Raw genomic sequence first — 42,038 nt, 5'->3', positions numbered from 1 at the left:
AAACTCTTCAATTTAAGATTTTGTTCGGCTCAATGAATACTGAACATTACATAAGTAATGTTTGAATTGACTGTGCTGAATCCGAAGATTCAATGGTCACTTCGTATCATTGAAACCTAATTTGATACCGAGGTATCTAATTGGATTATCATCAACGAGTGCCCACACAGATTGATAGGTCTATATTGTTAAAGAGCTTGCTTTGCGAGAACTTTTTCTCTCAAAGCGGAGGTGCATTCTAGCGATTTGGTTGTTAGTGTCAAACACTTTTTTCAACTAATTTTTCGTAGAACCTTTTTACCTCTTCGACCCTGCTGAAGCCTTGTGGCGTCTGCCGTGTCGATGGATGCGCATTATAGGGAGAAGATTTTCTTTGGCAATACTAAAAATACATTTTTTCTAAAAAAACATGCCAAGTGGATACTTTCCATCCAACCTCAAAATTACCCCGAAATAACACTCAAGATTTCTACAGCTTACCCACAAAAATATGTGGATAACTACTCATCACTATCGAAGAAGTAAGAAATGCGTGAACGCGGATTAAGATACTCTTTGATTTTCTCCGGCAATTTAGACGGATGAACCGCGTTAACTATCTTTATATCCTTTGATGCAAGATCAATGATTGGCGCCTGCGTCCTTGGCACTGATGGGTCGTAAACCAATACATTTGGGAATAATAGATGCGATGCATTCACTGAGATAACCAAGCCCACCATATTATTGGAAAGCTGAACCACAGTGCCTGGAGGAAACACGCCCATAAACTTAATCAGGATATTCAGGTTTTCTTCTTTATATAGGTGTTTACAGTTCTTATATAAATGAGAGAGTGCGGTATAAGGAATTTTTTGCTCTGAGACTATAGGTGTATGACACAAGTTATCAAATGCGTTAGCTACAGCAATAATTTGAGCAAACTCGTTGATCTCATCTCCTTTCAGACCTTTGGGATAGCCAGACCCATCTCTTAGTTCATGGTGCTGTGCAATCACAACTCTCGCAACCTCGGGAAAACCTTCTATTTGACTCGCAAGGTCTACTCCATATTTGGTGTGCAACTTTAAGTAGTTAATTTCTGGTTCCGTCAGCGGTGCTTGCTTTCTTAATATTGCGGTAGGAATTTTTATTTTACCGATATCGTGGAATAGCGCTGAAAATGAAAGCTCTTTCAACTGCGCAGCTGAGTACCCGTTAGCACGGCCAATCATCATGGCGATAACAGCAACGTTCAACGAATGGAAATAAATATCTTCAAACTCATTTTTACCGTTCATCAGATGTAGAGTGACATTATCATCACACATTAACTTCTCGACGATATCTTCAATAAGAAGCTTTGCTTCATCAACGGCAGCTGTTGGACGATTGCGAATTTTCGTCATGACTGAGCGCATACGCGCAAGAGAGCGCTCAAACTCTTTTTCGCACTGAATAACGCGTCGACGATACGCACTTAACTTTTCTATGCGGTTTTGTTTTTCTTGCCAAAGTTTTTGAGCTTCATGATCTAGCGACGCTTCATTCGTTACTCTATCAGCTTGTATCTGGTCGACTGGAAGTGGTGCGGCATCACTTTGCTCTGGATTAAAGTAAACGAACTTTACACCGAGGTGACGGATCATCTCGACTTGCTCTTGGTCTTTAATCTTAAAGCTATTGAGTAGAAAAGGGTGATCGTTCCACTTTAGCGGAAGACGGATATGTAATCCGGGTTGAATACGATCGACCGTAAGTTTAATGGCTGCCACTTATTCACTACTGATTTACGTTGCCTAAGAGAGTTAGAATACTAGTAAATTTTGTGAATAAATTCATCAGTAAGTATCAAAACATCAGATGGTCATTTCTAATGACTCATTTAATGAGCAAAAGCAAGCTACTTTAAGGTGCGATCTGCTTTGCGTATTTTAAGCTGAGCCTCGAACGTTGGCTTATCTATTATTTCTTGAACTTTGACTAATCCCATTAATGTTTGTACCGCTACACGGGCCATATCACTGATAGGAAAGTGCACTGCCGACACTGTAGGATAAAGGCTTTCACAAAGGTCGACACTGTCAAAGCTAGTTAAAGAGATTTGCTCCGGTACTGAAATATTGTGCTCGTGTAAGTACTGCATTGCACCGACCGTCATTTCCTCACTGCAAGAAAAGACTGCAGTAACTTCAGGGTGTCGTTGTAAAATTGCAGCCATTGCATCATAACCACTTTGCCGACCATAATTCCCTTCTTCACACCAGCTTTCGTCAATATCGATACCTGCGTCCTTCATCGCATCAACGTACCCAAGCTTTCTTAATAAACTATTATGACGTTGGGATGGACCGGTAATACAAGCGATTTTTCTATGACCACCAGCTAAAAGATGCTCGACGGCAATACGGCTTGCATGATGATGATTAAAAGTAACGCAACGCTCTTCTATTCCTTCAACATAGCGATCCAGAAGAACGAAAGGCGTAGGCTGTTTTGCTAATTCACGTAAATCATCATCTGACAAATAACGACTATGGAGGACATAGCCATCACAACGCAGATCATTAAAACGCTGAATGGCTTCCTTTTCACCTTCTGCAGAATGATGTCCTTGAGCGGTAATCAGAAACTTTTTATGAATATCCAGCTCAGTCTGAACCTGCTCCATCATCTCGCCAAAGAAGCCCCCCGTATAGTAAGTCACCAATAAGCCAACCATATTACTGGATGAGGTTGCGAGTGAACGAGCAATCGCACTCGGGCGATAATTCAGTTGCGCCATAGCTTGCTCTACTTTTTTTCGAGTTTCTTCGCGAAACTTCCCCTCCCCATTAATGATTCGAGAAACGGTAGAGCGATTTACACCGGCGAGTTCGGCGACATCTTTAATCCTTGCCATAATGCTATTGGGTCCAACTGCAATTGTTATTAAATATCCGTTTGTGTAGAACGGCTGCCAGCAATTCGTAAGGTGCTTATAGGGGGCGAAGCTGGCAGCCTTTAATCATACACCGACCATTTGATTGGTAGAAACGAGCTCAGAGTAATCCGTGACAGCTATACCATGTTGAGCTAACTGTTCTTTTAAAATGGGAGAGGTTAGAACTTGTAACTCTAGCTCTCGCTGAAGCGCATAACCACTCTTTAAAATCAGCGCTTGATCGGCCTCTGCCGGGTGGCACATCACCTCAACCAAATCATAGTTTGTCTTTAGACTCAATAAATGCGCCATCAAACCATCTAAACTTACTTTTTGATCGTAAAACTCATCAGTAAAGACATACCTTGTTGTCATCGATTCTTGACACAAGCCAGTGCCCCGCAGTGGCACTCGGTATTCACTCGCTACCTCTTTAATAACGGGCAAAATTTGAGGGTGAGTATGCGCGTGATGATGGCTATCTAAGTGGCTTAGCTCTAACCCAAGCGATAAAAAATGTTCCACCTGAGCTTTTGCTTCGTCATAAATGACCTGAGTTTCGAAGTCCTGCTTACCCCACAGTTCGTCGTATTTGATAAAATGCGCTCGGCCGTTGGTCAAATTAGGGTGCCCAGTTAGAGGCACTCCCGCTGTAAACCTAAGATGAACGCCAATTCTCAAGTCTGGATTATGGCGAGCCAACTCTAAAGCATGTTTCTCAGCATCCATACCGACCATCATGGTGGTTGAATGAACAACACCTTGCTGATGAGCTTTTACGATGCCGTTATTTACACCTCTCGTTAAACCAAAATCATCAGCATTAAAAATGACTTTCATTGGCGCCCTTCCTTAGTACTACAACGTCGTTAGTTTAAATTGAGGTAAATACGGAGCGTTCACCGCTAGGATATCATCCAGAATTGACTTGGCACGACCAATGTCTGGCACCAATGGGTTGTTGGTTAATGCCATGAGCGCTTTGTCATAATTACCTTCAACAGCAGCGTCTATTGTCAACTGTTCATATGCTTTGACTTGATAGAGTAATCCTTTGATATTGTTTGACAGCTCACCAACCGCAAGAGGTTTCGCGCCCCAACTACCAATCACCGCGCTACACTCAATCACAGCATCGTCGGGGAGGCCGTTAATCGCTCCGTTATTTAAGACGTTAACAACATGAATACTATTACGATTGTTATAAATTGAATCAACCAAGTTTAGTGATGCATCTGAATAATAAGCCCCACCCCGCTCTTCTAACTCTTTCGGCTTATGATCGAGATTAGGATCTTGATAGAGCTTGAATAGCGCATTTTCTGTTTCCATTACCTGCTCAGCACGAGTGCCCTTTTCACCCGCGCTTTGTTTCTCTTCAGCGAGCATAGCATCGGTTTGATAGAAATAACGATGGTAAGGACATGGTATCGCCCCCAGCGCTTTTAGAAATGCGGGATCCCACGGTTCTTCCCAGATGTTCTTCATGCTGAAGTTAGCACCATCACCGACTTTCTCTAATACTGTTTGAGTAATATCTTCTCCATTGAGCCATGCTTTGTGCACCCAAACGAGATGGTTTAATCCGGCAAACTCCAGTTGTAGCTCTTTTGGCTCGCACTCCATCATTTCTGCGATCATCATTTCCATCGAAACCGGCACATTACATAAACCAATACTCTTTACTTTGGTGTACTTACTGACGGCTTCAGAGACCAAACCCGCAGGGTTGGTGAAGTTGAGCATCCATGCATTGGGTGCCAACTCTTCAATATCTTTACATATATCAAGAATAACCGGGATGGTTCGCAGTGCTTTAGCAAACCCACCTGGGCCTGTTGTTTCTTGACCGATGACGTCGTATTTAATTGGAATTCGCTCGTCATTAGCACGAGCAGCAAGGCCACCCACACGGAACTGCGTCATCACAAAGTCCGCATCTTTTATCGCAGCACGACGATCAAAGTCTGCTTTTATCTCAATCTTTGCACCTGCTTTATCAACCATTCGCTGCGCTAGACCTTTGATAATCTCAAGCTTCTCAGCTCCTGACTCAATGTCCACAAAATGAATCTTCTTAACGGGTAAATATTCTAAGCGCTTAATAACCCCTTCAACCAGTTCAGGGGTATAGCTACTACCACCGCCAATAATGGCAAGTTTGATCGCCTCTCTAGACATTTTTCTCCCCTTATTTGTTCGAGATTTTTTTGTTCAGTGCAACGATTTCTACAGCCATTTCTTGAGCCAAAATCGTGGTCATTAAGTGATCTTGAGCATGTACCATCACTAACGTCATCGGGACTTTCCCTTCCCCCTGATCTTCCTCAATCAACTGAGTCTGAATTAAGTGGGCTTTGTTAATGCACTCTCTTGCTTGAGAGAGCTTCTCCTCAGCCGCATCAAAATCTTGTTCTCTAGATAAACGCAACGCCTCGTAGCTCAAACTTCTGGCTTCGCCAGCATTACAGATGATCTCCATCACAACTAATTCTTGTTCCATCATTTTCTCTCCGAAAATCGGGCCGCGGCAATTACGGCCCATTAAGCACCGTTAAGCAGTAACACCTTCGCCTGAAGGTTGCGCCTCATCTTTAGTTTCTTTCGTCGTCGGTAGTTCTTGCTCCAACATTTGCTTCTCAAACATTTTGAAGAATGGGAAGTAGATAATTAGATCAAGAATCAATAAACCAATGACGAGCAATACTGGAGCAAAGGTCCAACCGCTACCCCACGAAGCACCTATCAGTGCTGGTGTTGTCCAAGGCGTTGTAGCGACACCCATGCCCACAAAGCCGACATGCACAGCAAAGTACGCAATCGTAGCGTTGATGACTGGAGCGAAGACAAACGGAATAAACAAGGTCGGGTTCATTACAACTGGGCTACCGAAGATCACAGGCTCATTGATTTGGAAGAAGCCAGGCACCGCACTCATTCGACCAATACTCTTAAGGTGAACAGAACGGCTAAATGACATCAGCATAACAAGAGCAAGTGTTGCACCAGAGCCACCGATAAAGATGTAAAAATCCCAGAAAGGCTGAGTAAATACGTTTGGAATCGGTTCACCTGCAACAAAGGCTTCGATGTTGGCACCAATGTTGGTCAAGAAAATTGGAGAAAGCAGCCCCACAACAATTGCAGCACCATGGATACCCGCAAACCAAAGTAATTGGCAAAGCAATAGAGCGCCAATAATGGCAGGCAATGAGTTAGACGCACTAATTAAAGGCTTAAAGACTGCCATGACCGCATCTGGAATCAGCATGTCGTACTGGGTTTGCACGAAAAGGCTAAGTGGATATAAGGTAATAAATATCGCTAAGACTGGTAACAGTACTTCAAATGATCGTGCAATCGCCGGTGGCACCTGCTCTGGCATACGAATCGTAATATTGTGCTTTTTCATAAAACGGTAGAGCTCTACCGAGAAGAATGCACACATCACTGCGGTGAAGATCCCGGTTCCTCCCATGTGTGACATAGACAACGCGCCATCTTTAGCAGGGGCCGCGATGAGTAAAAAAGACATCAGCGACAATACAGCACTCGTGATCCCATCCATCTTGTAAGCCTTAGCTAAGCTATAAGCAACGCCGAGCGAAACAAAAATGGTCATGATCCCCATCGACATGTTGTAGGGCATCATTATGGTATCAAAATGTGTGGTGGCGAAATCGAGCCAAATTCGACCAAAAGTAAAGGTCGTGTCTTCGGCAAATGGTGGGAATGCAAAAATCAAAATGAAACTACCGACAATAATAAACGGCATTGCAACTATAAAACCGTCTCTCATTGCTCGAACATGGGGCTGATTCCCCACTTTTGCTGCTATAGGGGCTATATGCTTTTCGACTGCGCCTATAATTGCGTCATAAAGCTTCATAGAATCCATCCTTATTTTAGGCAAAAGAATCCCGCATCAAATATTTATATTTGATGTACAGTTATCTTTTTTAATTTAAAACTATGGTTTAGTTAATTAATTCTAATGCTTGCTCTAGTACTTCTTCTCCCTTCATCATTCCATAATGCTGAGGAGAAATCGCATCAATGTTTTTACCATGCTCTTGCGCCGTTTTTCTTAGCTCTTCTAGCTGAAAACGTACTTGAGGCCCGAGAAGACAAACATCGTACTCTTTAATTGCATCTTCAAATGCATTCACTGACATCGCGTCAATTTTGCACTCAATTCCTTTATTTTCAGCTGCTTGCTCCATTTTTTTAACAAGCATACTGGTTGACATCCCTGCGCTACAGCATAAAAGGATCTTTTTCATAGCCTTACTCCCGTTGTGTAAATTTCAACCTGCAAAAACTGTAGCAAAAATAACCAAGACAAAAAAGCGCAACCGGTTGCATTATTCGTGAACACAATCCCAATTTAGAAAATACGACCTGTTTTTTAGTAATTATTTAGGTCTAGGATAAAAGTCAGGAAATAAATTAAGACACCACATTAGGTTTCAAATTATCAATATATTACTACTGACAACGTCGTTATTAATTTCTAAAAAGGAATAGAGAATGAAATTTAATAAATTGGCTATTGCAACGCTTGTAAGTGCCGCACTATCACAATACTCATTTGCTCAAACCGACTCTAAAGGCACCATTTATCTAACGTTTGATGATGGACCAATCAATGCTTCTATTGACGTTATTCAAGTACTTAACCAAGAAGATATCAAAGCGACGTTTTACTTTAATGCTTGGCACTTAGACGGAATTGGTGATGAGAATGAAGACCGTTCGCTAGAAGCCTTAAAGCTCGCATTAGACACTGGTCATATTGTCGCGAACCATAGTTACGATCATATGGTTCATAACTGCGTTGATGAGTTTGGACCTAATAGCGCAGCAGAATGTAATGCTACCGGCGACCACCAGCTTAACTCGTACCAAGATCCTGTTTACGATGCCTCAATGTTTACGGAAAACTTATCTGTGTTAGAGAAGTATTTGCCTAACATTACAAGCTACCCGAATTATAAGGCAACAGAGTTTGCTAGACTGCCCTACACCAACGGCTGGCGCGTGACTAAAGACTTCAAAGCAGATGGATTATGCGCAACGTCTGATGACTTTAAACCTTGGGAACCAGGCTACGTTTGTAATATCAACGCCCCATCAAACAGTGTGAAAGCCTCAATTGCGGTACAAAACATTCTGGCTAATAAAGGCTATCAAACACATGGTTGGGATGTGGATTGGGCACCTGAAAACTGGGGGATAGCAATGCCAGCCAACAGTCTAACAGAGGCAGAACCTTTCCTAGGTTACGTAGATGCAGCATTGAACAACTGTGCTCCTACCACCATCAACCCTATCAATTCAAAAGCACAAGAGTTTCCATGTGGTACACCTCTCCACGCAGACAAGGTCATTATTCTAACGCATGAGTTTTTGTTTGAAGACGGTAAGCGAGGAATGGGCGCAACCAAGAATTTACCTAAATTAGCGGAATTTATCCGACTAGCAAAACAAGCTGGCTATGTATTCGATACGATGGATAACTACACACCAAACTGGCAAGTTGGTCATAGCTACAACGCTGGCGACTACGTCCTACATTTAGGCACCGTTTACCAAGCAGTGACCAGCCATAACGCACAGCAGGACTGGGCACCTTCCCCAACCTCTAGCCTTTGGACCAATGCTGATCCGGCAACAAATTGGGAAGTGAATGTTTCATATAAAGAGGGAGATGTTGTGACGTACTCTGGCAAACGTTATCTCGTCAACGTCCCACACGTATCTCAAGCCGATTGGACACCTGACTCACAGAACACCTTGTTCACAGCTCTATAAGCTGTTCCCTACTATTATCATGTAGTAGCTTGCGCGAGGTAATCCCTCGCGCTTTTTTATTTTTAGAAAAGTAAAAATAAAAAAGCAGTAAAGAGTGGACTGACTGGGCCTGGCATTCCTGACGCCACGCTGGATTTGAATTCACAAACCCTAGATACAACAAAGCCCCGACTTACGTCGAGGCTTTATCATATGAATTATGGTACCGGTGGGCGGACTTGAACCGCCACGCCCGAAGGCAACGGATTTTGAATCCGTCGTGTATACCAATTTCACCACACCGGCATCTTTGGGCTATTGCCCTTTGATGGTTGGCATTATACGGAAGCTTTTGACCTGCGCAAGCAGAAATACCTTAAATAACTATCGTTTGCTGATAATTTCGCCACAAAGTGTGACAAAGCTGTACTGATAAGAAACGTACACTCCATTTGCTACTACTGATCCAGGTGAAAATGAGTATACGTAACTCTTTTTAAACTCTATTCACTGTAATATCAGAAACATAACCATTCCCAATGCTCGACAAAGCCGTATGGACCATCTCGGCAGCATCTTCCGCTTGCATGAAGTGACTCGTGTCCATCGTGTTGCCGCTTGTCTTCCAGAATTCCGTATCCATACCACCAGGATAAACCGCGATAATTTTCATCGGCTTTCCTTTTAACTCCAAACGAACCGACTCGATTAATCCTTTGACAGCCCACTTCACAGCACAATACGTAGACTCTTGCGCTTTTGGTTGTTGAGCGGCTGTGGACATGATCATGACCACTTTTATCGGTTGATCTTTGTAACGCTTTACTAACTCTCTTAACACATGAATCGCAGAATTCAGGTTATTATCAATCAGTTTTTGAATCTCTTCCGGCTCCTGCTCTTCCAGTTCGCCAAAATAACCACTTCCTGCACTATGAATGACCATTTCAGGCGGCTGTTTCATCCCATCAAATAGGTGTTTCACATCTTGATGCAGTGAGAGGTTGCAAGCTTGATATCCGACGTTATGAGAGAGTTGTTTAGCTAATGCGGATAGTTTTTCTGTGTTTCTTCCTATGATATACGTCTCTTTGTCTTCCGCATCATAACGCTTTGCCAGCTCTGCCCCTAAACCGCTACTTGCACCTGTAATTACAATCATGGCTACCTCTTTTCTATTACATACTTTTAATGTATCTATCAATTAAGGTAACAGAATCTTGGTAATTCACACCTCAAGAACACCGTTCTTTGAAGCAAGCGGCTTTCTTACTCTCATGATGCATGAAATTCCAAGTAGAACGAGGAAGATTTAACCTATGCTTAAGCAAGAATAACTTTCTGAATTTTCTATCGACTTTCGAGTAAGAACTGAATAGGAGCATGCGAATGACTGGGTCAAAATGGCAATGGTTACTGAAGCAAATGACGCGCAAATTGTGGGTTCGCACATCACTTTATGCCTTACTTGCTGTCGCCACCGCCCTAATATCCATTGTTTTAAACCAGTTCATTACTCTGCCTCCTGCAATCAACGTCAGTAAGGATTTGCTTAACAACATATTAAATATCCTCGCGACTTCCATGCTTGCGGTGACCACATTCTCGCTCAATATAATGGTCTCAGCGTACAGTGCCGCTAGTGCAGGGGTAACGCCGCGAGCGACAAAACTGTTGATGGAAGACAGCACAACACAAAATGCTTTGGCGACCTTTCTTGGCTCTTTTCTATTTAGTTTGGTAGGCATTATCGCGCTAGGCATTGGCGCCTATCATCAACAAGCACAAATTTACCTATTCATCGTTACCATCGCCGTGATCGTGATGATCATACTCACCTTGCTACGTTGGATTCAGCACCTTTCTGTACTAGGGAGAGTCAGTGAAACTACCTCCTACGTGGAACAAGCTTTGTTAGATGCGATAAGAAAACGTGGTCGGGAACGCTGGTTAGGCGCTCACCCATGGAGCCATCCAGAACATAAACCCAGAGGAAGCAAGCCTATTTTCAGCCAAGAAATTGGCTACTTACAGCATGTTGATATGCATCATCTCGATAGTATTGCTGAAGCAAACCAATGCACCATCTATCTTGAACGACAACCAGGAAGTTTTGTGTATGTGAGTCAACCATTGGCTTGGGTTTGTGGAGCGTTGCCAGACGAAAACGAAATAACTGCGGCCTTCACGATTCGAACGGAGCGTTCCTATGATCAAGATCCTCGTTTTGGATTAGTCGTAATGGCGGAGATCGCCTCACGAGCTCTCTCCCCCGCCGTGAATGATAACGGTACCGCGATTGATGTTCTTGGGCGTTCTGTACGAGCGCTTTCATTATGGGGAGAGTTACTCAGCGAGCCGCCTACCAAGACTCGATACCCTAGGTTATTTGTGCCCGCATTAAGCTGCCAAGATTTATTTGATGATGTCTTTTTGCCAATCGCGCACGATGGTGCAGCGCAACTCCAAATACAGATTCGCCTACAAAAAGCCTTGCTGGCTCTTTCTAGTATGCACCCCAAGTTGTTTTTATCACCTGCAACCAAGCTATCAGAAAAAGCTTTAGAGCTCGCCTTGAGCCAGCATTATACCGAAGATGAGAAACACCAACTCTCTCATCTGTCTAATCTAGTTACAGACCAAAAAGCTAATGGTTAGGCAAGTAAAATTCAGTTGAAATAGGTTACCGAAAGGCCTTGTACATCATGATATGTGTTCATAACACACAGCAGAAAAGTCACTTCGTTTATGCATAATTAAAGACTCTGTGCGTTAGGTCTCTTTTCTCTTGGTGAGGGAATCTATATTCTGACGCACAATTTTTAAGGTAAGTGATGGAATAATGACAACGTCTACAACTCTTCCACCTGCTGGTCTCTTTCGTCGACTTGCAGCGTTGATTTACGACACATTGATTATTATCGCAATTGAAATGATGGCCGCAGGTATTGTTATGGCCATTGTGTTTGCACTAAATGCTGCAGGGCTGTTGAGCTATGGCGAGTACGCAGATGCCGCTGATATGCTCGGGAAGCACCCTGTATTAAGCCCTCTGTTTACACTGTATCTTGCGGTTGTGTGGATATACTTCTTTGTCTTCTTCTGGACGCGAGCAGGACAAACACTTGGGATGCGCGCTTGGAAACTTCGAGTTCGCAATGCCAAAGACGGCGCGCCGATTACAGTCACTCAAGCCCTGATTCGCATTGCAACATCTGGCTTTGGTTTGGCAAACCTGACTGTACCGATTGATCCCAAGAAACGTGGGTTCCACGACATTTGGGCAAAAACAGAGGTTGTTGTGTTGCCTAAGGCAAACTAACTTATCCGGGAATACAAAAAAGGAAGGCATAATGCCTTCCTTTTACATTTAGTCCGATGAAACATGGTTTATTCGGTGATACTTCAGCTACAGCTTTCTTCTCAGCAGCGCAATCGCAATGGCTAAGAACACTAGGCTCGGGGCCAATGCACCAAACACAGGGGATATGCCATACACCAAGCTTAATGGGCCAAAGAACTCACTGGATATATAAAAAGTAAACCCGGCAACCACGCCCGACAATACCCTTGCCCCCATGGTCACACTTCTGAGTGGACCGAAAACAAACGATAGCGCCATCAACATCATCACGGCAATTGAAAGCGGCTGTGTCAACTTACGCCAAAACGCCAATTCATAGCGAGACGCATCTTGCTCTGATGCTTTCAGATAGGTCACGTAATCATACAAACCGCTCAGTGATAACTCTTCAGGCTTTACCGTCACCACAGCTAGCTTATCTGGAGCCAATGACGTATGCCATTCCATATGTTCAATGTCTTGCTTCGAAATCACGTTTTCATTTTTCATATCCGTGATTTGTACGTCTCGCATCAACCAATTGTTATCTTGTTGATAGTCGACCTCTTCAGCAAAGATAACCTTTTGTAGATTCTTATCATCATCAAAACGCCACATATTTAAAGCATAAAGCTTGTCGTCTTCGACTTTACCTATAAAGATAAAGTCGTTTGCGTCACGAGCCCAAACTCCAGAACGAACTGAGACAATACTACCTCCCGATATCGCAAACGCACGTAAGTCACGCGCCATCTTTTGTGCTTCTGGAGCGCCCCATTGCCCTAACGTCATAACGATAAGCATAAGTGGCACCGCCGTTTTGAGCACGGATAACCCGATATCCAACTTTGAGAAACCAGCAGCTTGCATCACCACCAGCTCAGAGCTTGACGCCAACATACCCAAACCAATAAGGGCACCGAGTAATGCCGCCATTGGGAAGAACATTTCGATATCACGCGGCACACTCAGCAACACAAAGTACAACGCATGAGTGAGGTCATACACGCCTCGCCCTACTTTACGTAACTGTTCTACGTATTTGATGATGCCCGATAAGCCAACAAACGTCGCTAAAACCAAGGCAGTGGTAGAGATGATGGTTCTACCGATGTAAAGGTCTAAGATTTTGAACACAGCTTACGCGAGCCTCTTCTTACGGAATTTGTCTTTTATTCGTCGAGCAGCAACGCTGTCCATCATATTGGCCATGATTGCGACAATCAGTAACATCGCATTAATTGGCCACATGCCGATTGCCGCCGGAATGTCACCATCTTCTAATGCAGATTTTGTTGCACTAATCGCCAGGAAATACGCTAGATAAATAAGAATCGCGGGCCCCATTTTGGCAAATCGTCCCTGACGCGGATTCACCGCCGACAAAGGAATAACCAGCATCGTTAAGAGTGGAATACACACAAATAACGAAATTCGCCATTGCAGCTCTGCTTGTGCTTCTGGGTCTGGGTGTCCAATCAAATCAACCGTTGGGTACGCTTCCCAATCTCGCCCTTTCTTTTTGACCTCACGCTGGCCGATAACGCCTTCGTATTCATCGAATTTTGTGATCATATATTCAACGCGAGTCGGCACACCTTCATAACGCGTGCCTTCTTTCATGGTGATGACCTGACGGCCGTCCGACAGTTCTTTTACTTCACCAGAGGACGAGAACATCACACTCGGCAATACTGAATCTCTCGGGCGCATCTGCGCGACAAAAACGTTGCTCAATGTATTGTCTTTAATGTCATCAATGAACACAACCGATGAACCATCTGGCGTGCCTTGGAATTGCCCTTTCTTTAGCAAGTCAACGCTGTTTTCTGCCGCCACTTGTTCATAAAGTTGCTCTACACGGTCTTGAGACCACGGCGATAACCACAATGCATTAAAAGCCGCCACAGCAGAAGTAATCAGCGCTAAGTACAAGGCCGCTTGTACCAAGAATTTGTTACCAATACCTGTCGCGTTCATCACGACAATTTCGCTCTCTGCATACAGACGACCAAATGTGATCAATATGCCGATATACAGACTTAAAGGCAGCATTAATAGACCCATTGCTGGCATATTCAAACCAACAATCGAGAAAATCAATCCAGCAGGAATATCCCCATCAGAAGCATCAGCAAGAACACTTATGAATTTCTGGCTTACAAACACCAAAAAAAGTACGAAAAAAATCGCAAATTGGCTCTTGAGTGTTTCGCGGATCAAATATCTAACAATAATCACGCTGAAATTACCTATACAAAACTTGTTTTTTTGGTCGAATCACTATAGTTTCCCGTTGAACCATTTATTTTTTTAAAAATTATAAACTAGATGTTAGTCGCTTAATCAGCTCTGCATGTAAGCCTGGAGCTAAAATTCAACAAGTAAGCGATCATTATCTAACATTTAGAGCAATTTGTCTTCAGGATGTAGGAGTACGCATGGAGTTCAGTGTAAAAAGTGGCAGTCCAGAGAAACAACGTAGCGCATGTATCGTTGTTGGTGTGTTTGAACCACGTCGCCTTTCTCCAGTAGCCGAACAACTTGATAAAATCAGTGACGGTTACATCAGTTCACTACTTCGCCGTGGTGATCTAGAGGGTAAACCTGGTCAGATGCTGCTACTGCATCAAGTACCAGGTGTTTTGTCAGAGCGCGTTTTACTTGTCGGTTGCGGCAAAGAGCGTGAACTTGGCGAGCGCCAGTACAAGGAAATCATTCAAAAGACGATCAGCACACTTAACGAGACAGGCTCAATGGAAGCGGTATGTTTCCTAACTGAACTGCATGTTAAGGGTCGTGATACATACTGGAAAGTGCGCCAGGCTGTAGAAGCGACTAAAGATGGTCTATACACATTTAATCAATTCAAGAGCGTTAAACCTGAGACTCGCCGCCCACTGCGCAAGCTTGTTTTCAATGTACCAACGCGTCGTGAATTAAACTTGGGTGAAAAAGCAATCACTCATGGTCTCGCTATCGCATCAGGTGTCAAAGCTTCAAAAGACCTTGGCAACATGCCGCCAAACGTAGCTAATCCAGCTTACCTTGCTTCTCAAGCTCGTCGTCTAGCGGACGATTACGAAACCGTAACCACCAAAATCATTGGTGAGCAAGAGATGGAAAAACTGGGTATGACCTCTTACCTAGCAGTAGGCCGTGGTTCTAAAAACGAATCTATGATGTCTATCATCGAGTACAAAGGTAACCCTGACTCAGATGCAAAACCTATCGTGCTTGTAGGTAAAGGTCTAACCTTCGATTCAGGCGGTATCTCTCTAAAGCCGGGTGAAGGTATGGATGAGATGAAGTACGACATGTGTGGTGCGGCATCGGTATTCGGTACAATGAAAGCGCTAGCGAAGCTAAACCTACCAATTAACGTTATTGGTGTTCTAGCAGGCTGTGAAAACATGCCTGGCAGCAATGCTTACCGTCCAGGTGATATCCTAACGACAATGTCTGGTCAAACTGTAGAAGTTCTGAACACGGATGCAGAAGGTCGTCTTGTTCTTTGTGACGCACTGACTTACGTAGAGCGTTTCGAACCAGACTGCGTGGTTGACGTTGCAACCCTAACTGGTGCTTGTGTTATCGCACTAGGTCACCACATCAGTGGCGTTATCTCTAACCACAACCCTCTTTCTCATGAGCTAGTTAACGCTTCAGAGCAAGCGAGTGACCGTGCATGGCGTCTACCAATGGCAGATGAGTACCACGAGCAGCTGAAGAGCCCGTTTGCGGATATGGCAAACATTGGTGGCCGCCCTGCTGGTACTATCACTGCGGGTTGCTTCTTATCTAAGTTCGCGAAGAAGTACAACTGGGCTCACGTCGATATCGCAGGTACTGCGTGGAAATCAGGCGCAGCGAAAGGCTCAACGGGCCGTCCTGTCTCAATGCTTGTCCAATTCCTTTTGAACCGCAGCGGCCAAGAGACAGAAGAGTAATTTCTGAACAAAATCTAAAAGGGCCGCAAGGCCCTTTTTTATTATCCTAATTTTCTAAAATGAAAATGGGATTTAAGATGGTCTTAGGAAGAGACCCAAGGCAAGTGAGAGAATGACGCAAACTGCAACCTTCTACATCATTAACGAAGAGAGCCCGCAAGCAACGGTGGCTGGCTTTGAAGAGTACATTGTGTTTTTGGCGCAGCACTTTGCCCGCCAAGGCGCTAAAGTGTATTTAAACTGCCAAGACAAACCACACGCCGAGCAGCTCGCTGAAGCCTTTTGGCAAGTTGATGTAGACAAGTTCATGGCACATAACCTAGTAGGCGAGGGACCGAAATACGCCACCAATATTGAGATCGGCCATAACGGTGTAAAGCCGTCTTGGAATCGTCAATTGGTAATTAATTTGGCGGAAAATGAGACAACCTTTGCGAACAAGTTTGCTCAAGTGGTAGACTTCGTGCCCTGCGAAGAAAAAGCTAAACAACTCGCAAGAGAAAGATATAAAATTTACCGTCAAGCAGGTTACCAGCTGCAAACGATCGAAATTCAATATCCTTAACGGTCAATCCTTATAGTTAAGGCGATCTTGTTAAGATCCCTCACTTATAAAGATTGACTAAGATTCAACCATCAACGTATCCATTAAAAGAGCGCTATGGAAAAGACATACAACCCAACTTCAATCGAACAAGCTCTGTATCAGACTTGGGAAGAGAAAGGCTACTTTAAGCCACACGGTGACACTACTAAAGAATCATACAGCATCATGATCCCGCCACCGAACGTCACTGGTAGCCTACACATGGGCCACGCGTTCCAAGATACGATCATGGATACGCTTATCCGTTGTGAACGTATGAAGGGTAAAAACACCCTTTGGCAAGTAGGTACTGACCACGCTGGTATCGCAACTCAGATGGTTGTTGAGCGTAAGATCGCTGCAGAAGAAGGCAAAACAAAACACGATTACGGTCGTGAAGCTTTCATCGACAAAATCTGGGAATGGAAAGGCGAATCTGGTGGCACTATCACTAAACAGCTTCGTCGTCTTGGCGCATCAGTAGACTGGGACCGTGAGCGCTTTACGATGGACGATGGTCTATCTAACGCCGTTCAAGAAGTGTTCGTACGTCTATACGAAGACGATCTAATCTACCGCGGTAAGCGTCTAGTTAACTGGGATCCAAAGCTACACACAGCGATTTCAGATCTAGAAGTAGAGAACAAAGACACTAAAGGTCACATGTGGCACTTCCGCTACCCACTAGCAGATGGTGCTAAAACAGCGGATGGCAAAGACTACATCGTTGTTGCAACGACTCGTCCAGAGACCATGCTAGGCGATACGGGTGTTGCAGTTAACCCAGAAGATCCACGTTACAAAGATCTTATCGGTAAAGAAATCATCCTTCCTATCGTTGATCGTCGCATCCCAATCGTGGGCGATGAGCACGCAGATATGGAAAAAGGTACTGGCTGTGTGAAAATCACACCTGCGCACGACTTCAACGACTACGAAGTTGGTAAGCGCCACCAGCTACCAATGATCAACATTCTGACTTTCGACGCGAACATCCGCGACGCAGCAGAAGTATTCAACACTAACGGCGAAGCAAGCGACGCTTACAGCACTGAGCTACCAGCTAAATATCACGGTATGGAGCGTTTTGCCGCTCGTAAAGCTATCGTTGCTGAATTCGACGAGCTAGGCCTACTTGAAGAAGTGAAAGATCACGATCTACAAGTTCCTTACGGCGACCGTGGTGGCGTGGTTATCGAACCAATGCTAACTGACCAATGGTACGTACGTACTGCGCCTCTAGCGAAAACAGCAGTTGAAGCAGTAGAAAACGGCGACATCCAATTCGTTCCTAAGCAATACGAAAACATGTACTTCTCTTGGATGCGTGACGTTCAAGACTGGTGTATCTCTCGTCAGCTATGGTGGGGTCACCGCATCCCAGCTTGGTACGACAACCAAGGTAATGTTTACGTAGGTCGCACTGAAGAAGAAGTTCGCAAGAACAACAACCTAGAGTCAGTAATTGAGCTGCATCAAGACGAAGACGTACTGGATACATGGTTCTCTTCTGCGCTATGGACGTTCGGTACTCAAGGTTGGCCAGAGCAAACTGACGATCTGAAAGTATTCCACCCTTCAGACGTTCTAGTAACTGGTTTCGACATCATCTTCTTCTGGGTTGCGCGCATGATCATGATGACCATGCACTTCGTGAAAGACGAAAATGGCAAACCACAAGTACCATTTAAGACAGTTTACGTTACCGGCCTAATCCGTGACGAAAACGGCGACAAGATGTCGAAGTCGAAAGGTAACGTACTTGACCCAATCGACATGATCGATGGTATCGACCTAGAGTCTCTAGTAGAGAAGCGTTGTGGCAACATGATGCAGCCTCAGCTAGCGAAGAAGATCGAGAAGAACACTCGTAAGACGTTTGAAAACGGTATCGAAGCATACGGTACAGACGCACTGCGTTTCACTCTTGCAGCAATGGCATCAACAGGTCGCGATATCAACTGGGATATGAAGCGTCTTGAGGGTTACCGTAACTTCTGTAACAAACTATGGAACGCAAGCCGTTACGTAATGATGAACACAGAAGAGCAAGATTGTGGTTTTGGTGAAGGTGAGATCGAGTACTCATTAGCAGACAAGTGGATCGAGTCTCAGTTTGAGCTCGCAGCGAAAGCGTTCAACAACCATATCGACAACTTCCGTCTAGATATGGCTGCGAACACGCTATACGAATTCATCTGGAACCAATTCTGTGACTGGTACCTAGAGCTAACTAAACCCGTTCTATGGAAAGGTACTGAAGCGCAACAGCGTGGTACTCGCCGTACACTAATCACGGTACTTGAGAAAACGCTACGTCTAGCTCACCCTGTGATTCCTTACATCACAGAAACTATCTGGCAAAGCATCAAGCCACTAGTTGACGGTGTTGAGGGCGAGACAATCATGCTACAAACTCTGCCTCAGTTTGACGAAGCGAACTTCCACCAAGAAGCGCTAGACGACATCGAATGGGTGAAAGCGTTCATCACTAGCATCCGCAACCTACGTGCTGAGTACGACATCAACCCTGGCAAGCCTCTAGACGTTATGCTGAAAGCAGCGAATGAGAAAGACGCCTCTCGTCTAGAAGCAAGCAAACAAGTATTGATGTCTCTAGCGAAGCTAGAAGCAGTACGCGTGCTTGAAGCTGGCGAAGAAACCCCAGCGTGTGCAACGGCACTGGTTGGCAAGTCTGAGCTGATGATCCCAATGGCGGGTTTGATCGACAAAGATGCAGAGCTTGCTCGTCTAGATGGCGAAATCAAGAAGACGCACGGCGAAATCAAGCGTATCGAAGGCAAACTGGGCAACGAAGGCTTTGTAGCGAAAGCACCTGAAGCTGTTGTTGCTAAAGAGCGTGAGAAGCTTGAAGGCTACAAAGAGACACTAGCTAAGCTAGAAGAGCAGAAGACAACGATCGCTGCACTTTAAGCCTCAGTGAAAGAGAAGAACTAACACTTCTCACTTTGAATCCAAAGGTTGGCCATCATGGTCAACCTTTTTTGTATATCTTTCACCAAAAACTATCATCAATAGCTTTCCCCTATCGCAACAATACTCATCATCCATTAGCATTAATGAGAATTATTATCGATAATGAACTCATCGAAACAAACACGATTGAGTAATTATCATGAAAAAGACACTAACTTTCGCAGCACTGCATTTTACTATCGCATTTAGTGTCGCTTACGTACTCACAGGCGACATTTTAATTGGTAGTTTAATTGCCATGATTGAGCCTTCAGTGAACACCGTAGCCTTCTACTTTCATGAAAAGGCATGGGCAAAAGTCCCAGCACTTAAAGCTCGTCAGTGGATGACCAAATTAAAAACCGCAAGCTTTGCGACCGTGCACTTCAGCGTCGCTTTTACCGTGGTTTACTTACTAACAGGTGATGCATTTGTCGGCGGCGTAATGGCGATGCTAGAGCCGAGTTTGAATACGGTGGCTTACTACTTCCACGAGAAAGTATGGATGCGTAAATCATCAGCAAAAACTCCAGCACCGCAGTTTTGTTTACATCACCACGCTTAAACATGGAGGCTCACTACGTCTCCTAACGAGCCAAATGACATTTATCATTGACAAAGTTGCGCACCGCAATTAATTTAATTGCGGTGCGCAACTTTATTTTTAGAGGTAAGTGATAATGAACGCTCGTCAACTCCGACACTACTCCCGTCAAGCCGTCCGATTGCTTGGTATGCTCGATAAACAATGCGGCGATGTCGCTCTTACCCCGGTACAAGCGCACGCATTAGGTGAAATCCAATTGCAGCCATTGACCATCAACCAACTGGCGCAGCAGCTTAGTGTCGACAAGTCCAATGCAAGCCGCACCATTACTGGTTTGATTAAATTAGGTTTGGTTGAGAGCATCGAAAACCCGAAAGATAAACGAAGCCAACTCGTAGTGCTCACAATTCAAGGACAGCAGGCGTTATCGCAACTAGACCAACAGCAAAACAGCTTTTTTGAGCAGTTGCTTACACAACTTGATGACTGTGAGCAAGAACAACTCAAACTTGGTCTAGAGACTTACCTAAAAGGGCTGATAAAAGTATGTCAGGCAGAGGAATACGTTCTTCGACCTCTTACAAAAGCAGACAACCCGCAAGTCGCAGATGTGATTCGTAAAGTCTCTGCTGAATACGGCTTAACCGCAGACAAAGGTTATGGTGTGGCCGATCCAACGCTTGATGATATGTATTCGGTTTACAATCAATGCGGCGCCGCCTATTGGGTCATTGAACATCGCGGAGAGATCGTTGGTGGCGGTGGCTTTGCCCCTTTAGCTGGTGAGCCAAATGTGTGTGAGCTGCAAAAGATGTACTTCTTACCTCAAACACGAGGACACGGTTTAGCCAAACGCATCGTCGCATTGAGCTTACAACTGGCGAAACAGTTTGGGTATCAGCAGTGCTATTTAGAAACAACCGAATGTCTAAGAGAGGCGGTAGGCTTGTATGAAAAGCTAGGCTTTGAGCACCTCAATGCCCCGCTTGGACAAACAGGGCATGATGCATGTGAAGTCGTAATGCTTAAGGTACTGTAATAAAAAATATTATCAGACGTTAAAGCACAACGTGGGTAACGCAAAGCTCCTGGCTCAATGCAACAGTGAAGTTTTGGCGTTGCCCATCCAATTCAACAGACAACTGATAGAGATCATTTGGATCAGGGTCATTAAGATCAGCATACTTTGGCGCTTCAATCTGGAATAAAGCGCTCGCATGCTCCGCTCGGACATCAATAGGAATATGGTAAGTCATGCCATTAAACTTTACCGCTGCTGACACTAGTCCTGGCGCAAATGTCTGGTAATACAAATCGACCTTAAATTCACACCCGCCACCATGGTGCCAAATCTGCTCGGTTGCCACGCGATCTAAACGCACGTTGCGAATAAACTGCAAGTACGGTTCTTGCCACACGCCCAGTCGCTCATCACTTTTCTTATATTGATGTTCAGAAAGCGGGCACAGCTCTGGCTTATCCTCATCGAATAAAAGATCTTCTTCTTCCTCTAGGAACAATATCTCAAAACGATTACGCCCCATTTGCATGTATGGGCGAATGTCTTTCTTATACACACTTTGCGAGCCATCACAATCAAACACAGCCACGCCGTTCAAACGTACCTCCGCATGGTAATCAACACCACCCATTACCATTTCCACTGCAGGAAATGCCATCATCGCCTCATCCACTTCAATGTCATGCATCAGGTGCCACTCTTGCTGACGAATTGCTTCTTCCGTCAATTCATCAGGCAGGACCAGACTTAAAGGGGCGGGAAAAGTGATGTCATCCTGTGGAATCGAGAGGTCCGTCAGTGGAGAGACTTGCCATAAACCGGCGAGTGAGAGTTGCATATACACCTTGCGCTAGATCAATTTTCACGCATTATAGGGAGAAATCCCCTATAAACTCAATGTGAATTATTTATCACCTCCACATACATCTGTTGTTGGATGCCATTTTCAAGGTATAAAAAACCAGCGTTAAACGCTGGTTTTTCTAAAAGAGGTGAGCTTTGATTACTCGTCGTCTTCATCTTCTTCAGGGTAAAGCGCATCTTCCCCTTCGTAGTACGTACCCCAACCGTCATAGATGATGTCGTATTTTTCTGCCAAGTGAATCAGTTTTTCAACTTGCGCATCAATGGCTTCTGCGTCTAATGCTGATTCCATGGTTGCGTCACAGCAAAGCAACTTGTTGCCATCTTCATCTTCAGTTTCTTCCGCTTCAAGCACTTCAAAGCCCATCTTGAATGCTTCAACTACCGCTTTTTCTAGCGTGTCAAAATCTTCTGCAAACAGGTGGTGCTCGATTTCGTATAGCGAATCTGGATCGCTGCCATCTTCTAGCAATGCTGCAATGATATCGCGAGTCTCTTCCTTTTGAATCTCAATTAATTCTTCTACTGATAGATATTCATCTTCGTGAGACATGTTTTGGCTCCAGATTAGTTACTTGATAGAAACACTATACCCGATACTGAGTATGCTGATCCGGTGAAATATGGCATGGATTGCGATGAAAAGCCACAAACAAACATCATACTACCGCGATTCTTATCGGTTATTTGAATATAAATATTAAACCGACCATGCAAAGAAACAAAAAATTAACAAAAAATGGCATTTTTTAATATTCAGAACATCCTAACTGACACTTAATGCGGTTATTTTCTCTTTCTGTGCGTGTTTATGGCGCTTTCTTGAATACACTCACGTGTAAAACGAAGAAGCATAACGAATAAATTTACTTCAATAATGCATAATTGAGAATAAAAATGCACGTTTTATGCACTATGCATGTATTCTTTCTCAATGGGAAAATTAGAATAAAAACGCACGCTCTCCACATTTCACAAAATAGAATTTAAACCCAAACCAAAACTTCATTAGCAAAACAAACAAAACTAAAATCTAAAAAACAATAAAAAATCAGAATATAGGCAAAGCGTAGTAATTTGCATCTTTCTAGGAAGCTTGTCATAACTAACGGCTGGAAAATTTGTAAGGATACAAAATGAGCAAGCTGTACGTTGGATCAGAAGTTGGTCAACTTCGACGAGTTCTATTAAATCGCCCAGAGCGCGCCCTAACCCACTTAACTCCATCAAACTGTCATGAATTACTGTTTGATGATGTTCTTGCTGTAGAAGCGGCAGGTGAAGAGCACGATGCGTTCGCACGCACGCTACGCGATCAAGATGTAGAAGTGCTTCTCCTCCACGATTTACTGGTCGAAACCCTCGCCGTTCCAGAAGCAAAACAGTGGCTGCTAGATACTCAGATTTCTGACTTTCGTTACGGGCCAACCTTTGCGCGAGACCTACGCCAATATTTTTCAGAAATGGATGATGAACACCTTGCCAGCATATTTTTAGGTGGCTTAGCTTACTCAGAGCTGCCGATCACCTCATCTTCTATGCTGCCAAAAATGAAGCGTCCGCTGGATTTTGTTATTGAGCCACTACCTAACCACCTATTTACGCGTGATACCTCATGCTGGGTTTATGGTGGTGTATCGCTCAACCCAATGATGATGCCTGCACGCCAACGTGAGACAAACCACTTACGTGCGATTTATCGTTGGCACCCAATTTTTGCTGGCCAAGACTTTATCAAATACTTCGGTGATGATGATCTGCATTATGATAATGCGAATGTCGAAGGCGGTGATGTGTTGGTTATTGGTAAAGGTGCAGTTCTGATCGGTATGTCTGAGCGCACGACCGCGCAAGGTGTAGAAAACCTTGCAGCGAGCCTGTTTAAGGCAGGACAAGCAACCGAAGTGATTGCGATTGATCTGCCTAAACACCGTTCATGCATGCATTTAGACACCGTTATGACCCATATGGATGTGGACACGTTCTCTGTTTACCCAGAGATCATGCGCAAAGATCTCGACACATGGCGCTTAACACCAAAAGGCAATGGTGAAATGCATGTTGAAGCATCTCATAACTACCTGCATGCGATTGAATCTGCTCTTGGCTTAGATCAGCTGAAAATCATCACCACTGGTGGTGACAGTTATGAAGCTGAGCGCGAACAATGGAATGACGCCAATAACGTTCTTACCGTAAAACCGGGCGTTGTGATTGGTTACGAACGCAATGTATACACCAACGAAAAATACGACAAAGCTGGTATCAAAGTACTGACAGTCCCAGGTAACGAGCTTGGCCGTGGCCGTGGTGGCGCCCGCTGCATGAGCTGTCCGATAGAGCGAGACGATATATAACCAATTCGTCCTTTTACATTAAATGAATAAAAACTAAGGTTGATGTGAGTGCATCAACCTTTTTTAGTTTCACGCAAAAATAATTATTCACAAATAAAGCATTTATATGTTTTAATGCATTCTATTAATTCAATCACACGTACTAAGGGACGAGCTATGGCTTTCAATTTACGTAACCGCAACTTTTTGAAGCTATTGGATTTCTCAACCAAAGAAATCCTGTTCTTGCTCGAACTGTCTGCAGAGCTAAAAAAAGCAAAATATGCAGGAACAGAGCAGAAGACACTTCAAGGTAAAAACATTGCACTCATCTTTGAGAAATCTTCGACTCGTACCCGATGTGCGTTTGAAGTCGCAGCTTTTGATCAAGGCGCTCAAGTCTCTTACATCGGCCCTTCTGGTTCTCAGATTGGCCATAAAGAATCAATGAAAGACACCGCACGCGTCTTAGGTCGCATGTATGACGGCATCGAATATCGCGGCTTTGGCCAATCCATTGTTGAAGAGCTTGGCACTTATGCTGGTGTTCCAGTGTGGAATGGTTTGACTGATGAGTTCCACCCAACCCAAATCCTTGCCGATTTCCTTACCATGCAAGAGCACGGACGCGGTAAGCAGCTGCATGAAATGACCTTCGCTTACCTAGGCGATGCACGCAACAATATGGGCAACTCGCTCATGGTGGGTGCCGCTAAAATGGGCATGGATATTCGCCTTGTCGCGCCAAAAGCGTTCTGGCCTGAAGAAGATTTGGTGGCAACTTGCCAAACTATCGCGCAGCAAACTGGTGCAAAAATCACATTAACTGAAAGCGTGGAGGAAGGCGTGAAGGGTTGTGACTTCCTTTACACCGATGTTTGGGTATCTATGGGTGAATCCGCTGAGGCATGGGATGAACGTGTGGCTTTAATGACACCATATCAAATCAATATGGACGTGATTAAACAAACGGGTAATCCACATGTGAAGTTCATGCACTGTCTTCCGGCTTTCCACAATGATGAGACCACCGTCGGCAAAGAAGTCGCTGAAAAATACGGCATGAAAGGCCTTGAAGTAACAGAAGAGGTATTTGAGTCAGAATACTCCATCGTATTCGACGAAGCTGAAAACCGTATGCACACTATCAAAGCCGTGATGGTAGCAACATTAGGAAGCTAAACTAGCAAGCCAAAACAGCCGCTAAAAACCATGATGTAATCGCTTGCGCTCACGAAAGTTAAGCGTATAATGCTCGGCAATTTGTCTGAGGATTAAGAAATGACCAAGCTAATTGCCGACATGAAAACGCGATTTGCTCTAGCTAAGCGACTACGCTTACGTGGTGTTATTTTCGTTAATTCTATTGAATTTTAAAACCTCCCCATTTGGGGAGGTTTTTTTATGTCCAAAATTCCTTTCGGCAATTTGGATGTAGTCATCAATGTTATAGGGAAGAAGATCATGGCGAACTCGCTTTACCAGAAGCACATCATCTCTATTCCAGAGCTTTCACGTGAAGAACTGGAACTTATCGTAGAAACAGCAGGCAGCCTTAAAAAAGCACCTCGACCAGAACTGATTAAAAACAAAGTCGTTGCCAGTTGTTTCTTTGAACCATCAACACGTACACGTTTATCGTTTGAAACAGCGATTCAACGCATTGGTGGTGACGTGATTGGCTTTGATAATGATGGTAATACCTCTCTGGCGAAAAAAGGCGAAACACTCGCAGATTCAGTACAGGTCATCTCTTCTTACGTCGATGCCTTTGTGATGCGCCATCCACAAGAAGGCGCCGCTCGCTTGGCCTCTGAATTCTCAAATGGCGTGCCAGTGATCAACGCTGGTGACGGTGCAAACCAACACCCAACTCAAACGCTACTCGACCTATACACCATCGCGGAAACACAAGGTCGTCTAGACAACTTGAACGTCGCGTTCGTCGGTGACCTAAAATATGGCCGCACGGTGCACTCTCTGACTCAAGCCTTAGCGAAGTTTAATAACATCCGCTTCTTCTTTGTTGCACCAGAAGCATTGGCAATGCCAGATTACATCTGCGAAGAGCTAGATGAAGCTGGCATTCAATATAGTCTGCACACGGACATGGAGAGCGTGATTCCTGAACTAGATATTCTGTACATGACACGAGTACAGAAAGAACGTTTTGACGAATCGGAGTACGCGCACATTAAATCGGCGTATATTTTGACAGCTGCCTTACTCGAAGGGGCGCGCGAGAATCTAAAAGTACTCCACCCACTACCACGTGTGGATGAAATCACAACCGATGTTGATAAAACGCCTCATGCTTACTTCTTCCAGCAAGCTCAAAATGGCGTATACGCTCGCCAAGCACTGTTGGCGCTTGTTCTAAACGAAACACTGTAATCGAGGAGAAAACCCATGGCTAAAGAAACTCAATTGCAGGTAGAAGCAATCAAAAATGGCACGGTCATCGACCACATCCCTGCGCAAATCGGCATCAAAGTACTAAGACTGTTCGATATGCACAATTCATCACAGCGCGTTACGATTGGTCTGAACTTGCCATCATCAGCACTCGGTCATAAAGATCTACTCAAAATCGAAAATGTGTTTATTAATGAAGAGCAAGCGAGCAAGTTGGCGCTGTATGCTCCTCACGCGACCGTGAACCAAATCGAAAATTATGAAGTGGTGAAAAAGCTCGCATTAGAGCTTCCAGAGCGCATTAACGATGTCTTCGAATGCCCAAATTCAAACTGTATTTCTCACAATGAACCAGTAGAAAGCAGCTTTAGCGTATTCGAAAAGAAACAAGAAATCCGCCTAAAGTGTAAGTACTGCGAGAAAGTGTTCTCACGTGAGATCGTAACCGAACGATAAACACACCGTACGACTAGTTTAAAATACCCCGCAATGCCGGGGTATTTTACTCTTTACCTACCACGGGTTTAGAGGCAAACTGAGAATCTTTATTCCCTACAACTGATGGAAAAATCAAATGACGAAAGTACTTCACACTGAATCTGCACCAGCAGCAATCGGTCCTTACGTTCAAGGCGTAGATCTAGGTAACATGGTTCTTACTTCAGGCCAAATCCCAGTAAACCCAGCGACAGGTGAAGTGTCTGCTGATATCGCAGAACAAGCTCGTCAGTCTCTAGAAAACGTAAAGGCTGTAGTTGAATCTTCAGGTCTTAAAGTATCTGATATTGTAAAGCTAACGGTTTTTGTTAAAGACCTAAATGACTTTGGCACAGTGAACGAAGTTTACGGCAAGTTCTTTGATGAGCACGGCGTAGCAAACTACCCTGCACGCTCTTGTGTAGAAGTGGCTCGCCTACCAAAAGATGTTGGCATCGAGATTGAAGCAATCGCTGTTCGCAAATAATTGCACTTGCTGACAAACATAAAAAAACGGGTAGCTCAGGCTACCCGTTTTTTATTGTCTTTTCGTGATGATATCGCAGTAAAACTTAAGCAGCGTTGCGCTGTTTGACTTCTTCATCTAACGATTCAAGCTTCTCTTTCATCTGTTCACGACAGATATTCGCTAACTCGCGAATGCTCTCTTTACCATAGCCTTCAGTGCTGATTGGAGGTAGCATTTCAACAATCACATGACCATTGTTCCAACGGTTCAGCTTAATTTTATTCGTCGAGCTACATACGATAGGAATGATTGGCACACCTGCACCAATTGCCGCATGAAAAGCACCTGTTTTGAATGGCAGCAAACCACGCCCACGAGAACGCGTGCCTTCTGGGAACATCCACACCGAAACATCACTTTCTTTCATGCTGCTCACGACCTGATCGATAGTACCTTTTGCTTTAGAGCGATTCGCTCGGTCAATCAGGATGTTACCCGTAAGCCAGTAAAGCTGACCAAACAGTGGCATCCAAGCCAAGCTCTTTTTACCTACTGTCACAACTTTCGGGGTCACAGCAGCAGAAACAGTAAACATGTCCCAGTTGTTCTGGTGGTTAGCAATGTAAACATGTTGTCCGCGTGAATACGCATCTTCAGGGATACGCAGCTCTAACTTAATCCCAAATACACGAGACATCTTGGCAAACAAGCGGCCAAAAGTGAAAACGTGCTTAGGGTTTCGGGGGCTTAACAGGCAGTAACCACAACCACCAATAAACATAACAATCGCAAAGATAGCGACAGCAAATACACGTAACAGTGCAATCATTCTTGTTCTCCAGGAACCGGCTTTTGCCAGATACAGCTATTAATTTCTCTCTTTCCATAAAGGATAACTATGGTCATGAGAGTGATATAAAAAAGCCGAAACTCAGGTTTCGGCTCTCTTGATATCCAAGTTACCTGCGGTGCAGTTTAACTTGCCTCGCTCACTCGCTCAATATTTGCGCCAAGTGCAGCCAGTTTATTTTCGATTTTGTCGTAACCGCGGTCGATATGGTAAATACGATCAACGATGGTTTCGCCTTTAGCAATACAGCCCGCAATTACCAAACTAGCCGAAGCTCGTAGGTCGGTTGCCATCACTTGCGCACCACTTAATGACTCAACATCACCACAGATAACGGTGTTGCCTTCAATCTCGGCTTTCGCGCCCATACGCATCAATTCTGGTACGTGCATAAAGCGGTTTTCAAAGATAGTCTCAGTGATCACGCCGCCGCCTTTAGCCATCATGTTTAGTAGCGTAAATTGCGCTTGCATATCGGTCGGGAAGCCTGGATGCGGCGCTGTACGTACACTCACTGCTTTCAGCTCGCGATCAGTCATATCAACTGAAATCCAATCTTCACCCGTTTCGACAAGCGCGCCAGCTTCTTCTAGCTTGGCTAAAACCGCTTCAAGCAAATGAGCGTTAGTGTTACGACATACTACTTTACCGCCAGATACCGCGGCAGCGACAAGGAATGTTCCCGTCTCAATACGGTCGGCAACCACGTTGTGTTTACAACCACCTAGGCGCTCAACACCCTCAATCGTGATCGTATCTGTGCCTGCACCAGAAATTTTTGCACCAAGCTTATTTAGGAAATCCGCGGTGTCTACAATTTCAGGTTCACGCGCCGCGTTGTCTAGCGTTGTAGTGCCTTCAGCAAGTGCTGCAGCACACATGATGGTGATCGTCGCGCCTACGCTGACTTTATCCATCACGATGTGCGCACCTTTTAGACGACCATCAACCTCAGCTTTAACGTAACCATCTTCAAGCGTAATCGTTGCGCCAAGCTGCTCTAGGCCAGAAATATGCAGATCAACAGGACGAGCACCGATAGCACAACCGCCAGGTAGAGAAACCTGACCTTGACCAAATCGCGCTACGAGCGGACCCAAAGCCCAAATAGAAGCACGCATGGTTTTCACCAAATCATACGGTGCGCAGTATTCAGTAATGCTACTAGGATCGACGTGAACAGAACCATTACGGCTTACTTTCGCGCCTAAACGCTTAAGCAGTTCCATGGTTGTATCGATATCACGAAGGTGTGGCACGTTTGCCACTTCTACAGGCTCTTCCGCCAAGATAGACGCAAATAAAATCGGCAGTGCTGCGTTTTTTGCACCGGAAATGGTCACTTCACCAACGAGTGGTTTATCTGACCCAATAACTCGAAACTTTTCCATCAATAAACCTTAAAGCGACATCAGTTTCTTATCACGAGCCCACTCTTCTGGTGTGAACGCTTTAATTGATAATGCGTGAATGTCGTTACGCTGGATGTATTCCATCAGAGGACCATAAATTAACTGCTGCTTCTTAACGCGGCTCATTCCATCGAAACAAGCATCAACAGCAACCACCTCATAGTGGCTACCTTCACCTTTTACATGCACTTCTTGAAGGTTTAGTGCTTCTTCTAATAACTGTTGTACTTTTGCGCTATCCACAATTTACCCCTGATAATTCTGTATGTGTTTGGCCACTAAAGATTCAACATTGCTAAGTTGAAACAAAGTGCGCAGTTGCGCCGGCACGAAACTGAGCATTATATGACAGTTTTGCTTTTTTGCATGCTCTAATAAGTGGATTAACATCACCATTCCTGCAGAGTCGACGCGCTCTATCTCTTTTAACGAGCATTCCAGCTCAGCTTGAGCTGGTTGCCATTGCTGAGCATACGCCCACAATGAGGGTACTGTATCTCTATCAAGTGCCCCTGTTAGCTTAAGAATGTTTTGATCTAATTGCCACTGAGCGGGAGTCTGGGCCATTATTTCTTCGCCTCAAAGCGAATCGGTTCCGCAGCTAATTTCTCTAGATCTTTCGCGACAGATAGAATGCCTTCTTGACGAATTTTGCTATTCCATTCTGACTGTTTGCTAGAGAGTAAACTAATGCCTTCCGCAATCATATCGAACGCTTCCCACTCACCAGATTTGTTGTCTTTACGCAATTTGAACTCTAACTTGATGTTTGGACGCGGCGTATCGATGATATCAACTTTAATGCTGGTGATACGCTTAGAGTCATCAATGCTAGGCTCAGGACCAAATTCAATTTGTTGATCACTGTATTGCGTTAGCACTTGGGCATATGAAGCAATTAAATACGCGCGAAATGCATCGATAAACTCAAGTACATCCTCACGTTTCGCTCCTTTTAGGTTTGGACCTAGGAGCTTTAACCCAGCATAGCGGTAGTTGACGTAAGGCATTAGCTCTTCTTCGACAATCACCTTGAGTAAATCTGGGTCTTGTTTGATTTTCGGCTGCTCGGCTTTTAATCTTTCGAAAGTGACTTCAGCCACTTGCTTCATCATCTTATAAGGTTCAGTTTTATCCACTTCTGCTGCACTTGTACCAAACGCGCTAAACACAGCACAAACTGAAAGTAATAATCTCGCTAACATAGTTATTCCTTACTTGAATCGTCTGAACCACCTACGCTGTAAAGCACTTGACCAATTAAGTCTTCAAGCACGAGCGCTGATTTGGTGTCTTCGATGGTATCGCCATCGACCAGCATGACTTCATCGTCAAAAACAAAGCCTGGTACTAAACCAATGTATTGCTCACCAATCAAGCCAGACGTCAAAATTTGTACGCTTGACGTTTCTGGGAATTGATTGTATTTGCTATTGATCGATAGACTCACAACAGGTAATAAGTTATCTGGGTTAAGCGAAATATTGCTTACCCGGCCAATTACAACCCCACCCACTTTTACTGGCGAGCGAACTTTTAAACTACCAATATTATCGAACTCAGCTTTGAGGGTGTAAGTATCACCAGAGCCAATGCTTTTTACGTCAGCAACTTGAAAAATCATCACAAGAATCGCGCAAATTCCCGCTAATACAAAGCTGCCAACCCATAATTCAGTTTTACGTGTTTGTTGCATGATTAATTCCCAAACATCAATGCGGTCAGTACAAAGTCTAGTCCTAGTACTGCTAAAGAAGAATGCACAACAGTGCGCGTAGTTGCTCGGCTGATCCCTTCCGAAGTTGGAATAGCATCATAACCATTAAATAGAGCGACCCAAGTAACCGTAATTGCAAACGCAAAGCACTTGATCATACTGTTACCAATATCCTGTCCTAGTTCAACTGAGGACTGCATCGCTGACCAAAAACTGCCATGGTCAACACCTTTCCAGTCAACACCAACAAGCTGGGCGCCCCAAATACCCACCGCCATGAAAATCATAGCCAGTAATGGCATTGAAATAGCACCAGCCCAAAAACGTGGCGCGATCACTCTTTTCAAAGGATCTACCGCCATCATTTCAAGGCTAGAAAGTTGCTCCGTCGCTTTCATCAAGCCTATTTCTGCAGTTAACGCAGAGCCTGCACGACCAGCAAACAGAAGTGCAGTGACAACGGGCCCTAATTCACGTAGCAATGAGAGCGCCACCATTTGACCCAAACTGCCCTCTGCGCCGTAATCCACCAGCACAACATAGCCTTGTAGGCTCAAGACCATACCAATGAACAACCCAGATACGACGATAATCGCCAGAGACTGGACGCCTACGGAATAAAGTTGTTTAACGAGCAGAGGAAAGCTTTTGAGCGGTTGTGGCTTAGTAAACAGTGCCCCGATCAGCATGAAAGTCGCACGACCAAATGCTCCGCAGATGGAGAGCGTTCGTCTACCTAGTGAGGCGACAAAATGCATAAAGTTATCGACCATCAAATAAGTCCTTTTCGATACTTTGAGAAGGGAAGCGAAACGGTACAGGACCATCTGCATCACCTTGTAAGAACTGCTGAACGCGAGGGTCAGGATTCTGATTAAGCTCTTCTGGTGTGCCAAAAGCGATAATTTTGCCATCGGCCATCAGATAAACCCAATCGGCAATACTCATCACTTCAGGCACGTCGTGAGAAACGACTATAGAAGTTAAACCTAACGCTTGATTTAGATTACTAATAAGCTCAACCAAGACACCCATGGTGATTGGGTCTTGTCCGACAAATGGTTCATCGTACATGATTAAATCTGGGTCTAGGGCGATCGCACGCGCCAACGCAGCGCGTCTAGCCATGCCACCCGATAGCTCGCTTGGCATCAATTGTGCCGCGCCGCGTAAACCGACGGCTTCAAGCTTAAGCAATACCATGGTACGAATCAGCTCTTCAGATAAATTCGTATGCTCTCGCAATGGGAAGGCAACGTTATCAAAGACATTCAAATCAGTGAATAAAGCTCCTGATTGAAACAACATGCTCATTTTCTTTCGAGCATGGTAGAGTTTTTTACGCGAGAGAGAGGGAATATTGTCGCCATCAAACCAGATCTCTCCTTGCTCGGGATACAACTGACCACCAATTAAACGCAGCAGTGTTGTTTTACCAATTCCCGATGGTCCCATAATGGCCGTCACTTTGCCCTCAGGAACATGCAGATCAATACCATCAAAGATCTTGCGCTCTCCCCGTGAAAAAGTGAGGTTGTTCACGGTGACTAAATCGTTGTTCGACATATCATCTCTTCTACTGTCGGAGCGTTGCAACTCACGGCATCATCAACCAGACACACAACGGAGTTGAATTTCACGTTTAATAAAGTAACGTCGGTACATTTATTAGGCTGCAATCATAAGCACATTGGCTTTGAATTTAAAGCACTGTTCAATTAAATAAAGTCGAGTATATACCTGCAATTTTTTGTGGATTACGATCAAATCAGCGCAAAGTGTTTAAATCCTAGACAAGAATTGCTGATTTAAATGAACGACATTTGCATACATTTTCGTTACTAACCTTTAATTTATTCGTCGTTTATCTTCCATTTTAGGCCGCAAAAGGTCAAAATTAGCGGTTATTCATTTTACTTATTTAATACTTAGGAATTCTCATGCTCGAAGCCGTAGCGTTGCTTATAGTCGGTCTTGTTTTGCTCGTATGGAGTGCAGATAAACTTGTTTTTGGTTCTGCAGCGATAGCCCGCAACGTCGGTATTTCACCTCTTGTCATCGGCATGACAATCCTTGCGATGGGCTCTTCTGCGCCAGAGATGATGGTTTCTGCAACCGCAGCCTGGGACGGAAAAACCGATACTGCCGTGGGTAACGTTTTAGGCTCAAACATCGCGAACATCGCGTTAATCCTAGGTATTACAGCACTCATCAAGCCTCTGTCGATTAGCTCCGCGGTCATCCGCCGGGAACTGCCATTAATGATTGCAGTAACAGTACTCGCCGGTATTCTGCTTTGGAATAGTCATCTCGGTTTTTATGAAGGTGTCTTATTGTTTGTACTCTTTGGGGCATTTTTATTTGCTATGTTGCAGATCAGCCGCAAAGAACAAAAAGCAGGTGATGTTTTTCTTGATGACCAAGAGTCAGAAATCCCAGAAGGCGTCAGCAACCCTAAAGCGATCATGTGGGTGGTTATTGGCCTGATACTGCTTCCTTTGGCAGCAAGCATGCTAGTGGATAACGCGGTGATTATTGCAAAGTATTTTGGCATGAGCGATCTTGTCATCGGTCTGACTATCATTGCCATCGGTACTAGTCTACCTGAGCTCGCAGCATCGCTTGCTGGTGTTTTAAAAGGTGAAGACGACATGGCCGTCGGTAACATTATTGGCTCGAATGTGTTTAATATTCTGGCCGTAATGGGCATTCCCGGCATCATTAATCCATCGGTACTGAGTGAGTACGCGATGGGACGTGACTTCTGGGTCATGTTAGGCGTTTCACTGTTACTTGTCGCGATGTGTTTGGGTAAATCACGCAGTATTAACCGTATTGAAGGTGCAATCTTGTTTGCATGCTTCCTAGGTTATCAAGTGTACTTATTCGCAAACATGGCCGCTTAATTACCACGATAAATAAGTAGAGAACTGATATGTCCAATCAATTTGATTTTCGCGCTGCTGCTAAACAAGTTCTTGATATCGAAGTTGCTGCTCTGCAAGAGCTGGATACCTACTTTGATGATCAATTTGAGAAAGCGTGCGAACTGATCCTTTCCAACAGCGGCAAAGTAGTCGTTATGGGTATTGGCAAGTCAGGCCACATTGGTAACAAGATTGCTGCGACTCTGGCAAGCACGGGGACTTCTGCGTTTTTCGTTCACCCTGGCGAAGCAGCACATGGCGACTTGGGCATGATCAGCCCTGGAGATATTGTGCTCGCAATTTCTAACTCTGGTGAGTCAAACGAAATTCTGTCTCTATTTCCGGTATTAAAACGCCTGAATATCAAGATAATTAGCATGACAGGCAAGCCAGAATCCAATATGGCAAAACTGTCTGACTTGCACCTGCAAATCACGGTACCTCAAGAAGCTTGCCCACTAGGGTTGGCACCGACCAGCAGTACCACGGCCACATTAGTAATGGGAGACGCATTAGCCGTAGCCCTACTTCAAGCGCGTGGTTTTTCTGCCGAAGATTTTGCCCTATCTCATCCAGGTGGCGCGTTAGGGAGAAAACTGCTGCTTAAGTTGTCTGATATTATGCATTTTGGAGAAGCGTTACCTAAAGTTTCTCCAAACGCATTGATTCGCGATGCCCTGCTTGAAATTTCAGAAAAAGGGCTAGGCATGACCGCTATCGTCGATGAACACGATGCTATGCTTGGTATATTCACCGATGGTGATTTACGTCGCACCTTAGACAAACGCATTGATATTCATACGACCGCGATTGGCGAAGTCATGACGACAAATCCAACCACAGCGCACCCTGATATGCTAGCGGTTGAAGGTTTGAACTTGATGCAGAATAAAAATATTAACGCTCTGATTTTATGTAAAGACGAAAAAATTGTGGGTGCACTGAACATGCACGATTTACTAAAAGCTGGCGTGATGTAATATCAGCACAAACATTTAAATCATTTATTACACAAATAAAGGCAATGGTCAGGGAAGTACTGAGCTAAACGATAGGCCTTCATTATATGAGTTTTACTCGCCTTATTTATTTGCTCTTGATCTTCGTTGTCGCATGGTGCGGTTATTACCTACTGACCCCAAAAGGCAACGACGCAATTCAAGTAGCACCAGATTCTGAACTGCCCATGTTCAGTGGTACTGGACTGGAAAACATCACCTATGGTGAAGATGGTGTCCGCAGTTACATCATCCGCTCCACGAACTTAGACCATTATGCTAAGAGTGGAGATACCATTTTTAATAACCCGACTTTGATGGTTTACCGTGAAGGTAGCGTCATTGAATGGAAGGTGACGGCCACAAGAGCCGTGTTAGATGAAGACCAAGTCTTAACGTTATATGACAAGGTCTTAATGCAAAATCTTCTGCCTGGTGCGAGTTTTGATACCATGGCAACAGACAAGTTAGTCATTAATCTAACCAATCGTGATTTTAAAGCTGATCAACAGGTCATGTTGGTTGGGCCACAATTTGAAACTACTGGAGGCGCAATGCAAGGCAACTTAAAGCTGCATACCGCAACTCTGACAGACGAAGTTCAAGGTCGATATGAAACCGTTACACCTTAGCCTACTGGCACTGGTATTGGCGGCGCCTCAAGCGCTGGCACTTAAGTCGGATACTCAACAACCGGTTTACATTAACTCTGACACCCAACAGGTGGATATGAAGAGTAACCAGGTTATCTTTAAAGGCGATGTATCTCTTAAGCAAGGTAGCATCAATATCGATGCTGATAGAATCGTGGTAACGCGCGATCCTAAAACCGAAGCCATCAAACAGATTCAAGCATTTGGTAAACCTGCCAAGTTTTCTCAGCTGATGGACGATGGTAAAACACTGAGTGGTCAAGCTGTGGAGCTGGATTACCGTATTTCTACAGACGAATTGACCATGAAAGGTCAAGCGCAACTGGCACAAGACAACAACACCATCAAAGGTTCTTCGATTCGTTACCAAATTGGTAAACAAAAGCTAGTCGCTGATAGCTCTAAGGAAGAGCGCGTTACGACCATTTTGCAACCCAATCAGATAGAGAACTAATATGGCAGTACTGAGTGCGAAAAACTTGGCGAAAAGCTACAAAAAGCGCAAAGTCGTAACCGATGTTAGCTTGGAAGTTGAATCTGGTCAGATTGTTGGGCTGCTAGGCCCAAACGGCGCAGGTAAAACCACCTCGTTTTATATGATTGTCGGCTTGGTGCCACGAGATGAAGGCACCATCACCATTGATGATAAAGATATCAGTATTCTGCCGATGCACAGTCGTTCGCGTCTCGGGATTGGCTACCTTCCGCAAGAAGCGTCGATTTTCCGTAAGCTGTCGGTAGAAGATAACATCATGGCTGTACTCGAAACTCGTCAAGAAATGACACGTGAAGAGCGCCAAGATAAGCTGGAAGATTTGTTGGAAGAATTCCACATTCAGCACATCAGAACCAGTGCGGGTATGGCACTATCGGGGGGTGAGCGACGCAGAGTGGAAATCGCTCGCGCTTTAGCAGCCAACCCTCAATTCATTTTGTTGGATGAACCTTTCGCTGGTGTTGACCCAATCTCGGTTAATGACATCAAGAAAATCATCGAGCATCTACGCGATCGCGGCCTCGGAGTGTTAATCACTGACCATAACGTGCGTGAAACACTGGACGTATGCGAAAAAGCCTATATCGTAAGCCAAGGGCACCTAATTGCATCGGGAACTCCGGCAGAAGTTCTCAATAATGAACAGGTGAAACAAGTTTATCTCGGCGAACAATTCCGTCTATGATTATATTAGGAACGGTAAGATTCTGAGCATTACAAGGTAAGTAACACTGAATGAAACCTTCATTACAACTCAAGCTAGGTCAACAGTTAGCCATGACGCCACAGTTGCAACAAGCGATTCGCTTACTGCAACTGTCGACACTCGATCTTCAACAGGAAATCCAAGAAGCCTTGGATTCAAACCCATTATTGGAAGTTGAAGAAGGCCAAGATGAGCCTCTAGCAAACGGTGAAGATAAATCAGCGGTCGAGGCTGCTGATAGCAACAGTGCTAACGAACCAGCAGACATTGACGTTCCAGACAGTTCAGACGTAATTGAGAAGTCAGAGATCAGCTCTGAACTTGAAATCGATACCACTTGGGATGACGTCTACAGCGCGAATACCGGTAGCACTGGCTTAGCTCTTGACGATGATATGCCCGTCTACCAAGGCGAAACCACGGAATCATTGCATGACTACCTAATGTGGCAGCTTGACCTGACACCATTCAGTGAAACCGATCGTACGATTGCATTAGCGATTATTGACGCTGTTGACGACTACGGTTACCTAACCCTATCTCCTGAAGAAATTCATGAGAGCTTCGATAACGAAGAGATTGAGTTAGACGAAGTAGAAGCCGTTCGTAAACGTATTCAGCAGTTCGATCCGCTCGGTGTGGCATCACGCAACTTACAAGAGTGCCTACTGCTACAGCTAGCGACTTTCCCAGAAGACACACCGTGGCTTGCTGAAGCCAAAATGATTCTTGCGGATCATATTGATCACCTGGGGAACCGTGATTACAAGCTCGTCATCAAAGAGACTAAGCTGAAAGAAGCCGATCTCCGTGAAGTCCTCAAACTTATCCAGCAGTTAGATCCTCGTCCCGGTAGCCGTATCACACCGGATGATACCGAGTACGTAATTCCAGATGTGTCCGTTTTTAAAGACAACGGCAAATGGACCGTTTCTATCAACCCAGATAGCGTTCCAAAATTAAAAGTAAATCAACAATATGCTCAATTAGGCAAAGGCAATAGCGCGGATAGCCAGTACATCCGCAGCAATTTGCAAGAGGCAAAATGGTTAATTAAGAGCTTAGAGAGTAGAAACGAGACGCTACTCAAAGTTGCAAGATGTATTGTTGAACATCAACAAGATTTCTTCGAGTATGGTGAGGAAGCCATGAAGCCAATGGTACTAAATGATGTAGCCTTGGCAGTGGACATGCATGAATCCACGATTTCTCGTGTAACAACACAAAAATTTATGCATACACCACGTGGCATTTTTGAATTGAAGTACTTCTTCTCTAGCCATGTTAGTACTGACAACGGCGGAGAATGTTCGTCAACAGCAATTCGCGCACTCATTAAAAAACTGGTCGCAGCAGAGAATACTGCTAAGCCATTGAGTGATAGCAAGATTGCTGCTCTTCTGGCTGACCAAGGGATTCAGGTCGCGAGACGTACGATAGCCAAATATCGAGAATCCTTGGGAATTGCCCCTTCAAGTCAGCGTAAACGCCTATTATAAGGCACTAACTGAAAAGGAAAGTCTATGCAAATCAATATTCAAGGCCATCACGTTGATCTTACCGATTCAATGCAAGACTATGTAAATTCTAAGTTTCAGAAGCTCGAAAGGTTCTTCGACCATATCAATCAAGTACATGTTGTACTAAAAGTTGAAAAAATCACTCAAATCGCGGAAGCTACGCTTCATATAAATCAAGGCGAAATCCACGCATCAGCTGATGACGAAAATATGTATGCCGCGATCGATTCGCTGGTAGATAAATTGGTTCGCCAACTCAATAAGCACAAAGAAAAACTAAACAGTCATTAATCATGCAACTGAGCGAAATACTGTCATTGGACTGCACCAAGAGTGCGGTCCACTGCACGAGTAAAAAACGCGCCCTTGAAATGATCAGCCGCATCGTGGCTGATCAAACGGGCCAAGATTCTACCGAACTGTTCGAGTGCATGCTCAACAGAGAGAAAATGGGCAGTACTGGTATCGGAAACGGTATTGCGATCCCACACGCTAGAATGCAATCGAGCGACAAGGCTATTGCTGTCTTGCTGCAATGTGATGAAGCAATTGAATTCGATGCGATTGATAATCGACCTGTCGACCTTCTTTTTGCGCTCCTTGTACCAGAAGAACAGTGCAAAGAACACCTCAAGACTCTATCCTCTATGGCAGAACGTCTGAGCGATAAGCAAGTATTGAAACTACTGCGCAATGCTCAGAGTGATGAAGAACTTTACGACATCATGATTCACCAATAAGCAGGACGGACATCATGCGACTAATCGTGGTTAGCGGGCACTCAGGTGCCGGTAAGAGTATTGCGCTGCGCGTACTGGAAGACTTAGGTTATTACTGTGTTGATAACCTCCCAGTGAATTTGCTGGACGCATTTGTTCACTCTGTTGCTGACAGCAAGCAGAATGTTGCGGTAAGCATTGATATTCGCAATATCCCTAAAAAGCTAAAAGAACTGACTGGTACACTGGAGCAGTTGAAAACAGAGCTTGATGTGACCGTGCTTTTCTTGGACGCCAATAAGGAAACGCTACTCAAACGCTACAGCGAAACACGCCGAATCCACCCTTTATCTTTAGGTGGCACCTCTCTCTCCCTTGACCAAGCCATCGAGCGTGAGAAAGAAATTTTAACACCACTTAAAGCGCATGCCGATCTTGTACTGAACAGCAGCGGACAATCTTTGCATGAGTTGAGTGAAACCGTGCGTATGCGTGTTGAAGGCAGAGATCGCAAAGGGCTTGTTATGGTATTTGAGTCTTTTGGCTTCAAATATGGCCTGCCTTCCGATGCCGATTACGTATTCGACGTTCGCTTCTTGCCCAACCCACATTGGGAACCAGCGTTGCGCCCACTTACGGGTTTGGATGCTCCTATCGCCGCATTTTTGGAGCAGCACCAATCGGTGTTAAGTTTGAAATACCAAATTGAAAACTTTATAGAGAATTGGTTACCTCTTCTCGAGAAAAACAACCGCAGCTATTTGACCGTTGCAATAGGTTGTACCGGTGGTAAACACCGTTCGGTGTACTTAACTCAGCAAATCGGAGAGTACTTCGCCAATAAAGGACACCAAGTGCAAATTCGCCATACCTCACTAGAGAAAAACACTAAGGAGTAGCTGTGGAGTTAAGTCGTAAAGTATTGATTCAAAATCGCCTTGGCTTACATGCTCGCGCAGCCGTCAAACTGGTCGAACTGGCCCAGAGCTTTGAAGCGGTCATCACTATCGACAATGAAGAAGACAAAACCGCCACAGCAGACAGCGTAATGGGTTTATTAATGCTTGAGTCTGCTCAAGGACAGTACGTCACAATCCACGCTGCGGGTGAGCAAGCAGAAGAAGCACTGGATGCCGTTTGCCACTTAATCGAAGATAAATTTGATGAAGGCGAGTAATTTACTCGCTTTTTTATTACCTCTCACTCCCCTTCCCCTGACTGCGCCAATAAATAAATTTGCTTAGTATCATAAGTTGTTATTAAAAGGCGCCTAGAATTAAGTTATTATTCAACGCATTGTAAATATCAGGAATTGGGAGGAATGAATGGCAGAGCAAATTGAATTCGACCAAGCTCACCAAGCCCTCCAAGAAGTCACAGAAGCGCTAGAAAATGGCCGCTTCGTCCATGTTCGTCGTCAGTTACAGGACATGGAACCTGAGGATATCGCTCACCTTTTAGAAGCCTCTCCACGAAAAAGCCGTGAAGTTCTCTGGCAACTCACCGACCCTGAAGACTACGGTGAAATCCTCGACGAACTGAACGAAGACGTCAAAGATAGTCTCGTATCCAAAATGGCACCAGAAGCGCTTGCAGAAGCGACAGAAGGCATGGATACCGATGACGTGGCTTATGTACTGCGTAGCTTGCCAGACAACCTGTCACGTGAAGTCCTGTCGCAAATGGACTCCTCTGACCGTCTGCGTGTCGAAACCGCCCTGTCCTACCCAGAAGACACTGCAGGTGGACTGATGAACACCGACGTTATCACGATTCGTGGTGACGTAGATGTGGACGTGGTTTTACGTTATCTGCGTATGAAAGGTGAACTACCAGAAGCAACGGATGCACTTTATGTCATTGATGAAGAAAGCAAACTGATTGGTGAACTACCCATTACTCTGCTGATCACGACCCAGCCTGATGTCAAAATTGTCGACATCATGGAAGATGCTGACGAAGCGATTACTGTCGATACCAGTGATTCAGATGTTGCTAGTCTGTTCGAACGTCGTAACTGGGTCTCTGCTCCTGTCGTAGACGAGAATCAGCATCTCGTTGGCCGTATCACTATCGATGACGTAGTTGACGTTATCCGTGAAGATGCCGAGCACTCGATGATGAGTATGGCAGGTATGGACGATGACGAAGATACCTTCGCACCCGTTGTAAAATCAGCTCGCAAACGTAGTATCTGGCTTGGGGCTAACGTGTTGGCCGCACTCGCTGCCGCTTCTGTTTCTAACATGTTTGAAGCCACGCTAGACCAGATGGCTGCCATTGCCGTATTGATGACGATTGTTCCTTCCATGGGTGGTGTCGCTGGTAACCAAACCGTCGCACTAGTGATTCGTGGTCTTG

General features: G+C 44.7%; 45 protein-coding genes and 1 tRNA gene (1 of these 46 only partly in view). 25 read left to right on the top strand and 21 right to left on the bottom strand.

The features are described from left to right. Window positions 1–500: 500 nt before the first annotated feature. From ACWPOD_RS20025 to ACWPOD_RS19995, 7 genes are all read right to left on the bottom strand, one after another. Complete coding sequence (locus ACWPOD_RS20025; RefSeq protein WP_456232159.1) at window positions 501–1,754, bottom strand: HD-GYP domain-containing protein; 1,254 nt, start codon at window positions 1,752–1,754, stop codon at window positions 501–503. A gap of 128 nt (window positions 1,755–1,882) precedes the next feature. Next, complete coding sequence (locus ACWPOD_RS20020; protein WP_456232158.1) at window positions 1,883–2,881, bottom strand: LacI family DNA-binding transcriptional regulator; 999 nt, start codon at window positions 2,879–2,881, stop codon at window positions 1,883–1,885. Between the two features lie 105 nt (window positions 2,882–2,986). Beyond that, window positions 2,987–3,742: a chitin disaccharide deacetylase gene (gene chbG, locus ACWPOD_RS20015; RefSeq protein WP_006742368.1), complete on the bottom strand. Its 756-nt coding sequence runs from the start codon at window positions 3,740–3,742 to the stop codon at window positions 2,987–2,989. 18 nt (window positions 3,743–3,760) lie between these two features. After that, complete coding sequence (locus ACWPOD_RS20010) at window positions 3,761–5,083, bottom strand: 6-phospho-beta-glucosidase (protein ID WP_005397437.1); 1,323 nt, start codon at window positions 5,081–5,083, stop codon at window positions 3,761–3,763. Window positions 5,084–5,093: 10 nt separating this feature from the next. Beyond that, a complete protein-coding gene (locus tag ACWPOD_RS20005) occupies window positions 5,094–5,405 on the bottom strand; it encodes a PTS lactose/cellobiose transporter subunit IIA (protein ID WP_031780628.1) in 312 nt (103 codons plus the stop codon). Between the two features lie 51 nt (window positions 5,406–5,456). Further along, window positions 5,457–6,791 (bottom strand): PTS sugar transporter subunit IIC, encoded by a 1,335-nt coding sequence (locus tag ACWPOD_RS20000; protein ID WP_005397441.1) that lies wholly within the window; start codon window positions 6,789–6,791, stop codon window positions 5,457–5,459. Window positions 6,792–6,879: 88 nt separating this feature from the next. Continuing rightward, window positions 6,880–7,185 (bottom strand): PTS sugar transporter subunit IIB, encoded by a 306-nt coding sequence (locus ACWPOD_RS19995; protein ID WP_025767645.1) that lies wholly within the window; start codon window positions 7,183–7,185, stop codon window positions 6,880–6,882. A 247-nt stretch (window positions 7,186–7,432) separates the two neighbouring features. On the opposite strand from ACWPOD_RS19995, the gene ACWPOD_RS19990 reads away from it, so the two are divergent. After that, complete coding sequence (locus tag ACWPOD_RS19990; RefSeq protein WP_456232157.1) at window positions 7,433–8,716, top strand: carbohydrate-binding protein; 1,284 nt, start codon at window positions 7,433–7,435, stop codon at window positions 8,714–8,716. A gap of 200 nt (window positions 8,717–8,916) precedes the next feature. On the opposite strand, the gene ACWPOD_RS19985 is transcribed toward ACWPOD_RS19990, so the two are convergent. Both ACWPOD_RS19985 and ACWPOD_RS19980 read right to left on the bottom strand, forming a co-directional pair. Continuing rightward, window positions 8,917–9,001: transfer RNA gene (locus ACWPOD_RS19985), tRNA-Leu, on the bottom strand. A 190-nt stretch (window positions 9,002–9,191) separates the two neighbouring features. Further along, on the bottom strand, window positions 9,192–9,857 hold the full coding sequence (locus ACWPOD_RS19980) for an SDR family NAD(P)-dependent oxidoreductase (protein WP_248381962.1): 666 nt from the start codon (window positions 9,855–9,857) through the stop codon (window positions 9,192–9,194). A 227-nt stretch (window positions 9,858–10,084) separates the two neighbouring features. Here ACWPOD_RS19980 and ACWPOD_RS19975 point away from each other — a divergent pair, with 227 nt between their 5' ends. Continuing rightward, a complete protein-coding gene (locus ACWPOD_RS19975; RefSeq protein WP_395195817.1) occupies window positions 10,085–11,353 on the top strand; it encodes a DUF2254 domain-containing protein in 1,269 nt (422 codons plus the stop codon). Window positions 11,354–11,537: 184 nt separating this feature from the next. Beyond that, window positions 11,538–12,017: an RDD family protein gene (locus ACWPOD_RS19970; RefSeq protein ID WP_046873615.1), complete on the top strand. Its 480-nt coding sequence runs from the start codon at window positions 11,538–11,540 to the stop codon at window positions 12,015–12,017. An 87-nt stretch (window positions 12,018–12,104) separates the two neighbouring features. Here the strand turns inward: ACWPOD_RS19970 and lptG are convergent, their stop codons facing one another. Together lptG and lptF are read right to left on the bottom strand one after the other, a co-directional pair. Then, entirely contained in the window at window positions 12,105–13,175 is a 1,071-nt protein-coding gene (lptG, locus tag ACWPOD_RS19965; RefSeq protein ID WP_456232156.1) for an LPS export ABC transporter permease LptG, read from the bottom strand. Between the two features lie 3 nt (window positions 13,176–13,178). Beyond that, a complete protein-coding gene (gene lptF / locus ACWPOD_RS19960) occupies window positions 13,179–14,279 on the bottom strand; it encodes an LPS export ABC transporter permease LptF (RefSeq protein ID WP_006742363.1) in 1,101 nt (366 codons plus the stop codon). Window positions 14,280–14,479: 200 nt separating this feature from the next. On the opposite strand from lptF, the gene pepA reads away from it, so the two are divergent. From pepA to ACWPOD_RS19935, 5 genes are all read left to right on the top strand, one after another. Next, entirely contained in the window at window positions 14,480–15,988 is a 1,509-nt protein-coding gene (gene pepA, locus ACWPOD_RS19955; protein WP_005397459.1) for a leucyl aminopeptidase, read from the top strand. Window positions 15,989–16,100: 112 nt separating this feature from the next. Further along, on the top strand, window positions 16,101–16,553 hold the full coding sequence (locus ACWPOD_RS19950; RefSeq protein WP_256966144.1) for a DNA polymerase III subunit chi: 453 nt from the start codon (window positions 16,101–16,103) through the stop codon (window positions 16,551–16,553). Between the two features lie 96 nt (window positions 16,554–16,649). Next, window positions 16,650–19,508, top strand: a complete 2,859-nt coding sequence (locus tag ACWPOD_RS19945) for a valine--tRNA ligase (protein WP_046873613.1) — start codon at window positions 16,650–16,652, stop codon at window positions 19,506–19,508. Window positions 19,509–19,710: 202 nt separating this feature from the next. Beyond that, window positions 19,711–20,115 (top strand): DUF2061 domain-containing protein, encoded by a 405-nt coding sequence (locus tag ACWPOD_RS19940; protein WP_005397464.1) that lies wholly within the window; start codon window positions 19,711–19,713, stop codon window positions 20,113–20,115. 115 nt (window positions 20,116–20,230) lie between these two features. Further along, window positions 20,231–21,136 carry a bifunctional helix-turn-helix transcriptional regulator/GNAT family N-acetyltransferase gene (locus tag ACWPOD_RS19935; RefSeq protein WP_456232155.1) on the top strand — a complete coding sequence of 302 codons (906 nt, stop codon included), beginning with the start codon at window positions 20,231–20,233 and terminating at the stop codon, window positions 21,134–21,136. A 19-nt stretch (window positions 21,137–21,155) separates the two neighbouring features. Here ACWPOD_RS19935 and ACWPOD_RS19930 read toward each other — a convergent pair whose 3' ends face one another. After that, complete coding sequence (locus ACWPOD_RS19930) at window positions 21,156–21,956, bottom strand: glycosyl hydrolase 2 galactose-binding domain-containing protein (RefSeq protein ID WP_046873612.1); 801 nt, start codon at window positions 21,954–21,956, stop codon at window positions 21,156–21,158. A 165-nt stretch (window positions 21,957–22,121) separates the two neighbouring features. Beyond that, window positions 22,122–22,535 carry a ribonuclease E inhibitor RraB gene (rraB, locus tag ACWPOD_RS19925; protein WP_005381081.1) on the bottom strand — a complete coding sequence of 138 codons (414 nt, stop codon included), beginning with the start codon at window positions 22,533–22,535 and terminating at the stop codon, window positions 22,122–22,124. 583 nt (window positions 22,536–23,118) lie between these two features. Between rraB and arcA the strand changes: the two genes are divergently transcribed. The 6 genes from arcA (at window position 23,119) to ACWPOD_RS19895 (ending at window position 27,697) form a co-directional block, all read left to right on the top strand. Continuing rightward, entirely contained in the window at window positions 23,119–24,339 is a 1,221-nt protein-coding gene (gene arcA / locus ACWPOD_RS19920; RefSeq protein WP_006742359.1) for an arginine deiminase, read from the top strand. A gap of 156 nt (window positions 24,340–24,495) precedes the next feature. Then, entirely contained in the window at window positions 24,496–25,500 is a 1,005-nt protein-coding gene (locus ACWPOD_RS19915; RefSeq protein ID WP_167426226.1) for an ornithine carbamoyltransferase, read from the top strand. A gap of 99 nt (window positions 25,501–25,599) precedes the next feature. Continuing rightward, entirely contained in the window at window positions 25,600–25,695 is a 96-nt protein-coding gene (locus ACWPOD_RS19910; protein ID WP_031780631.1) for a hypothetical protein, read from the top strand. Between the two features lie 87 nt (window positions 25,696–25,782). Beyond that, entirely contained in the window at window positions 25,783–26,712 is a 930-nt protein-coding gene (pyrB, locus tag ACWPOD_RS19905) for an aspartate carbamoyltransferase (protein ID WP_005397473.1), read from the top strand. 15 nt (window positions 26,713–26,727) lie between these two features. Next, a complete protein-coding gene (gene pyrI / locus ACWPOD_RS19900; RefSeq protein WP_005381086.1) occupies window positions 26,728–27,189 on the top strand; it encodes an aspartate carbamoyltransferase regulatory subunit in 462 nt (153 codons plus the stop codon). A 118-nt stretch (window positions 27,190–27,307) separates the two neighbouring features. Then, entirely contained in the window at window positions 27,308–27,697 is a 390-nt protein-coding gene (locus ACWPOD_RS19895; protein ID WP_005381087.1) for a RidA family protein, read from the top strand. A gap of 85 nt (window positions 27,698–27,782) precedes the next feature. On the opposite strand, the gene ACWPOD_RS19890 is transcribed toward ACWPOD_RS19895, so the two are convergent. The 8 genes from ACWPOD_RS19890 to mlaF all read right to left on the bottom strand — a co-directional run bounded on the left by ACWPOD_RS19890 (window position 27,783) and on the right by mlaF (window position 33,224). Further along, a complete protein-coding gene (locus ACWPOD_RS19890; protein WP_258688692.1) occupies window positions 27,783–28,508 on the bottom strand; it encodes a 1-acylglycerol-3-phosphate O-acyltransferase in 726 nt (241 codons plus the stop codon). Between the two features lie 146 nt (window positions 28,509–28,654). Then, entirely contained in the window at window positions 28,655–29,920 is a 1,266-nt protein-coding gene (murA, locus tag ACWPOD_RS19885) for a UDP-N-acetylglucosamine 1-carboxyvinyltransferase (protein WP_046873610.1), read from the bottom strand. Between the two features lie 9 nt (window positions 29,921–29,929). Continuing rightward, window positions 29,930–30,184 carry a BolA family iron metabolism protein IbaG gene (ibaG, locus tag ACWPOD_RS19880; protein ID WP_005396230.1) on the bottom strand — a complete coding sequence of 85 codons (255 nt, stop codon included), beginning with the start codon at window positions 30,182–30,184 and terminating at the stop codon, window positions 29,930–29,932. A 3-nt stretch (window positions 30,185–30,187) separates the two neighbouring features. Beyond that, window positions 30,188–30,508 carry an STAS domain-containing protein gene (locus ACWPOD_RS19875; RefSeq protein WP_005396231.1) on the bottom strand — a complete coding sequence of 107 codons (321 nt, stop codon included), beginning with the start codon at window positions 30,506–30,508 and terminating at the stop codon, window positions 30,188–30,190. Beyond that, window positions 30,508–31,146, bottom strand: coding sequence for a phospholipid-binding protein MlaC (gene mlaC / locus ACWPOD_RS19870; protein WP_046873609.1), 639 nt, complete (start codon window positions 31,144–31,146; stop codon window positions 30,508–30,510). Before mlaC ends, ACWPOD_RS19875 begins: the two co-directional genes overlap by 1 nt. A gap of 2 nt (window positions 31,147–31,148) precedes the next feature. Continuing rightward, window positions 31,149–31,637, bottom strand: a complete 489-nt coding sequence (gene mlaD / locus ACWPOD_RS19865) for an outer membrane lipid asymmetry maintenance protein MlaD (protein ID WP_005396233.1) — start codon at window positions 31,635–31,637, stop codon at window positions 31,149–31,151. A 2-nt stretch (window positions 31,638–31,639) separates the two neighbouring features. Next, complete coding sequence (gene mlaE / locus ACWPOD_RS19860) at window positions 31,640–32,431, bottom strand: lipid asymmetry maintenance ABC transporter permease subunit MlaE (protein WP_005396234.1); 792 nt, start codon at window positions 32,429–32,431, stop codon at window positions 31,640–31,642. Continuing rightward, complete coding sequence (mlaF, locus tag ACWPOD_RS19855; protein WP_005396235.1) at window positions 32,421–33,224, bottom strand: phospholipid ABC transporter ATP-binding protein MlaF; 804 nt, start codon at window positions 33,222–33,224, stop codon at window positions 32,421–32,423. The genes mlaE and mlaF overlap by 11 nt, the downstream gene beginning before the upstream one ends. A 374-nt stretch (window positions 33,225–33,598) precedes the next feature. Here mlaF and ACWPOD_RS19850 point away from each other — a divergent pair, with 374 nt between their 5' ends. The 11 genes from ACWPOD_RS19850 to mgtE all read left to right on the top strand — a co-directional run. Beyond that, on the top strand, window positions 33,599–34,564 hold the full coding sequence (locus tag ACWPOD_RS19850; RefSeq protein ID WP_258586168.1) for a calcium/sodium antiporter: 966 nt from the start codon (window positions 33,599–33,601) through the stop codon (window positions 34,562–34,564). Between the two features lie 29 nt (window positions 34,565–34,593). After that, window positions 34,594–35,565: an arabinose-5-phosphate isomerase KdsD gene (gene kdsD / locus ACWPOD_RS19845; protein ID WP_005396237.1), complete on the top strand. Its 972-nt coding sequence runs from the start codon at window positions 34,594–34,596 to the stop codon at window positions 35,563–35,565. A gap of 86 nt (window positions 35,566–35,651) precedes the next feature. Further along, the gene (gene lptC, locus ACWPOD_RS19840) at window positions 35,652–36,215 is read left to right on the top strand and encodes an LPS export ABC transporter periplasmic protein LptC (RefSeq protein ID WP_124009126.1); all 564 of its coding nucleotides are present in this window, start codon (window positions 35,652–35,654) and stop codon (window positions 36,213–36,215) included. Next, window positions 36,196–36,690, top strand: a complete 495-nt coding sequence (lptA, locus tag ACWPOD_RS19835; protein ID WP_005396239.1) for a lipopolysaccharide transport periplasmic protein LptA — start codon at window positions 36,196–36,198, stop codon at window positions 36,688–36,690. The genes lptC and lptA overlap by 20 nt, the downstream gene beginning before the upstream one ends. 1 nt (window position 36,691) lies before the next feature. Beyond that, the gene (lptB, locus tag ACWPOD_RS19830; protein WP_005396240.1) at window positions 36,692–37,417 is read left to right on the top strand and encodes an LPS export ABC transporter ATP-binding protein; all 726 of its coding nucleotides are present in this window, start codon (window positions 36,692–36,694) and stop codon (window positions 37,415–37,417) included. Between the two features lie 50 nt (window positions 37,418–37,467). Next, complete coding sequence (locus ACWPOD_RS19825; RefSeq protein ID WP_005396241.1) at window positions 37,468–38,937, top strand: RNA polymerase factor sigma-54; 1,470 nt, start codon at window positions 37,468–37,470, stop codon at window positions 38,935–38,937. Between the two features lie 24 nt (window positions 38,938–38,961). Continuing rightward, window positions 38,962–39,249, top strand: a complete 288-nt coding sequence (gene hpf / locus ACWPOD_RS19820; protein WP_005381114.1) for a ribosome hibernation promoting factor — start codon at window positions 38,962–38,964, stop codon at window positions 39,247–39,249. Between the two features lie 2 nt (window positions 39,250–39,251). Beyond that, complete coding sequence (gene ptsN, locus ACWPOD_RS19815; protein ID WP_005381116.1) at window positions 39,252–39,698, top strand: PTS IIA-like nitrogen regulatory protein PtsN; 447 nt, start codon at window positions 39,252–39,254, stop codon at window positions 39,696–39,698. Between the two features lie 14 nt (window positions 39,699–39,712). Beyond that, window positions 39,713–40,576 (top strand): RNase adapter RapZ, encoded by an 864-nt coding sequence (gene rapZ / locus ACWPOD_RS19810; protein ID WP_006742353.1) that lies wholly within the window; start codon window positions 39,713–39,715, stop codon window positions 40,574–40,576. 2 nt (window positions 40,577–40,578) lie between these two features. After that, window positions 40,579–40,854: an HPr family phosphocarrier protein gene (locus tag ACWPOD_RS19805; protein ID WP_005396244.1), complete on the top strand. Its 276-nt coding sequence runs from the start codon at window positions 40,579–40,581 to the stop codon at window positions 40,852–40,854. Window positions 40,855–41,002: 148 nt separating this feature from the next. Continuing rightward, window positions 41,003–42,038, top strand: partial view of a magnesium transporter gene (gene mgtE, locus ACWPOD_RS19800; RefSeq protein ID WP_006742352.1) — the 5' portion only. It continues 323 nt past the right edge of the window; the window shows 1,036 of its 1,359 coding nt (coding positions 1–1,036); it begins with the start codon at window positions 41,003–41,005; its stop codon lies beyond the right edge, outside the window.

The organism is Vibrio sp. JZG120, from assembly GCF_053890955.1.
The sequence above is the reverse complement of the archived record's forward strand: the minus strand, read 5'-3'. Positions and strand labels throughout refer to the sequence as shown.

What these genes read in the sequence shown, in the direction of transcription:
- pyrI (WP_005381086.1), top strand. Translation starts at nt 26,728, where the DNA reads ATGGCTAAAGAAACTCAATTGCAGGTAGAAGCAATCAAAAATGGCACG.
- ACWPOD_RS19930 (WP_046873612.1), bottom strand. Translation starts at nt 21,956, where the DNA reads ATGCAACTCTCACTCGCCGGTTTATGGCAAGTCTCTCCACTGACGGAC.
- arcA (WP_006742359.1), top strand. Translation starts at nt 23,119, where the DNA reads ATGAGCAAGCTGTACGTTGGATCAGAAGTTGGTCAACTTCGACGAGTT.
- murA (WP_046873610.1), bottom strand. Translation starts at nt 29,920, where the DNA reads ATGGAAAAGTTTCGAGTTATTGGGTCAGATAAACCACTCGTTGGTGAA.
- mlaE (WP_005396234.1), bottom strand. Translation starts at nt 32,431, where the DNA reads ATGGTCGATAACTTTATGCATTTTGTCGCCTCACTAGGTAGACGAACG.
- lptB (WP_005396240.1), top strand. Translation starts at nt 36,692, where the DNA reads ATGGCAGTACTGAGTGCGAAAAACTTGGCGAAAAGCTACAAAAAGCGC.
- ACWPOD_RS20000 (WP_005397441.1), bottom strand. Translation starts at nt 6,791, where the DNA reads ATGAAGCTTTATGACGCAATTATAGGCGCAGTCGAAAAGCATATAGCC.
- ACWPOD_RS19915 (WP_167426226.1), top strand. Translation starts at nt 24,496, where the DNA reads ATGGCTTTCAATTTACGTAACCGCAACTTTTTGAAGCTATTGGATTTC.
- ACWPOD_RS20005 (WP_031780628.1), bottom strand. Translation starts at nt 5,405, where the DNA reads ATGGAACAAGAATTAGTTGTGATGGAGATCATCTGTAATGCTGGCGAA.
- ACWPOD_RS19910 (WP_031780631.1), top strand. Translation starts at nt 25,600, where the DNA reads ATGACCAAGCTAATTGCCGACATGAAAACGCGATTTGCTCTAGCTAAG.
- ACWPOD_RS19940 (WP_005397464.1), top strand. Translation starts at nt 19,711, where the DNA reads ATGAAAAAGACACTAACTTTCGCAGCACTGCATTTTACTATCGCATTT.
- ACWPOD_RS19895 (WP_005381087.1), top strand. Translation starts at nt 27,308, where the DNA reads ATGACGAAAGTACTTCACACTGAATCTGCACCAGCAGCAATCGGTCCT.
- pepA (WP_005397459.1), top strand. Translation starts at nt 14,480, where the DNA reads ATGGAGTTCAGTGTAAAAAGTGGCAGTCCAGAGAAACAACGTAGCGCA.
- ACWPOD_RS19950 (WP_256966144.1), top strand. Translation starts at nt 16,101, where the DNA reads ATGACGCAAACTGCAACCTTCTACATCATTAACGAAGAGAGCCCGCAA.
- ACWPOD_RS19825 (WP_005396241.1), top strand. Translation starts at nt 37,468, where the DNA reads ATGAAACCTTCATTACAACTCAAGCTAGGTCAACAGTTAGCCATGACG.
- mlaC (WP_046873609.1), bottom strand. Translation starts at nt 31,146, where the DNA reads ATGTTAGCGAGATTATTACTTTCAGTTTGTGCTGTGTTTAGCGCGTTT.
- ACWPOD_RS19980 (WP_248381962.1), bottom strand. Translation starts at nt 9,857, where the DNA reads ATGATTGTAATTACAGGTGCAAGTAGCGGTTTAGGGGCAGAGCTGGCA.
- mlaF (WP_005396235.1), bottom strand. Translation starts at nt 33,224, where the DNA reads ATGTCGAACAACGATTTAGTCACCGTGAACAACCTCACTTTTTCACGG.
- ACWPOD_RS19975 (WP_395195817.1), top strand. Translation starts at nt 10,085, where the DNA reads ATGACTGGGTCAAAATGGCAATGGTTACTGAAGCAAATGACGCGCAAA.
- lptA (WP_005396239.1), top strand. Translation starts at nt 36,196, where the DNA reads ATGAAACCGTTACACCTTAGCCTACTGGCACTGGTATTGGCGGCGCCT.
- ACWPOD_RS19875 (WP_005396231.1), bottom strand. Translation starts at nt 30,508, where the DNA reads ATGGCCCAGACTCCCGCTCAGTGGCAATTAGATCAAAACATTCTTAAG.
- ACWPOD_RS20010 (WP_005397437.1), bottom strand. Translation starts at nt 5,083, where the DNA reads ATGTCTAGAGAGGCGATCAAACTTGCCATTATTGGCGGTGGTAGTAGC.
- ACWPOD_RS19995 (WP_025767645.1), bottom strand. Translation starts at nt 7,185, where the DNA reads ATGAAAAAGATCCTTTTATGCTGTAGCGCAGGGATGTCAACCAGTATG.
- ACWPOD_RS19890 (WP_258688692.1), bottom strand. Translation starts at nt 28,508, where the DNA reads ATGATTGCACTGTTACGTGTATTTGCTGTCGCTATCTTTGCGATTGTT.
- chbG (WP_006742368.1), bottom strand. Translation starts at nt 3,742, where the DNA reads ATGAAAGTCATTTTTAATGCTGATGATTTTGGTTTAACGAGAGGTGTA.
- ACWPOD_RS20020 (WP_456232158.1), bottom strand. Translation starts at nt 2,881, where the DNA reads ATGGCAAGGATTAAAGATGTCGCCGAACTCGCCGGTGTAAATCGCTCT.
- ACWPOD_RS19945 (WP_046873613.1), top strand. Translation starts at nt 16,650, where the DNA reads ATGGAAAAGACATACAACCCAACTTCAATCGAACAAGCTCTGTATCAG.
- rapZ (WP_006742353.1), top strand. Translation starts at nt 39,713, where the DNA reads ATGCGACTAATCGTGGTTAGCGGGCACTCAGGTGCCGGTAAGAGTATT.
- rraB (WP_005381081.1), bottom strand. Translation starts at nt 22,535, where the DNA reads ATGTCTCACGAAGATGAATATCTATCAGTAGAAGAATTAATTGAGATT.
- hpf (WP_005381114.1), top strand. Translation starts at nt 38,962, where the DNA reads ATGCAAATCAATATTCAAGGCCATCACGTTGATCTTACCGATTCAATG.
- pyrB (WP_005397473.1), top strand. Translation starts at nt 25,783, where the DNA reads ATGGCGAACTCGCTTTACCAGAAGCACATCATCTCTATTCCAGAGCTT.
- lptC (WP_124009126.1), top strand. Translation starts at nt 35,652, where the DNA reads ATGAGTTTTACTCGCCTTATTTATTTGCTCTTGATCTTCGTTGTCGCA.
- ACWPOD_RS19990 (WP_456232157.1), top strand. Translation starts at nt 7,433, where the DNA reads ATGAAATTTAATAAATTGGCTATTGCAACGCTTGTAAGTGCCGCACTA.
- mlaD (WP_005396233.1), bottom strand. Translation starts at nt 31,637, where the DNA reads ATGCAACAAACACGTAAAACTGAATTATGGGTTGGCAGCTTTGTATTA.
- kdsD (WP_005396237.1), top strand. Translation starts at nt 34,594, where the DNA reads ATGTCCAATCAATTTGATTTTCGCGCTGCTGCTAAACAAGTTCTTGAT.
- ACWPOD_RS19970 (WP_046873615.1), top strand. Translation starts at nt 11,538, where the DNA reads ATGACAACGTCTACAACTCTTCCACCTGCTGGTCTCTTTCGTCGACTT.
- ACWPOD_RS19935 (WP_456232155.1), top strand. Translation starts at nt 20,231, where the DNA reads ATGAACGCTCGTCAACTCCGACACTACTCCCGTCAAGCCGTCCGATTG.
- ACWPOD_RS19850 (WP_258586168.1), top strand. Translation starts at nt 33,599, where the DNA reads ATGCTCGAAGCCGTAGCGTTGCTTATAGTCGGTCTTGTTTTGCTCGTA.
- ptsN (WP_005381116.1), top strand. Translation starts at nt 39,252, where the DNA reads ATGCAACTGAGCGAAATACTGTCATTGGACTGCACCAAGAGTGCGGTC.